The sequence below is a fragment of the Pseudomonas mucoides genome, assembly GCF_015461845.1.
In the GTDB taxonomy this organism is placed as follows: Bacteria; Pseudomonadota; Gammaproteobacteria; order Pseudomonadales; family Pseudomonadaceae; genus Aquipseudomonas; species Aquipseudomonas mucoides.
Genome location: NZ_JACOPW010000009.1, coordinates 1 through 56,247 on the forward strand (window position 1 = coordinate 1; position 56,247 = coordinate 56,247).

The window sequence follows — 56,247 nt, forward strand, 5'->3', positions numbered from 1 at the left end:
AAGTTTTCAAAGTTTCGCTTGGAAATCTCTAACAACTTCAACCACTTGCGCTTCCGATCACTCGGTAGCGGGAGGCGAATTCTACAGCGTTACACGCTGCTGTCAACACCTCTTTTTCAACTCCTTTTGCGCTTCGATGACCTGAAGCCGCCTGCTGCCGAAAACTGCGTAACTCTTTGTTTACCAAGGAGTTTTTCGTTTCGACTGCGCCGGAAGTGGGGCGAATTATAGACATCCAGAATCTGCCGTCAACCTTTAATTTCACAATTCTGTCATATAAGGCAAAAAGGCCCGGAAACACAAAGGCCGGCCCCAAGGGGCCGGCCTTCTTCCCTTCTACTTACAAGCTAGGGAACGCAAATTGCGACGCCTCATGGCTCGCACGTTGCGGCCAGCGCTGGGTGATGGCTTTGCGACGGGTGTAGAAACGCACACCGTCCGGACCATACGCATGCAGGTCGCCAAACAGCGAACGCTTCCAGCCACCGAAGCTGTGGTAAGCCACCGGCACCGGCAACGGTACGTTAACGCCGACCATGCCCACTTCGATCTCATCGCAGAACAACCGCGCCGCTTCACCGTCACGGGTAAAGATGCAGGTGCCGTTGCCATACTCGTGATCGTTGATCAGCTGCATCGCCTCTTCCAGGCTGTCGACCCGAACAACGCACAGCACTGGCCCGAAGATTTCTTCTTTATAGATGCGCATCTCAGGCGTGACGTTATCGAACAGGCAGCCACCCAGGAAGAAACCTTCCTCATGACCGGCCACGCTCAAGCCACGACCGTCGACCACCAGGGTCGCGCCGGAAGAAACGCCGTCTTCGACATAACCGCTGACCTTGTCGCGTGCCTGACCGGTGACCAGTGGCCCCATGTCCAGACCACACGTAGTCCCCGCGCCGATTTTCAGCGCCTTGATCTGCGGCACCAGTTTTTCCACCAGCGCATCCGCCACCTGGTCACCGACGCACACTGCCACCGAGATCGCCATGCAACGCTCGCCGCAAGAACCGTAGGCAGCGCCCATCAACGCGCTGACCGCGTTATCCAGGTCCGCATCCGGCATCAGCACCGCATGGTTCTTCGCGCCGCCCAGTGCCTGAACGCGTTTGCCGCGCTTGGTGCCTTCGGCGTAGATGTATTCGGCAATCGGCGTCGAACCGACAAAACTCAGCGCTTTGACTTCCGGCGCTTCGATCAGCGCGTCCACCGCCGCCTTGTCACCGTGCACGACGTTCAGCACGCCTTTAGGCAGACCGGCTTCCAGCAACAGTTGAGCGATCAACAGCGTGGAGCTCGGATCGCGCTCGGACGGCTTGAGGATAAAGCAGTTGCCGCAGACGATGGCCAGCGGATACATCCACAGCGGCACCATCGCCGGGAAGTTGAACGGGGTAATACCAGCCACCACGCCCAACGGCTGGAAGTCCGACCAGGCATCAATGTTCGGGCCGACGTTACGACTGTATTCACCCTTGAGGATTTCCGGCGCAGCGCACGCGAACTCGACGTTCTCGATACCGCGCTTCAATTCGCCGGCCGCATCTTCCAGGGTCTTGCCGTGCTCTTCGCTGATCAGCTGAGCAATGCGTGCTTCGTTCTGTTCCAGCAGTTGCTTGAAGCGAAACATCACCTGGGCACGTTTGGCTGCCGGCGTGTTGCGCCAGGCCGGGAATGCAGCCTTGGCCGAGTCGATGGCTTTTTGAATGGTTTCACGGCTGGCCAATGGCAGCTTGTGGATCGCCTGGCCGGTAGACGGGTTGAACACGTCGGCCGTGCGACCGTCTTCGGTCACCAGTTCGCCATTGATCAAATGCGGGATAAGGCTCATGTAACGCTCCTGAAAAGTTGTCCACAGGCGCCCCGTATAAGGACGCCTCTATATAGAAGAGAAAATCAGTCGATCTTGTTCAGCACTTCGCCGACCGCGTCGAACAGACGATCAAGGTCTTGCGGCTTGCTGTTGAAGGTTGGGCCGAACTGCAGGGTGTCGCCGCCGAAGCGCACATAGAACCCGGCTTTCCACAGCGCCATACCCGCTTCGAATGGACGCACGATCGCGTCGCCATCACGCGGCGCGATCTGAATCGCACCGGCCAGGCCGAAGTTACGAATGTCGATGATGTTCTTCGAACCTTTCAAACCGTGCAGCGCATTTTCGAAATGCGGTGCCACCTCGGCCACGCTCTGCACCAGGTTTTCCTTTTGCAGCAGATCGAGTGCTGCCAGGCCAGCAGCGCAAGCCACCGGGTGCGCGGAGTAGGTGTAGCCGTGCGGGAATTCAACCGCGTACTCAGGCGTCGCCTGGTTCATGAAGGTCTGGTAGATCTCGGAGCTGGCAATCACCGCGCCCATCGGGATTGCGCCGTTTGTGACTTGCTTGGCGATGCACATCAGGTCCGGGGTCACGCCAAAGGTATCGGCACCGAACATTTTGCCGGTACGGCCGAAACCGGTGATCACTTCGTCGAACACCAGCAGGATGTTGTGCTGATCGCAGATCTCGCGCAGACGCTTGAGGTAACCCTGTGGCGGAACCAGTACGCCAGCAGAACCGGCCATCGGCTCAACGAATACCGCGGCGATGTTTGACGCGTCGTGCAGCTCGATCAACTTCAGCAGCTCATCGGCCAAAGCAATACCACCCAGCTCCGGCATGCCACGGGAGTAGGCATTGCTCGCCAGCAGCGTGTGCGGCAGGTGATCGACGTCCATCATCGCCTGACCGAACATTTTGCGGTTGCCGTTCACACCGCCGAGGCTGGTGCCGGCGATGTTCACGCCGTGGTAACCGCGAGCACGGCCGATCATTTTGGTTTTGGTCGCCTGACCTTTCAGACGCCAGTAAGCGCGGACCATTTTCACTGCGGTATCCGCACACTCGGAACCCGAGTCGGTGAAAAACACGTGATTCAGGTTGCCCGGGGTCAGGTCGGTGATTTTCTCGGCCAGTTGGAACGATAGCGGATGGCCATACTGGAAGCCTGGCGAGTAGTCGAGCGTGCCCAATTGCTTGGCGACCGCTTCCTGGATTTCCTTGCGGGTGTGCCCGGCGCCGCAGGTCCACAGACCGGACAGCGAGTCATAGACTTTGCGGCCCTTGTCGTCGGTCAGCCAGCTGCCTTGCGCCGCCACGATCAGACGCGGGTCGCGCTGGAAGTTACGGTTGGCGGTATAGGGCATCCAGTGAGCATCAAGCTTGAGCTGGCTGGCCAGGGAAGACGGGGCGTTTTCAGGCAAGTTCATGGGCAAAACCTCGCAGGCAATAAGCGGCATAGAGATCAAAAGCGTTCTTGCAGCTAAATTGCCACGGGGATAAAGTCTGTGAAATCCAACTCTTCTAACGTTCAGTCAGGCCGCTACTAAACTATGAGCACGCGTCGTCCCGATCCACTGGCGCAAGTCAGCGACTTTGATATCCGCTTGTTGCGGATCTTTCGCAGCGTGGTCGAGTGCGGCGGCTTCTCGGCGGCGGAAAGCGTGCTGGGGATCGGTCGCTCGGCCATCAGCCAGCAAATGAGCGATCTGGAACAACGCCTGGGCTTGCGGTTATGCCAACGCGGTCGCGCCGGATTTTCCCTGACCGAAGAAGGTCGCGAGGTGTACCAATCGGCCTTGCAGCTATTAAGTGCGCTGGAAAGTTTCCGCACCGAGGTCAATGGCCTGCACCAGCACTTGCGTGGCGAATTGACCATTGGCCTGACCGACAACCTGGTCACCCTCCCCCACATGCGCATCACCCACGCGTTGGCACAATTGAAGGAACGCGGCCCGGACGTGCAGATTCAGATCCGCATGATCGCGCCCAATGAAGTGGAGCAAGGTGTGCTCGATGGCCGCTTGCACGTCGGCGTCGTGCCGCAGGCCAGTGCGTTGTCGGGGCTGGAATATCAGCCGCTCTATAGCGAGCGCTCGCTGCTGTATTGCGCAGTCGGCCATCCGCTTTTTTACGTCGACGACAAACAACTCGACGATGACCGTCTCAACAGCCAGGACGCGATCGCGCCGACCTTCCGACTGCCAGCGGAGATCCAGGCCCATTACCAGGCACTCAACTGCACCGCCAGTGCTTCGGATCGTGAGGGCATGGCGTTCCTGATCCTCACTGGGCGCTACATCGGCTACCTGCCGGATCATTACGCCAGCCTCTGGGTGCAACAAGGTCGCTTGCGTGCGCTGAAACCGAAGGCGCGTTTCTATGACCTGAGCCTTGCATCGGTCACGCGCAAGGGCCGTCGCCCGCATCTGGTACTGGAGAGTTTCCTGGAAAGCCTTGCTGCGACGCGCTGAACAACCGAAGAATCCTGTGACCCGGGACTTGTCTGAAGCCCGTGGGTGCGCTATCAACGCACTGGTTGCACCCACCTACCTGTCTGTCTGGAAGTGCCTATGACCTTTGAAGTCCCAGCTCACGGCGGTAAACCTGCCAGCCGCATTCGTCAGAAGAACGAAGAGACCATCATCAAAGCCGCCGAAGACGAGTTCGCCCGTCACGGGTTCAAAGGCACCAGCATGAACACCATTGCCCAGAATGCCGGGTTGCCCAAGGCGAACCTGCATTACTACTTCACCAACAAACTCGGTTTGTACGTGGCGGTGCTGAGCAACATCATCGAGTTGTGGGACAGCACCTTCAACACATTGACTGCGGAGGATGATCCGGCCGAGGCATTAACCCGCTACATCCGCGCCAAGATGGAATTTTCCCGGCGCCAGCCACAAGCGTCACGAGTCTTCGCCATGGAAGTGATCAGCGGCGGCGAATGCCTGACCGAGTATTTCAACCAGGACTACCGCGCCTGGTTCCAGGGCCGGGCCGCGGTGTTCCAGGCGTGGATCGACGCCGGCAAAATGGACCCGGTCGATCCGGTCAACCTGATCTTCCTGTTGTGGGGCAGCACTCAGCATTACGCCGACTTCGCGACCCAGATCTGCCGAGTCACTGGGCGTACCAAGCTGACCAAGCAAGACATGGAAGAAGCCGGCAATAACCTGATCCGCATCATTCTAAAAGGCTGCGGCCTGACCCCGTCTAATTAAGATACCTATGCCTTTTACCCTCAGCGGTTTTTGCGAATACCGCGAAGAGATTCGCAAAAGCCGCTTCATCACCTTCGCTGCGCCGATCTCAAGCCCGGCTGACGCCCAGGCGTTCCTCGAACAGCACAGCGACCTTAATGCTTCGCACAATTGCTGGGCATGGAAACTCGGCGACCAGTACCGCAGCAACGACGATGGCGAGCCCGGCGGCACCGCAGGCCGACCGATTCTGGCGGCGATCGAAGCACAGGACTGCGACCAGGTCGCGGTGTTGGTGATTCGTTGGTACGGCGGCATTCAATTGGGCACCGGCGGCCTCGCCCGGGCGTATGGCGGCGGTGCTAACAAATGCCTGCAAGCGGCGCCCAAGGTTGAGCTGATCAGCCGAGTGCCCGTCAGTTGCGCCTGTGCCTTCAGTGAATTGGCGCTGGTGAAACTTCGCGTGACGGAACTGGGCGGGCTGATCGTGGAAGAAACGTTCACCGCTAACGGCGTCGAACTGCAATTGGCGATGGGAAAAGCACAGATCCCTGCCCTGCAAACACAACTGGCGGACTTGAGTCGCGGACGCATTGTGTTGCAGCACTGAACGCACCAACAACGTTCACCCTTATTCCGCCGACGTCGGGATTTTGCCCACATCTACTGTGCACCCGGCTGTGGATAACCTGAGCACATGTGCCTGTAACCCTTCTGTCATGCGGGTTTGCGGGCTTTGTTCATTTTTCGTCCAATTTCCCACCACCAACGTTAAATTCACGTAAAAACAAACAGTTAGCGCGGGTTATCACCTTTAGAAGATAGCCGCACGGTACTTATGCCCGACGTTTGAGCTTGCGCACAAATACTGTGGAGCAATCTGTGGATAACCCGTTCATGGTCGTCGCGGCCCCATGTCCGGCATGGCTTGCGGGCTACTGTTCATTTTTTAACCAATCCCCTGCGAACAAAACTGGAGCCTGATCAACAGCTTCGCCCTCAAGTGGTGCCTGGCCCGGCGTCGATGGATCGCAATGCACTGACCCTGAGGCCTGTGCTTGCGCGGATTTTCAGCTTTCCTGACCCAATGGCCAGGAAATTGCTTTATCCACAAGCATCACGCCCATCGACCCGAGTCAGTCATGCCCAACCCCGTGCCGATCCCCGATCAAACACCCCGCCTGCAATTGCGCCACATCAGCAAACGCTACCCCGGATGCCTGGCCAACGACGCCATCGACCTGACCATTGCGCCTGGCGAAATCCATGCCTTGCTTGGGGAAAACGGTGCTGGCAAAAGCACGTTAATGAAGATCATCTACGGCGTCACCCAGGCCGATTCCGGGGAAATGATCTGGCAAGGACAACGCGTGAACATACGCAATCCTTCCCAGGCCCGTGGTCTTGGGATCGGCATGGTGTTCCAGCATTTCTCGCTGTTTGAGACATTGAGCGTGGCGCAGAACATTGCCCTGGCGATGGGCGCAGCGGCCGGCACACCAAAACAGTTGGAACCGAAGATTCGTGAAGTGTCCCGCCGTTATGGCATGGCGCTGGAGCCCGAGCGACTTGTCCACAGCCTGTCGATTGGCGAGCGGCAACGGGTGGAAATCATTCGGTGCCTGATGCAAGACATCCGCCTGTTGATCCTCGATGAACCGACCTCGGTCCTGACCCCGCAAGAAGCCGAAGAACTGTTCATCACCTTGCGCCGACTCGCGGCCGAGGGCTGCAGCATTCTGTTTATCAGCCACAAGCTCGGTGAAGTCCGGGCGCTGTGCCACAGCGCCACCGTGTTGCGCGGCGGTCGAGTGGCCGGGCATTGCGTACCCGCCGAGTGCTCGGACCGGCAACTGGCGCGGCTGATGGTCGGCGAAGTCGCCGAGACAATTACGGACTATCCGAAGGTGGTAGGCGGCGGGGTGTTTCTCAGCGTCAGTCAGTTGTCCTGGCTCAATCCCGATCCGTTCGGCTGCTCGCTGAAGGATGTAGATCTTGAAGTGCAAAGGGGTGAAATCGTCGGCATCGCCGGTGTTGCGGGTAATGGTCAGGATGAATTGCTGGCGTTACTCAGCGGCGAAGAACGGCTGACCCGAAACAACGGCGCAACGATCCGTTTCGCCGGGCAAGCGGTCGCCCACCTGCGACCCGATGCACGACGCGAACTCGGCCAGGCCTTCGTCCCCGCGGAACGACTGGGTCACGGCGCCGTGCCGGAATTGAGCCTCGCCGACAACGCGTTGCTCACGGCGTTTCAACAAGGACTGGTCAGCAACGGCTTGATCCAGCGTCGCAAGGTCGACGCGTTGGCCGAAGAGATCATCCGTCGCTTCGGGGTCAAGACACCCGATGCCCAGACACCGGCCCGCAGCCTGTCCGGCGGCAACTTGCAGAAATTCATCCTCGGCCGGGAAATCCTCCAGCAACCCAGACTGCTGATCGCCGCACACCCGACCTGGGGCGTGGACGTCGGCGCCGCCGCGACCATTCACCGTGCGCTGATTGCCTTGCGCGATGCCGGCGCGGCGATCCTGGTGATCTCCGAAGACCTCGACGAATTGTTCCAGATCAGCGACCGCCTCGGCGCGTTGTGCGGCGGTCGCCTGTCGCCACTGAAAGCGACCGTCGACACATGCTTGATTGACGTCGGCGGCTGGATGGCCGGCCAGTTCGACGCCCCTCACTCACCTGCACCCGCATCGGCTTAACGGAGTTTTCCATGCTGCTTTCTCTCGAATCCCGTGGCCAGCAATCACGCCTGATGCTCTGGTGCTCGCCGTTGCTCGCGGCGGCCCTGACGCTGGGCTGTGGCTCATTACTGTTTATCGCGCTAGGCCACGATCCGTTGCTGACCTTGCACACCTTGTTGATCGCACCGATCAGCGACGGGTATGGCGTCTCGGAACTGTTGGTCAAAGCGTTGCCGATTTTGCTCTGTGCATTGGGGCTGGCCGTGGCCTATCAGGCGCGCATCTGGAACATCGGCGCCGAAGGTCAATTGCTGCTCGGCGCGTTGGCCGGCAGTGCCTTGGCGGTGAACATCATCGACCTGCAAAGTCGCTGGGCAATGGTGTTGATTCTGCTGGTCGGCACCCTGGCCGGCGCGGCGTGGGCCGGACTGACCGCGTGGTTGCGCACGCGCTTCAACGCCAACGAAATCCTCACCAGCATCATGCTCAATTACATCGCCCTGAACCTGCTGCTGTTTTGTGTGCATGGGCCGTTGAAGGACCCGGCCGGGTTCAATTTTCCGGAGTCGGCGATGTTCAGTGACTTCAGCCGATTGCCATTGCTGATGGAGGATGGCCGGGTTCACGCCGGGGTGTATTTCGCCTTGCTGGCGTTGGTTGCGGTGTGGGTGTTGTTGCAGAAAAGCTTTATCGGTTTCCAGATCAAAGTGCTCGGGCTGGACAAGCGCGCGGCGGGTTTCGTCGGGTTTCGCGAGAAGCGTCTGATCTGGCTGGCGCTGTTGATCAGCGGTGGTTTGGCGGGGCTGGCCGGCGTGTGTGAGGTGACCGGGCCGATCGGCCAATTGGTGCCGCAGGTCTCGCCGGGCTATGGCTACGCGGCGATCACGGTGGCGTTTCTCGGGCGACTCAATCCCGTCGGCATTCTGTTTTCCAGCCTGCTGATGGCGCTGCTGTACATCGGCGGCGAGAGCGCGCAGATGAGCATGAACCTGCCGCAAGCCATCACCCAATTGTTCCAGGGAATGATGCTGTTTTTCCTGCTGGCCAGCGACGTGCTGATTCTCTACCGACCACGCTTGAACGTGCGCTGGGCCCGTCGCGCACCAGCCACCGTACCTGCAGGAGCGCTGTGATGGATATCGATCTGCTGAGCAATATTTTCTACGCGATGGTCCGTTGCGGCACGCCGTTGCTGTTGGTGGCGTTGGGTGAATTGATCTGCGAGAAGAGCGGCGTGCTCAACCTCGGTCAGGAAGGGATGATGCTGTTTGGTGCGGTGATCGGTTTTATTGTCGCGCTGAGCAGCGGCAATCTCTGGCTCGGCGTGCTGTTGGCGATGCTCGCCGGAATGCTGTTGTCGTCGCTGTTTGCCTTGGTGGCGCTGGTGTTCAACGCCAATCAAGTGGCCACCGGGTTGGCGCTGACCATCTTCGGCGTGGGCCTGTCGACGTTTGTCGGGGCGGCGTGGGTCGGCAAACCGCTGGCCGGATTTGAGCCGGTGGCGATCCCGTACTTGAGCGAGATCCCGCTGATCGGGCGGATGCTGTTTGCGCAGGATCTGTTGGTGTACCTGTCATTCGCATTGTTTGCATTGGTGGCGTGGGTGATTTTGAAAAGCCGCGTCGGGTTGATCATTCAAGCGGTTGGGGAAAACCCGGACGCCGCCAGTGCGATGGGCTTGCCGGTGTTGGGTGTGCGCACGCTGGCGGTGTTGTTTGGCGGTGCGATGGCCGGGTTGGCCGGGGCGTATCTGTCCCTGGCGTACACGCCGATGTGGGCGGAAAACATGAGCGCCGGGAGAGGCTGGATTGCGCTGGCGCTGGTGGTGTTTGCCAGTTGGCGGGTGTGGCGCTTGCTGCTGGGCGCGTACCTGTTCGGGCTCGCCAGCATCCTGCATTTGGTGGCGCAGGGGTTGGGGCTGGCGATTCCGTCGAGCCTGCTGGCGATGCTGCCGTATGTCGCGACGATTGTGGTGTTGGTGTTGTTGTCGCGGGATGCCGTGCGGACAAGGTTGTATGCACCGGTGTCGTTGGGGCAGCCGTGGCAGAGTGGGCATTAGGGTTGAAGCCGGCCCCTTCGCGAGCAAGCTCGGCGCCTACAGGTTTGGCGCTGCGCCCGTAGGAGCATGGCTTGCCAGCGATGGCTGCCGAACTGGCAACACCTGAACCACGCCCCAAGCCAATTCAAAGACCAGGAAAACCACTAACAGCGAACTGGCCCCATGCAGCAAGGCATACAGCTGCCAAGCCGAAAACAGGAATCTTCCAACCGCGTCGTACCGCCCAAACACCTGCTGCGGATCCCGAATCCGCAGCACCGCCCAAACGCACACAATCGACCCCAACAGATTTGCCATCAGCATGTGCATCGGCTCAAACGCCGGTAGTGTTCCAGGCAAATCCAACGCCTGACTCAACCCCGTCAGTGCCCCATGCAAACCCGCAAAACTCCACGGCGTGACAAACGCCGCTGTCACGATCAAGTCATACCAGGCACTGCCCCGCACCACCCGGCGATATTGCGCTGAAGTCCACATCGGCCCTACTCCATATATATTCGAGGAGCAACAAGGCTAAAGCCTGGAGTATGCTCCAAGGTCAAGCCCTCTCGAGACGTCAACATGCGCATCGGTGAATTAGCCCAGGCCAGCGCCGTCAGCCGTGACACGCTACGGTTTTACGAGCAACGCGGATTGATCGCGGCGCAACGCAGCGCCAATGGTTATCGCGACTACCCGGCAGACATGGTGCAACTGGTGCAGTACATCAAGACCGCTCAAAGACTGGGTTTTACCCTCGGCGAAATCGGCAACAGCGTCGCGGCAATCCAGCAGTCGCCTGATCCAGACAGCGCCGTCACGCAATTGCTGCGAGACAAACTCAAACTGATCGAAACCCGGATGGATGAACTCGGCGCGTTGCGTCACGAGTTGCAACAACGGCTCGGGCAACGCTGTCCACTGAATCCGTGAACCTCTTTTTTCAAGGAAGCCACTCATGTCCAAGGCAAAAACCGCGCTCATCATCGGAGCCTCACGAGGCTTGGGCCTCGGCCTGGTGAAAACCCTGCTGGCCGACGGCTGGCAAGTCACCGCCACCGTGCGTAACCCGCAAAACGCCGACGCCCTGCGGGCCGTGGGCAACGTGCGGATCGAGAGACTCGACATGGACGATCAGTCGGCGGTGATCGCCCTCAGCCAACAGCTCAAGGGCGACGTGTTTGACCTGCTGTTCGTGAATGCCGGGGTCAAGGGCCCGGACGTTCAAACACCGGGCGGCGCGACGCTGGCCGAGGTTGGCCAGCTGTTTTTCACCAACGCCGTGGCCCCGATCAACCTGGCCCAACAATTCGTCGGGCAGATTCGCCCGGACAGCGGCGTGCTGGCGTTCATGAGTTCGGTGCTCGGCAGCGTGACCATGCCGGACGCACCGGAACTGGCGCTGTACAAGGCGAGCAAGGCTGCACTGAACTCGATGACCAACAGCTTTGTGACGCAATTGGGCGAGCACAAACTTACCGTGCTGTCGCTGCATCCGGGCTGGGTGAAAACCGACATGGGCGGTGAAGGTGCGGACATTGATGTGGAGACCAGCACCCGTGGGCTGGTTGATCAGGTAAATGCCTACACCGGCAAGGGCGGGCATCACTTCGTGAATTACCGAGGTGAAACCATTCCCTGGTAATCACCACACAATCCCCTGTGGGAGTGAGCTCGCTCCCACAGGGGATCATTCCAGACAAGGGATTTTTGTTGTCTGGTCGGGTCGGGCTTGCCCGGCGCTGCGTTTTGTCCGAAACTCCGCACCTCGCCCCCGCGGCGATCCTGGATCAGCAGACAGGGTAATCACTGAGCTGGCAACCCTGAACCCCACTTTCAGAGGAGCCGGCCAAAATGCCCGCATCCCGTACCTGGTTAAAAAATCCCCTCGCTATCTTCACTGCCAATGGCCTCGATGCCCGTGGCGGTCTGGTTGTGCAAGACGGTGTGATCGTTGAAGTGCTCGCCATCGGCCAGCAACCGTCCGCGCCCTGTGGACACGTTTTCGACGCCCGCGAGCATGTGATCCTGCCGGGGCTGATCAACACCCATCACCATTTCTATCAAACCCTGACCCGCGCCTGGGCGCCGGTGGTCAATCAGCCGTTGTTCCCGTGGCTGAAAACCCTGTACCCGGTCTGGGCTCGCCTCACCCCGGAAAAACTGGCCCTCGCCACTAAAGTCGCGCTGGCCGAGTTGCTGCTGTCTGGCTGCACCACTGCGGCCGATCACCATTACCTGTTTCCCGAAGGCCTGGAAAACGCGATCGACGTGCAAGTCGAAAGCGTCCGCGAACTGGGCATGCGCGCCATGCTCACCCGCGGTTCCATGAGCCTCGGCGAGAAGGACGGCGGCCTTCCACCGCAGCAGACCGTGCAGGAAGGCCAAGTGATCCTCGACGACAGTCAACGCTTGATCGCCGAGTACCACGAACGCGGCGACGGCGCGCAAATCCAGATCGCCCTGGCGCCATGTTCGCCGTTCTCGGTGACTCCGGAAATCATGTCCGCCAGTGCTGAACTGGCAAACAAACTCGACGTGCGCCTGCACACGCACCTGGCCGAAACCCTCGACGAAGAAGATTTCTGCCTGCAACGTTTCGGCCTGCGCACCGTGGATTATCTGGACAGTGTCGGCTGGCTCGGCCCGCGTACCTGGCTGGCCCACGGCATCCACTTCAACCCGGACGAAATCGCCCGCCTCGGCGCTGCCGGCACCGGTATCTGCCATTGCCCAAGCTCGAACATGCGCCTCGCTTCCGGCATCTGCCCGACGCTGGACCTGACAGCGGCGGGCGCGTTGCTCGGGCTGGGCGTGGACGGTTCGGCGTCCAACGATGCGTCGAACATGATGCTCGAAACCCGCCAGGCGCTGTACATCCAGCGCCTGCGTTATGGTGCGGAGAAGATCACGCCGGAACTGGTATTGGGCTGGGCGACCAAGGGTTCGGCGAGTCTGCTGGGGCGTACCGATATCGGTGAGCTGGCGGTTGGCAAGCAGGCGGATCTGGCGTTGTTCAAACTGGATGAACTGCGTTTCTCCGGCAGCCATGATCCGGTGTCGGCGTTACTGCTGTGCGGCGCAGATCGGGCGGATCGGGTGATGGTCGGTGGCAAGTGGCGAGTGATTGATGGGCAGGTTGAGGGGTTGGACCTCAAAGGATTGATTGCCGACCACAGCCAGGCCGCTCGCCAACTGATCGCCGGAACCTGATACAACACAAATCTAAAACTGTGGGAGTGAGCCTGCTCGCGATGACGGTGTGTCAGACGCTATCAGTGTCGACTGATACGCCGCTATCGCGAGCAGGCTCACTCCTAAAGGAGATTTGTGGTGGTTTCAGAGACCGAGCAGCGACAACATGATGAATGTCGCGAACAGCACAAAGTGGGTCATCCCTTCGATGGCGTTGGTTTCGCCATCGTTGAGGTTAATCGCACTGACGATCAACGTCAGGAAGATCATCACCGTCTGCACCGGCGTCATCGCCATCTGAAATGGCTGGCCGGTATACAGCGCCATCGCTTCCATCACCGGCACGGTCAGGATCACCGTCGATAGCGACGCCCCCATCGCGATGTTGACCACCGACTGCATCCGATTGGCCAACGCCGCGCGCAACGCCGTCAGAATCTCCGGTGCCGCCGAAATGGCCGCGACCAGAATCGCCGTAATCACCGGCGGAGCGCCCGTCCCTTCCAGCCCCAGATCGAGGGTCTTGGACATCACCTCGGCCAGTGCGCCGATCACCACCACACCAAACACCAACGTGCCGATACTCAGCGCCACATTGACCGGTTCGGCTTCTTCTTCCGGGACTTTGCGCCGGCGTTTTTCAGGGTAGCTGTAGCTGAAAAAGTAACTGTGCGGCCCGACCTGCATCCGCAGGAACAACGCATACAGCACGACCATGGCACCGATGGTGAAGCCCGAATAAATCTTCCAGTTGGCCGCGGGAATGAACTCCGGCACCACCATCGACACGCCCATGGCCGTGAGGATCATCACGCTGTAGCTGCGCGCCGAATCATCGTTGTAGGACTGCTCGCCGTGCTTGAGCCCGCCCATTAATGCGGCGAGGCCGAGGATGCCGTTAATGTCGAGCATGACGGCCGAGTAAATCGTGTCGCGCACCAGAGTGGACGAGGCTTCGTTGCTCATCATGATCGCCAGGATCACCACTTCCACCAGCACCGCCGCCAGCGTCAGGATCATCGTGCCGTAGGGGTCGCCAACTTTTTCCGCCAACAGCTCGGCGTGATGGGCGACGCGCATGGAGGCGGCGACGATGAACGCAATCAACACCAGCCCGGCGGCCAGCGCGACCGGTTGGCCGCTGTGGAGCATCCAGTGCTCCAGCGGGTACGCGACGACGGCGGCGAACATGGCCAGCAGCAGAAATGCTTCTTGCTTGAGGTGTGTGAACATTGCGGGCCTTTTTGCGCAGTGAAGCGAAAGCAGAGTGATGAGCTACTGACTGCGGTGAAGCGCTAACGTTTCGTTACACCTTAGCGCACCAGTGGATGGCAGCAGGTTCAGGGCGTGCACTTTTATCGGCCTCAAGAGCCGCATCGCGAGCAGGCTCACTCCTACATTGGAATGCGTTCCCCTATAGGAATGAGCCTGCTCGTGATGGCCTCGACACGGTCTCACGTCGTTTGTTGTCCTGTTGGTCAGCAATTTGCATTACCCCTTCCAACCACAAAACAAAATGGAGTTGGAATTCATGCATAAACGTCCGCTGAAGAAGCTGCTTTGCGCCGTCGCCGCGGCCATCGGTCTGAGCGCCAGCCTGACCGCCAGTGCCGCCGACCCGCTGAAAGTCGGCTTCGTCTATATCGGTCCGATCGGTGACCACGGCTGGACGTATCAGCATGAACAGGGACGCAAGGTGCTGGCTGAAAAATTCGGCTCGCAGATCACCACCAATTACGTGGAGAACGTCGCGGAAGGCGCCGACGCCGAGCGGGTAATCCGCAACATGGCCAAGGACAACTACGACCTGATCTTCACCACCTCCTTCGGCTACATGAACCCGACGCTCAAAGTCGCCAAACAATTTCCCAAGGTCACCTTCGAGCACGCCACCGGCTACAAGCAGGACAAGAACCTCGGCACCTACCTCGCGCGCACCTATGAAGGGCGCTACGTCGGCGGGTTCCTCGCGGCGAAGATGACCAAGACCAAGAAGATCGGCTATGTCGCCTCCTTCCCGATCCCGGAAGTGATCCGCGACATCAACGCCATTCAACTGGCCCTGAACAAGTACAACCCCGGCACCGAGATCAAAGTGGTGTGGGTCAACTCGTGGTTCGACCCAGGCAAGGAAGCCGACGCCGCCAACGCGCTGATCGACCAGGGCGTGGACGTGGTGTTCCAGCACACCGACAGCCCGGCGCCGATCCAGGCGGCTGAACGTCGCGGTGTGTATGCCGTCGGCTACGCTTCGGACATGGCGCACTTCGGGCCGAAAGCGGTGCTGACATCCATCGTCAACGACTGGGGTCCGCACTACATTCAGGCGACCCAAAGCGTGCTCGACCACGACTGGAAATCCCAGGATTACTGGGGTGGATTGAAGGAAGGCACTGTTGAACTGCCGATCAGTGACCTGGTGCCGGCACCGGTGAAAGCCGAAGCCGAGCAGATCATTGCCAACATCAAGAGCGGTGCGCTGCACCCGTTCACCGGGCCGATCAAGGATCAGGCCGGCGTAGAGAAAATTGCAGCGGGGGCGACGGCGAGCAATGCCCAGCTGGCGTCGATGAACTACTACGTTGAAGGCATGAAGGCCGAGATTCCGAAGTAATCCATTTCAGCCACACCACCGTACCTGAGGGAGCGAGCTTGCTCGCGATAGCGGACTATCAGTCAGCCTCATCGCGAGCAAGCTCGCTCCCACAGGGGTACTCCGGTGTTTTTCAGACTGCGTATTCCTCAGGACAATTGCATGAACCGTCTTCCTATCATCGACATCGCCCCGCTCTACAGCGATGACCAAAATGCGTGGACAGCCGTCGCTACCGAGATCGACCACGCCTGCCGCGAATGGGGTTTCTTCTACATCAAGGGCCACCCGATTTCCGCGCAACGCATCGCCGCCGTACTCGACCACGCCCAACACTTTTTCGCCCAACCCACTGCCGAAAAGCTGAAAATCGACATCACCCAAACCCGCCATCACCGCGGCTACGGCGCCATCGCCACCGAACAACTCGACCCGAGCAAGCCCAGCGACCTCAAGGAAACCTTCGACATGGGCCTGCACCTGCCGGCCGATCACCCCGAAGTCCTGGCGGAAAAACCTTTGCGCGGGCCTAACCGTCATCCGTTGCTGCCTGGGTGGGAAGCGCTGATGGAGCAACACTACGTCGACATGCAGGCCCTCGCCCAAACCCTGTTGCGTGCGATGACGCTGGCCCTGGGCATCGAGCGGGATTTTTTCGACAGCCGTTTCAACGATCCGGTCAGCGTGTTGCGAATGATCCATTACCCGCCCCGCCACACCGCCAGTTCCGCCGAACAACAAGGCGCCGGCGCTCACACCGATTACGGTTGCATCACCCTGCTCTATCAGGACGCCGCCGGTGGCTTGCAAGTGCGCAACGTGAAAGGCGAATGGATCGACGCGCCACCGATTGAGGGCACGTTCGTGGTCAACCTCGGCGACATGATGGCGCGCTGGAGCAACGACCGTTACCTGTCGACGCCGCATCGGGTGCTCAGCCCGTTGGGCGTGGACCGTTATTCGATGCCATTCTTCGCCGAGCCGCACCCCGACACACGCATCCAATGCCTGCCCGGTTGTCAGGATGACGTGCACCCGGCGAAATACCCGGCCACTACCTGCGCCGAATTCCTGCTCTCGCGTTTCGCCGATACCTACGCTTATCGACGGGAACCGGAAGCGGTGTGATCAACCGGCTGGTCAGGTTTTGCTAAATGTTTCTACGAGCATCTGTAGAATGCTCGCCATCTGCACCTGATGAGAAAAGACCATGTACGACTGGCTGAACGCCCTGCCCAAGGCAGAACTGCATTTGCACCTCGAAGGCTCGCTGGAGCCTGAGCTGCTGTTCGCCCTGGCCGAACGCAACAAGATCGCCCTGCCGTGGAGCGACGTCGACACCCTGCGCAAAGCGTACGCCTTCAACAACCTGCAAGAGTTTCTCGACCTGTATTACCAGGGCGCCGACGTGTTGCGCACCTCGCAGGATTTCTACGACCTGACCTGGGCGTACCTGTTGCGTTGCAAGGCGCAGAACGTGATTCACACCGAACCGTTCTTCGACCCGCAAACCCACACCGACCGGGGCGTACCGTTCGAAGTGGTGCTCAACGGCATCGCCGCTGCGCTCAAGGATGGCGAGCAGCAACTGGGCATCACCAGCGGTCTGATCCTGAGCTTCCTGCGCCACTTGAGCGAAGACGAGGCGCAGAAAACCCTCGATCAGGCGCTACCGTTCCGCGATGCGTTTGTCGCCGTGGGCCTGGACAGTTCCGAGAGGGGACACCCGCCGAGCAAGTTCCAGCGCGTGTTCGACCGTGCCCGTCACGAAGGCTTCCTGACCGTGGCCCACGCCGGTGAAGAAGGCCCGCCCGAGTACATCTGGGAAGCCCTCGACCTGCTGAAAATCCAGCGCATCGACCATGGCGTGCGCGCCATCGAAGACGAGCGCTTGATGCAGCGGATCATCGACGAGCAGATCCCGCTGACCGTGTGCCCGTTGTCCAACACCAAGCTCAAGGTGTTCGATCACATGTCCCAGCACAACATTCTCGACATGCTCGAGCGTGGCGTGAAAGTGACGGTGAACTCCGATGACCCGGCGTACTTCGGCGGCTACGTGACCGAGAACTTCCACGCGCTGTACACCGACCTGGGCATGACCCAGGATCAGGCCAAGCGCCTGGCGCAGAACAGCCTGGATGCCCGGTTGGTAAAACCGTAAGGCTGCTGAAGATCACATGTGGGAGCGAGCTTGCTCGCGATGACGCCATCACACCCAACATCATTGTTGAATGTAAGGCCGCCATCGCGAGCAAGCTCACTCCCACAGGGATTGTGATTAATTGACGACCACTGCTTCCGTCAACTCCTCCAGCGTCTTCCCTCGCGTCTCCATCCCGAACACCCACACCACCCCCGCCGCAATCGCAAAACACATCGCCCCCAACGCGAAGACCCCGCCCTGCCCGGTCACCGGAAACACCAACCCCGTCACCAATGGACCGAGCAACGAGCCCACCCGGCCAATCGCCGAGGCAAACCCCGAGCCCGTAGCGCGTGCCGACGTGGGGTACAACTCCGGCGTGTAGGTGTAGAGCACCGCCCACATGCCGAACAGGAAGAACTGCATCAACAGCCCCGACGCGATCAACAGGCTGACATTGCCGCCAAACACTGCGCTTTGCCCGTAGAGAAACGCCATCACCCCGCCGCCGAGCAAGGTCACCACGCACACCGGCTTACGCCCCCAACGCTCCACCAGCCAGGCGGCCATGAGGAAACCGGGAATCCCGCCGAGGGAAATCAGCACCGTGTAATACACCGACTGGGTCACGGCAAAACCCGACTGCTGAAGCAAGGCACTGAGCCAGGACGTGAGGCCGTAGAAACCCAGCAAGGCAAAGAACCAGACGCTCCAGATCATCATCGTGCGCTGGCGATACTGCGGCGACCAGATCTGTTGCAACGCGGAAAAGAAGTTGCCTGGCGTAGTCGCCACGTGCGGCAGCCGAACCGGCTCAGGTAAGTCCCCACGTCCCAGCGACACACGCACACGCTCTTCGATGCGTCGCAGCACCGTGTCGGCCGCCGCATGATGCCCGGCCTGTTCCAGCCAGCGTGGCGACTCGGGAATGAAAAAGCGGATCGCCAGCACAAACACCGCTGGCACCGCCAGAACCAGGAAGATGTCCCGCCAGCCAATCACCGGCAACAGAAAATAGGACAGCACCCCGGCCGCGACAAAACCCAGTGGCCAGAAACCGTCCATCAACGCGATGTAGCGCCCACGCCGTTTGGCCGGGATCAGCTCGGACAACATCGACTGGGCAATCGGAAACTCCATGCCCATGCCGATGCCTAGGAGGATTCTGAACAAGGTCAGCGTTTCAACGCTCTGCGCCGTAGAACACAGGTAACTGGCGATGCCCCACAGCACGATGCTCCACTGGAACACCGGCTTGCGACCAAAGCGATCGGCCAGCATGCCCGACAGTGAGGCGCCCAGCACCATGCCGAAGAAACTCGAACTGGCCAGCAGCCCGGCCTGCGCCGAACTCAGGCCGAACTCGGTTTTGATCGAGCCGAGCAGAAAGGTCATCATTGCCAGGTCCATGGAGTCGAAGAAAAACGCCAGGGCAATGATGATGAAAATGATCCGGTGATAACCGCTGATGGGCAGACGTTCCAATCGTTCTGCCGCGCTGAAGCCACGTGTTTCCATGCCACATCCCCCCTCATCCGAAAGTCCCTGGATCGAGTGTGCGCGATAGTGTCTGGCGGCTATTGCTGGATGCGACCTGTCCACAGCTCTGAACGACGCCTGAACACGATGCCGGCAGACGTCGACATCAGGACGCTCTAAAGTGCCATTTCCAGTTCGGTTTCCTTGGCGAAACGATGGATTTCACGCTGCCCCGCAGCGGTGATCTGCAAGGCGCGGGACTCGTTGGGCAGGCTCAACCAGCCCGATTGCATGAACAGCTGCAACAACGCCGCCCCCAGTGAACCGCCCATGTGCGGGCGTCTTTCGCTCCAGTCCGGGCAGGCGCAGGCCACTCGACTGTTGCGATGGGCCAGCGCCTGGATGAACACGCCGCGTGTCGCCAGTTGCGTCGAGCCTTTATGGGTAATCATGACCCGCTGATCGATCTGTTCGATCCAGCCTGCATCCAGCAATCGCTGGTAAAGGTCGGCGGCCAGGGTGCCGCCCAAATGGTCGTCGCACAGTCTCGCCCGCAGCAGTGAAGATGGCGCCGCCTGAGGTTTGGCGACGGGATTGGGACGCTTGAAAACATCCGGGACTTCCCGTGGCGTACTGGCCAGCGTGGCGCTGGCCAATGCCTCGATGGCCGCGCCGACTTCGGGGGCAGCCAGGCGGAAAAAACGCTTTCGCCCGCGAACGTCAACTTTCAACAGACCGCCTGCGGACAATCGCCCCAAGTGCGCGCTGGCCGAAGAGGGTGACAGGCCGGCCAACAACGCCAGCTCTTCGGTATGCCGCGCCGCGCCGTCCATCAAGGCCCACATCATTGCGCTGCGCTTTGGGTCAGCCAGTAACGTGGCGATCTGGCTGATGCAAGGTGCATGTTCCATGTATTCACTCCCTGTTGAATCGTTTCGTCTGCTGCTCAGAGACATCTTGACCAGTAATGTGTCGTCGGCCAAGACGCGGAAACCGCCATTAGCCGGGCAAAGTCCCCCGCTCACCCGAGCCATTTCTTCGCAGCCAGGGCAAAGGTCGGGTACTTGAACGGAGTGCCAGCCGACTGTAACGCGGACTCGCCATCGCGAGATCGACGGTGCGTACATGAGGCGGGCGCTAGTATAAGCGGGTTAACCGCCGGTTCCTGCCCTTGGGAAACCGTGGGTGCTGATAGTTGCTGACAGAAATTTCTCTATTTGCCTGCGACTATTGATCGTTGCCCGATATCGTCGGGAATTGTCTGCCCAAATCAGCACATCGGCTGGCAAGCATTTCCCGCAACAGGTTCACAGGCTTACTCAATTGTGCGCGATGGGCGCACAGCAAATTCAGCGGTGCGCGCTCACAGAGCAGTTCCGGCATCAACACTTTCAACCGCCCGGCGAGCACATCGGCGGCGACATCGAGCCAGGACTTGTAAGCGATCCCGGCGCCGGCCACCGCCCACAGACGCACCACATCAGCATCGTCACTGAAACGATCACCGCTGACCGTCAGGCCGACCTCGCGTTTGCCGTCATGGAAACTCCAGTGATCGTGGACCCGACTGCCGAGCATGAACAATAAACAATTGTGCTGGGCCAATTGCTCCAGCTGCCGGGGTTCGCCATGTCTGGCCAGGTAATCCGGCGCGGCACACAGGACGCGGCGGTTCTGCGGGGCGATGGGCAGCGCCACCAGGCTCGAGTCTTCCGGCTCGCCATAACGCAGGGCGATGTCGACCGGTTGCCGGAACAAGTCGGCAATGCGATCACCCAGCAACAACCGCACGGTCAGTTTCGGATGCTCGCGCTGAAACTCGTCCAGCCACGGCAATAACAGGTTGCGGCCAAAGTCCGACGGGGCGGACAGTTGCAGAATCCCGCTGACCTGGTCCTGACCACTGGCCAGCAAACGGCGCCCTTCATCCAGGTTGCTCAGGGCCGCCCGGGCATATTCCAGAAAGCCCTCGCCTTCGGCCGTCAGGCGCAGGCTGCGGGTGGAACGTGCGAGCAAGCGGGCACCGAGTTGTTGCTCGATGCGCTTCAACGCCGCGCTGGCCACCGCCGCGGACATGTCCATCACCCGCGCCGCCGCCGACAGGCTTCCCAGATCGGCAGCGCGAACGAACAGCTGCAAGTCATCGAAACGCAGCATTTTCAGCCTCGATTATCAAAAAAATATTGAAAGAGACTGCTCTTTTAGCGGGTTTTATCTTGCGGCGAAATAGCCAATCATCTGTGCAATCGAATTCATCACGCTCCCGGAGTCGTTCATGTCCCAGCCATTTACCGCCATTGCCACCCTCATCGCCAAAGCCGGCCAGCAAGACGCTCTCGAACAGCACCTGCGCGCCCTGCTGGAACCGACCCGCGCCGAGGCCGGTTGCGGCCAATACGATCTGCACCAGGACCTCGCCAATCCCTTGGCCTTTTACATGATCGAACAGTGGAGCAGCGACGAAGCCCTGCAAGCGCATGACGCCAGCGCCCATATCCAGAATTTCCGGGCCAAGGCCGGCGACTTCCTCGAACACTTCGACCTCAAGCGCCTGCGTACCGTGGCCTGACCCCTCCCGCCGACGCGCACTTTGTAGCAGCTGGCATCAGGCCTACCCCTTCTTTTATTACCTTTCGGAGCTCCTTAGATGAAAGCCATTGCCTACTACAATTCGCTGCCGATCAGCGACGAGCACTCCCTGCAAGACATCGAGCTGCCAGAACCGGTTGCCGGTCCGCGCGATCTGTTGGTGGAGGTCAAAGCCATCTCGGTCAACCCGGTGGACACCAAGGTCCGCCAGAACGTCCAGCCTGAAGAAGGCGCAGCCAAGGTGCTCGGTTGGGACGTGGCCGGTGTGGTCACGGCCGTCGGCAGCGACGTGACCTTGTTCAAGGTCGGCGACAAGGTTTTTTACGCGGGCTCCATTGCGCGTGCCGGTGGCAACAGCGAACGCCATGTGGTGGATGAGCGGATCGTCGGCCACATGCCGAAAACCCTCGGTTTCGCCGAAGCCGCCGCACTGCCGCTGACCGCCATCACCGCCTGGGAATTGCTCTTTGAGCGCCTGCAAGTTCGCGAAGGCAACACCGATGAAGGCCAGAGTCTGCTGATCGTTGGCGCGGCCGGTGGCGTGGGTTCGATCCTCACGCAATTGGCCAACCAGCTCACCGGGCTTAAGGTCATTGGCACCGCCTCTCGTCCGGACACCCAAGACTGGGTTCGTGAATTGGGGGCAGACCTGGTAATCGATCACAGCCAACCGCTGAGCGACGAACTCAAGCGTGCCGGCGTGGACGCCGTGACCCATGTCGCCAGCCTGACCCAGACCGATCAGCATCTGGACCAACTGGTCGAGGCGCTGGCGCCGCAAGGCAAACTGGCGCTGATCGATGACCCCAAGTCACTGGACGTGACCAAGCTCAAACGCAAGAGCCTGTCGCTGCACTGGGAGTTCATGTACACGCGCTCGCTGTTCGAAACCGCGGACATGATCGAGCAGCACAAACTGCTCAACCGCGTTGCCGGGCTGATCGACGCTGGCACGTTGAAAACCACGGTCGGCGAGCACTTCGGCACCATCAATGCGGCCAACCTGCGCCGGGCACATGCGCTTCTGGAGAGCGGCAAAGCCAAGGGCAAGATTGTGCTGGAAGGCTTCTGAAACATGATGAAACAGTGTCGCTCAGCAATGAGCGACACCGTCAGTCCGAAGGTTGACGTCTGTCACAATAGCGATCGTATTCGGGTCTACAATCGAAATCTCTGCGGCACAATCTTTACGTAGCAACTTTTACGAGAGGAGAGATCAGCAATGAAGATCCTGATAAAAGAAGTGGCTAAATCTCAGTGGCAAGTCCGTCTGGACCAGCATGCCGTGACCTTTCGCAGTGAAGCCGAAGCACTGGCCTTTACCCGAACCCTCGAAGCCCGCCTGTACGCTCCCCACCAGATTCCCGGTCGCCAACAGCAGCGCGCTGCTGGCTGAGCCCTGCCTCAGACCTGGGCTTGCGCCAGCGCCCGGGCATTTTGCAAACGACGGGTGAGCATTGCAGCGCTCACCACCAACAGTCCGCACAGGCTGATGACCATCGCCATCGGCACGGCGCTGCCATCGTGTAAAACACCCACAAGCGCAGCCGCACCGGCCGCGACGGTGAACTGCAGGCACCCAAGCAATGCCGACGCACTGCCAGCACGGGCGCCCTGCCCGTTCATGGCGCACGCCGACGCATTGGGCAGGATGCAACCGAGGCTGGAGATGCAAATAAACAGCGGGATCAGCAACGGCCACAGGTGCTCAGGGTGCAGCGCACTGACGGCGAGCAGCGCCAGGCCGGCGGTCAGGTAAACCCACACGGCACGCGCCAGCAGGAACGCCGGCCCCCGCTTGGCCAGCAATCGCGCATTGACTTGCGCCACCAGAATAAACCCCGCCGCGTTCGTGCCGAACAGCCAGCCGAAATGCTCGGCCGGTATGCCATAGAGTTTGATGAACACGAACGGTGATCCGGCGATGTAGGAAAACATCCCGGCAATGGCGATGCCACCCGTCAGGGCGTGACCGAGATAGACCCGGTCGGACAACAGGCGACCGTACTGCCGCAAAGCCCCCGTCAGCGGCTGGCGCGGCATATGCGCGGGCAAACTTTCCGGCAACCCGAGTGCCACGGCCAAGGCAGCCAGGGCACTGAAACCGGACAATACCAGGAAGATCGACTGCCAACCCGTGGTGTTGACCAGCAAGCCGCCGAGCATCGGCGCGAGAATCGGTGCCAGCCCCATGACCAGCATCAGTTGCGAATAAACTTTCGCCGACCCCACGGCGTCGCATTTATCGCTGACCACCGCACGGGAAATCACCATCCCCGCACAACCGCCCAACGCCTGGACAAAACGCGCGCCGATCAGCCATTCGAGGTTCGGCGCATAAGCGCAGGCCAGCGAAGCGAGGGTGAACAGACCGACCCCGGCCAGCAACGGGATACGCCGTCCAAAACGATCGGCCACCGGGCCGTAGGCCAGTTGACCAATCGACAAACCGAGGAAGTACGCCGCCAAGGTCAGTTGAACGTGTTTTTCATCGGTGCCGAAGGCCAGGGCCATTGCCGGGAAGGCGGGCAGATAGAAGTCGATCGCCAGCGGACCGAAAGCGGTCAGGGCGCCAAGAATCAAAATGGTACGGAAATTCATCAGGCATCCAGTTGAGCATGGGTCGGCAGGCCCCACAGTCTAGCCGCGCATGAACGCCTTGAACATTCCGATAGCTCGCTAACTATTAAAAACCCGCTGAATGAATGTAGATTCCCTGTAGGAGTGCGTTGGGTCAGGCGACTTTGGCGTCGTAGCCTTCTTCGGTGATCGCGGCGATTACCTGCTCAACCGTCAGCGCGCTCTCAACCCCGACTTCCTTGGCCGCCAGATCGACCCGCACGCTGGCCGCCGGATCCTTGGCTTGCAAGGCCTGGGTAATGGCTTTGACACAGTGACCGCAAGACATGCCCTGAACGTTGAACACTTGCATGGTGTGGCTCCTTTATTGAGGTTGCGAACAGTCTCGAGCTTGCCACCATGGCAAGGTCAAGTTCTTCAACAATCTGCCGGGCTGGCATTCGGCGTCGTGCTCGGCCAAGCTGCGTGCATCAATGACTCGATTTCAGGAGATTCAGCCATGCGCTGGTCAGCTCTCAGCCTGTTTGGCTTGCTCAGCCTCTTTGCCGCGACACCTTCGGTTCAAGCCGCCGGGGAGGACTATGGCGTACTGATCATTTCCCGCGAGCGCCTGGAAGTCGCGACCTCCTGCGAAATCGGTGTGTACATCCAGGACCAACTGTCCGCACGACTGTTCCAGGAACAAAGCACCTCGTTCAACCTGCCACCGGGCCCCGTGTCCCTGCGCCTTAAACTGCTGCCGGGCCAGGTGCCGGGTTGCAACCCGGGCATGCTCGCGCCGGGTTCGCAGATCATCTCGCTCAAGGCGGGGGATGTGTTGAAGTACCGGATCGCGATGACGCAGGAAGGGATGTACCTCAAGCCTGCTTCTCTCGAATACTGAGCAAATCCAATGTGAAGCCCCTGTGGGAGCGAGCTTGCTCGCTCCCACAGGGTTCGGCGCAGGCATAAATATTGGTGCTTGACCTTGCCCGCATGGCAAGGTTGATCCTGTGGGTATCTACTACAGGGAGTACGACCGATGTCCGAATCCACCACATTCGATCTGCCGATTGCCGGCATGACCTGCGCCAGTTGCGCCGGGCGTGTCGAACGCGCCTTGAGCAAAGTCATCGGCGCCACCGCCGTCAGTGTCAACCTGGCCACCGAACAGGCCCGCGTCCAGGCGCCCAGCGACAGCTTGCCCGCGTTGATGGCCGCTGTTGAACAGGCCGGTTACAGCGTGCCCCGCCACAGCCTGGAACTGAGCATCGACGGCATGACCTGCGCCTCGTGCGTCGGCCGGGTCGAACGTGCGCTGGCGAAGGTGCCGGGGGTCCAGAGCGTCAGCGTCAACCTGGCCAACGAACGCGCCCACCTCGAACTGCTCGGCCAGATCGATCCACAGACCTTGATCGCGGCAGTAACCAAAGCCGGTTACGCCGCCAGTGTCTGGGAAGTCGAACACCCGCCCACCGACACTCAACAACAGCGCCTGCACCGTGAACGCTGGGCGTTGATCATGGCTCTCCTCCTCGCCTTGCCGCTGGTGCTGCCCATGTTGCTGCAACCGTTCGGCGTGCACTGGATGCTTCCCGCGTGGGCGCAATTCGCCCTGGCAACGCCAGTGCAATTCATCTTCGGTGCACGTTTTTATGTGGCGGCCTGGAAAGCCGTGCGCGCCGGGGCCGGGAACATGGATTTGCTGGTCGCCCTCGGCACCAGCGCGGGTTACGGCCTGAGTCTTTACGAATGGGCCACCGCCGCCGGGCGCATGCCGCACCTGTATTTCGAAGCCTCGGCCGTGGTGATTGCCTTGGTCCTGCTCGGCAAATACCTGGAAAGCCGCGCCAAGCGCCAGACCGCCAGCGCCATTCGCGCCCTCGAAGCCTTGCGTCCGGAGCGGGCGATTCAAGTGATCGAGGGACGCGAACAAGACGTCGCCATCAGTGCCCTGCGCCTAAATGACCTGGTCATGGTCAAACCCGGTGAACGCTTCCCGGTGGACGGCGAAGTGGTCGAAGGCCAGAGCCACGCCGACGAAGCGCTGATCAGCGGCGAAAGCCTGCCGGTACCCAAGCAACCGGGGGACAAGGTCACCGGCGGCGCGATCAATGGTGAAGGGCGATTGTTGGTGCGCACCCAGGCCTTGGGCGCGGAAACCGTGTTGGCGCGCATCATTCGTCTGGTCGAAGACGCCCAGGCCGCCAAGGCACCCATCCAGAAACTGGTGGATAAAGTCAGCCAGGTGTTCGTGCCTACTGTTCTGTTGATCGCACTGGCGACCTTCATCGGCTGGTGGCTGTACGGCGCGCCGATTGAAACCGCCCTGATCAATGCCGTCGCGGTGTTGGTGATTGCCTGCCCCTGTGCCCTCGGACTGGCCACGCCAACAGCGATCATGGCCGGGACTGGCGTGGCGGCACGTCACGGGATTCTGATCAAAGACGCCGAAGCACTGGAACGCGCCCATGAAGTCAGTGCGGTGGTATTCGACAAGACCGGCACGCTGACCTCGGGCGCACCGCGTATTGCCCATCTGACGGCTATCGACGGCAATGAAGCGGCCCTGCTGCAAATGGCCGGTGCGTTGCAACGAGGTAGCGAACACCCGCTGGCCAAGGCCGTGCTGGACGCTTGCACCGAACGCGGCTTGACCGTGGCGGATGTCGGCGACAGTCAATCGCTGACGGGGCGAGGCATCGCCGGCACGCTTGAGGGGCGTCGACTGGCACTGGGCAATCGTCGTCTATTGGAAGAAAGTGCTTTAAACGCGGGTTCATTGGCGGACTCGGCAACCGCCTGGGAAGCCGAAGGCCGGACCCTGTCCTGGCTGATCGAACAAAGCCCTGAATCGAAAGTGCTCGGCCTCTTTGCTTTTGGCGACACTCTCAAACCCGGTGCCCTGCAAGCCGTGCAACAACTCAGCGCGCGGCACATCAGCAGTCACCTGCTGACCGGCGACAACCGTGGCAGTGCCAAAGTCGTCGCCGAGGCACTGGGCATCACCGATGTCCACGCCGAAGTGCTGCCCGCCGACAAAGCCGCCACCGTCGCCACACTTAAAAAAACCGGCGTGGTGGCGATGGTCGGCGATGGCATCAACGACGCCCCGGCGCTGGCTGCGGCGGACATCGGCATCGCCATGGGTGGCGGCACCGACGTGGCCATGCACGCGGCCGGGATCACGCTGATGCGTGGCGATCCACGGCTGGTGCCGGCGGCGCTGGAGATCAGCCGCAAGACCTACGCGAAGATCCGGCAGAACCTGTTCTGGGCGTTCGTCTACAACCTGATCGGCATTCCGCTGGCGGCGTTCGGTTTCCTCAACCCGGTGCTGGCCGGGGCGGCCATGGCGTTGTCGAGCGTCAGCGTGGTGAGCAATGCGTTACTGTTGAAAACCTGGAAGCCCAAGGACCTGGAGGACAATTGATGAACATCGGTCAAGCAGCCCGTCAAAGCGGCCTGAGCGCAAAGATGATCCGTTACTACGAGTCCATCGGACTGCTCAAGGCTGCCCATCGCACCGACAGCGGCTACCGGGTTTATGGCGACGACGACCTGCACACGCTGGCGTTCATCAAGCGCTCCCGGGACCTGGGGTTTTCACTGGAAGAGGTCGGCAAGCTGCTGACCCTCTGGCAGGACCGCCAACGCGCCAGCGCCGACGTGAAGGCCTTGGCCCGTCAGCACATCGACGAGCTGAACCAGAAGATCCGCGAACTCGGCCAGTTGCGCGACACCTTGCAAGACTTGGTCGAGCATTGCCAAGGCGACCATCGCCCCGACTGCCCGATCCTCAAGAACCTGGCGTCGGGCTGCTGCGCCGAACCTGTGCGCCCCTGATCGCCAGGCCCTTCACCACCAGCAACGTGGTGAGGGGAATGCCGTGGAACAGCAACACCACCGCACCCGGCGTCCACCATGAATAGAACGGTGCGGCGATCAACATGCCGACGCCGAACCCGGTCATTTGCAGCAGGGTTAACAAACTGAAAATCGGCAAACGCAGAGCGTCCGGTTCGCGTTGCAAACGGGACATCAAGCCGACTTCCGAGAAGCCGTCACCCAATCCCGCCGGCAACGAGAACAACAGCAAACCGAACAGGGTCTGCTGCTGAAACATCAGGATGAAGCCGCAGGACATCAGCAACACCCCGAAGAAAAATCGCCGCTCCAGATTGATGTTGTCCGAGCCTTTCAGGCGACTGGCGATTCGAGCGCCGATCAACTTTCCGCACGCCCAGACCGCCAGCGCCAAGCCCAGCGTGGTGCTGGCTGATTCGGGGGTCAGCAGTTTGGAAACTATTGGCAAACCCACGTTGTGCGCGGCACTGCCAAGGGTGTCGGCCATGGTGACCGCGAGCATCGCGGCCACGACCGGTGCGCTGTGCAACCCTTGGCGCAGGGCCGCCCATTCACCGCCCTTGCGGGACGACTCATCACTGGCTGCCGGGATGGAAAATCGCAGCGGCAATATGAACAACGCGGCCAACAGGTACGTCACCACGTTCAGCGCAAACACCGTTTCAAACCCAAACGCCGCCACCAAAAGCCCCGCCACCAGACTGCCGCCGACCATCGCGGCCGACGATGCGGAGGTGATCCAGGCATTGGTCTTGAGCAGGTGTACGCCATCGATCAAATGCGGCAGCTGACTGTTCAGGCCGATGGCAAACATCGAGTTGCCCAAACCCAGGCCGAACGCGATAACGGGGAGCAGCAGCGCCTGTTGACTCACCGGCAGCACCAGCAACAACCCGAGCAATCCTGCGCGCAACAGGTCGAAGGCGATCAACGGCATGCGCCCGCCCCAGCGGCGATAGAACGGGGTGCCGATCAGACTGGCGAAAATCCCTCCGCCGACACGGCTGGCGAGGAAAATGCCGACACTCATGGCACTGTTGCTGAGCAGGTAAACGTAAGTGGCCAGGGCGACCATGTTGAGGAAAGCGCCAAAGTCCGAAACCAGACGGGCGGCGATGATCAGTCGGGCGTTGCGGGTGGAGGTGTTCACATTCAATCCTTGAGTGTGGAGGGTCTGGCTGTTGTGGATTGTCTGGTCTGACGCCATCGCGGGCAAGCCACGCTCCCACAGGTTATGTGCAGACCACGGATCTGTGATCGACATCTAACCTGTGGGAGCGTGGCTTGCCCGCGATGCAGACGCCGCGGTTCCACAAATAAAGCCTCTACAAAAAACCCGGCCGAAGCCGGGTTTTTGTTTAGCCCATCACTGCATCCAGGGCGGAGGCGGTTCTTCGGCTTTGCTCGGGGGCGCGTCGTCAGCAGCGCGGATCGCTTGCTTACGCTCTTCGTCCAGCCGCGCAGCCTCGATTTCACGCATGATCCCGCCAACGTCGGCCAACTCTTCCGGCTCGTCGAACTCGCCGGTCAAGATACTGGCCGGGTGCAAGGTGCCGGCTTCGTACAACGCCCACATTTCCTTGGCGTACTTGGTCTTTTTCAACTCCGGCGCAAACCGCCCGAAGTAGGACGCCATGTTGCCCACGTCCCGTTCCAGCATGTTGAACGCGTGGTTGTTGCCCGCCGCATCCACCGCCTGAGGCAAGTCGATGATCACCGGGCCGTCCGGGGTCAACAGCACATTGAACTCGGACAGGTCACCGTGCACCAGACCGGTACACAGCATCAGCACGATCTGTGAAATCAGGAACGCGTGATATTCACGGGCCTGGTCCGGTTCCAGCACCACGTCGTTCAGACGCGGCGCGGCATCGCCGTATTCATCGGCCACCAGTTCCATGAGCAGTACGCCTTCGAGGAAGTCATACGGCTTGGGCACCCGCACACCGGCACCGGCCAGACGGAACAGGGCCGCCACTTCGGCGTTTTGCCAGGCGTCTTCGGTTTCTTTCTTGCCGAACTTGGAGCCCTTGGCCATGGCACGAGCCTGACGGCTGTTGCGTACCTTGCGGCCTTCCTGGTACTCGGCCGCCTGACGGAAACTGCGTTTATTCGCCTCCTTGTAGACCTTCGCGCAACGTAACTCGTTGCCGCAGCGCACCACATAAACAGCTGCTTCTTTACCACTCATGAGTGGGCGCAGCACCTCGTCGACCAGACCGTCCTCGATCAGGGGTTCAATGCGTTTTGGAGTCTTCATCAGCTTTTATTGTGGGTCCTTTATTACCAAACACGCGAAAGTCATTCGTTATACGGCAATCCACTCGTTCGGGGGAGGGGTTGCCGACCTATGAACGTCGTGATGCACACAATGTGCCGGATTAATTGCTCATTCGCCGCCGGTCGTCAATGACCGCCGTAGATCATAGCTGAGCCGATGACACACGTAAGCGAATGGTTTTTAGGGCATTTACGACAGAAGCTGACATCCAGATTCGTACCCTTCGTAGGATTTTTCCAAACAGGCCTCAATTTCCCCCGCCAGCAGCCGAAGTCCTCAGTGACAAAGGTATTTGTCCGACAATCTTTCCTACAGAAAACGACGGCGCACTCACGGACCCGAGATGAACAACAACGTTTTCGGCTGCCAATATTCCGCGAGTCATCTGCACTGCGTGGGCCTACAAGAAAATCTGGAGCGCGGATGAACATCAAACAGAAGTTGACCTGGGCGTTTGCAATCATCGCCTGCTTGCCCGTGGTGCTGGTCGCCACCCTCGTTGTGATGAACCTGCGCAGCGATGCCAAAGAGAGTTTCGTCGATGGCAGCGGCCGCGAAATTCGTCAGGTCAGCAACGCCATGCAACTGTTTTTCGACGGCATCAGCCAGAACGTCGACTATCTGGCCAAACAACCGCTGATCAAAAACTCCGACGACAGCCTCAAGACCTACATGAGCGCCAACGCCGAGAGCATTCCGCAAGGCGAGATGGACAAAAAAGTCTTCGGCCTCCTGCAGGACCTGGGCAACAGTCACCCGTCCTACGCCTACGCCATTCTCGGCACCGCGGCCGGTGGTTATGTGTCGTGGCCGGACGATGCGAAGCTGAACAACTATGACCCGCGCCAGCGCCCCTGGTACAAAGCAGCCCAGGCCAAACCGGGCAAGCCGTTTCGCACCGAGGCCTACTATTGGGCACAGGACGACGCGACTTACGTCAGCACCGTGCGCACCATCGACAACAAGTTGGGCAGCAACGGCGGCGTGGTCAGCATCGACGTGACGCTCAAGCAGCTCACCGAAATCGTCAAACAGATCAAGCTCGGTGAAACCGGCTACCTGATGTTGCTGGAAAACACCGGCATGGTCCTGGTGGACCCGAAACAACCGGAGCACAACTTCAAGCCACTGAGCAGCCTCGGCGAGGGTTACGCACAACTGGCCAAGGCCGGCAAAGGCCTGGTGGAAGTCGAGCTCAATGGCGAACGCTACATGGCCAACGTCTGGCCGTCGGAGCAACTGGGCTGGACCTTCATCGGCCTGATCAAACAAAACGACGTGATGAGCTCGGCCACCCAACTGACCTGGCTGATCGCAATCATCGCCGCCGTGCTGGCCGTGTTCTTCGCCATCCTCGGCGCCAGTTTTGCCAGTGTCATCGTGCGGCCGATCCGCAGCGTGGCCAGCGGTCTGGAAGGCATCGCGCAAGGCGAAGGCGACCTGACCAAGAACCTGGAAATCCGTGGCAGCGACGAAACCGCGCAACTGGCCAATTGGTTCAACCAGTTCCTGACCGCGATTCGTAACCTGATCCAAAGCATCGGCGGCGCCGCGACCAAGATTCTCGCCACCTCGAAAAGCTCGACCCAGGTCTCCAACGACATGGCCGAAGCCGCCGGGCGTCAGCGTGAAGCGGTGGACATGGTGTCCACGGCGTTCCACGAAATGGTCGCCACCGCCAACGAAGTCGCGCGCTCTTGCAGTCAGGCGGCGGACTCTGCCGACAGTGGCCAGCGCCAGGCGCGCGAAGGCCAGCAGCAAATTGATGCGGCAGTAAGCAGCGTTGATCGCTTGAGCCAGGAAATCGAACAGTCGGCACAGTCGATGCAGCAACTCGAGCGCGACAGCAACGATATCCAGTCGATCCTGGGGACCATTCGCTCGATCGCCGAGCAGACCAACCTGCTCGCGCTGAACGCGGCCATTGAAGCGGCCCGTGCCGGCGAGCAAGGTCGCGGGTTTGCGGTGGTGGCTGACGAAGTGCGGGCGCTGGCCAAGCGCACGGCGGATTCCACGGCAGAGATCGACGGTCTGCTCGGCAACCTCGCCAAGCGCACCAGCCAGGTGACTCAACAGATGCATGCGAGCCTGGAAGTGTCGCAGCAGTCGGTGAGCCGCATCGGCGAAGCGCGCAACAGCTTCGGGTTGATTCGCGAGTCGGTGGACGTAATCCGCGACATGAACACGCAGATCGCCACCGCGGCCGAAGAGCAGCATCACGTGGCCGAAGACATCAACCGGCACATCAGCCAGATCCATGGCGACGCGCAATTGGTCGCGGAACTGGCGAACTCGGCGCGTCTGGATTCCCAGAGCCTGGCCGGGCTTTCGAATGAACTGGACGGGTTGGTTCGACGCTTCAAAACCTGATCTCAAGAACACCACACATCCACTGTAGGAGTGAGCCTGCTCGCGATGAGGCCATGTCAGTCAACATCAATGTTGAAGGTCAGTCAGCTATCGCGAGCAGGCTCACTCCTACAAGGATCAGGTGGTGTTATTGCTTGAAGAGCTCGCCAGGGGTAAACCCGAACAGCCCTTTGAACGCCGCAATAAACGCCGACGTCGAGTCATACCCACACGCCAGCGCTGCATTGGTCACGCTGTCGCCCTCCTCCAGCAAACTCAACGAAGACAACAGCCGCATCCGTTGTCGCCAGCCGCGAAAGCTCAAACCCGTCTCGCGCTGAAACAGGCGCATCAGGGTCTTTTCCGACGTGCCCAAGCGCTCCGCCCACGCCTGCAATGTCACGTTCTGCTCAGGGCTTTCAATCAACTCGTTGCACAACCCCAGCAGCCGCTCATGCCGTGGCAGCGGCAGGGAAAACCCCACCTCCGGCAAGTTCGCCAACTGATCCAGCAACACACCCACCAACCGCGCTTCCTGGCTGTCGCCTTGTGGATATTCCACGGGCAACATGCAAAAACTCTTGATCAGCTCCCGCGCCAACGGCGTGACCTCCAGCACCCGGCAGCGCCCGTCCGCCCACTCACAATCTTCGCGACGCACGTACAGGCTGCGCATTTCGGCGCGCATCGAGGTCACGACTTGATGTTCAAGGTCCGCCGGAATCCAGATACCCCACTGCGGCGGCGCATAGAAACTGCCTTCGGCGGTGTGCACGCCGAGAACACCACTGATGGCGTAGGAAAACTGCACCCAGTCGTGGCGATGCGGGGGTGTCCAGGACCCGGCGTTGAGACTTTCTACCCGGGCGAATAACGGTCGGGGCAGTAACGACAGGGTTGGGATTGTTCGTTCGAGGGAGATCTGTCCGTTAGTCGGCATCAACGAGCCTTATATCGCACGAGGGCTGATGGGGCCGACGTTAGGCCAAGTAGCAGATTCATACAAATCTATTTGATGCCGAGAATCCTTGTAGGCGTGAACCTGCTCGCGCCTACAGGTTACGGTGTTTCTTCAGCGTTCAATGATGGCGGTGACGCCTTGGCCACCCGCCGCGCAGATCGAAATCAATCCCCGCCCCTTGCCCGCCGCGTCCAGCAACTTCGCCAGGTTGGCGACAATGCGCCCGCCGGTCGCCGCAAACGGATGCCCGGCCGCCAGCGAACTGCCTTTGACGTTGAGGCGGCTGCGGTCAATGGAGCCCAGCGGCGCATCAAGGCCGAGCCGGGTTCTGCAATAGTCAGGATCTTCCCAGGCCTTCAACGTGCAGAGCACTTGCGCGGCGAAGGCTTCGTGGATTTCGTAGTAATCAAAGTCCTGCAAGGTCAGGCCATTGCGGGCCAGCAAGCGCGGCACCGCGTAGACCGGCGCCATCAACAGGCCTTCGGCACCGTTGACGAAATCCACCGCCGCCGCTTCGCCATCGCGCAGGTACGCGAGGATCGGCAGCCCCCGTTCCTTCGCCCATTCTTCACTGCCCAGCAGCACCAGCGACGCACCGTCGGTGAGTGGCGTCGAGTTGCCCGCCGTCATCGTGCCCTTGGCGCTTTTCTCGAAGGCTGGTTTCAGCTTGGCCAGTTGTTCCAGGGTCAGGTCCGGGCGCAGGTTGTTGTCGCGGGTCAGGCCGAGGAACGGTGTCATCAAGTCGTTGTGCCAGCCTTCGGCGTAGGACGCGGCCAGATGCTGATGGCTTTCCAGCGCCAGTTGATCCTGTTCTTCGCGGGGGATGCTCCAGGTCTGCGCCATCAGCTCGCAATGTTCGCCCATGGACAACCCGGTGCGCGGCTCGCCGTTGCGCGGAAATTCCGGAATCAGATGCCCGGGGCGCAATTGCAGGAATGTTTTCAGCTTGTCGCCGGTGGTCTTGGCGCGGTTGGCTTGCAGCAAAATCCTGCGCAGGCCTTCACTGACGCTGATCGGCGCATCCGAGGTGGTATCGACGCCACCGGCAATGCCGCAATCGATCTGCCCCAGGGCAATCTTGTTCGCCACCAGCAACGCCGCTTCCAGCCCGGTGCCGCACGCTTGCTGGATGTCATAGGCCGGCGTTTCCGGCGACAGCCGCGACCCGAGCACGCATTCGCGGGTCAGGTTCATGTCCCGCGACAGCTTGAGCACCGCCCCCGCGACCACTTCACCCAGGCGCAGGCCGTGCAGGTTGTAGCGTTCGATCAAGCCTTCGAGCGCTGCGGTGAGCATCGCCTGGTTACTGGCGGTGGCATACGCCCCGTTGGAGCGGGCGAAAGGAATACGGTTACCGCCGATAATCGCGACGCGGCGCAGCTGAGTCATGAAAAGCTCCTTAAAAAAATGAAATGTGAATGCACATCCCTGTGGGAGCGGGCTTGTCCGCGATAGCGGTGGATCAGCCAACAACAATGTCGGATTGGCTGGCCCCTTCGCGGGCGGGCCCGCTCTCACAGGTTCTGCATGACCCCGCAAGTTCTGCTAAACCCAAGCTCCAACTACTCTGCAATGTTCAAGCGTAGGCCTTATCTCGTGGATCGAACGACTGATTGCCATTCGTGGTCCACACTTTGAACCTCAGCCGCCGGAGCACGTTCCATGTCAGACCGTTATATCGACTTCGCCAATTCGTCCATCGGCCATCGCCTGGTCGGGGCCCTGGGTTTGCCGTCGCCGGTTCGCCTGGAGCGCTGGCAGGCAGGCCGGCTGCGGCCTGTCGAAGGGGCGCTGTTGATCGGTGGAGGCCCGTTGGCGGACAAGGTCAGCGCTTTAGCCAATCGCCTGACCGACGCGATTTACAGCTACGGTACCGAGCCGTCCCTGGCCACCGCGTGGATTCCCGGCCACGGTCCGAAACTCAAAGCCGTGGTGTTCGACGCCAGTCATTTGCTGCAGACCGATCAGCTCAAACAGCTGCGCGAATTCTTCCAGCCGCTGATGAAAAACCTCGATCACAGCGCACACCTGGTAATTCTCGGTCGTGCACCGGAGACCTTGAGCGACCCGTTCGCCGCCAGTGCCCAGCGCGCGCTGGAAGGCTTCAGCCGTTCGCTGGCCAAGGAACTGCGCAGCGGTGGCACCTTGCAGTTGATCTATGTCGGCGACGGTGCGGACGATCAGCTGGAAGGACCGCTGAGGTTTTTCCTCTCGCCGAAAAGCGCGTTTGTGTCCGGGCAAGTGATTCGTTTGAAGGCGTGCGCTACGCCCGTTGAGGACTGGACTCGACCGCTGGCCGGACGCAAGGCGTTGGTAACCGGTGCAGCGCGTGGCATCGGCGCTTCAATCGCCGAGACGCTGGCCCGTGACGGCGCCGAGGTGATTCTGCTCGATGTGCCACCGGCCAAAGCCGATCTCGACGCTCTCGCCGCACGCCTTGGCGGACGCAGCATCACCCTCGACATTTGCGCCGAAGACGCCGCTGCACAGTTGATCGAACACCTGCCCGACGGCGTCGACATCGTGGTGCACAACGCGGGGATCACTCGCGATAAAACCCTGGCCAACATGACCCCGGAATTTTGGGATGCGGTACTCGCGGTCAACCTCAACGCGCCACAAGTGCTGACCAAGGCCCTGCTCGACAGCGGCACCCTGCGCGACAACGGTCGGGTGATTTTGCTGGCCTCGATCAGCGGCATCGCCGGCAATCGCGGGCAAACCAATTATGCGGCGAGCAAGGCCGGGCTGATTGGCCTCGCGCAAGCCTGGGCGCCGTTGCTGGATCAACGCGGTATTAGCATCAATGCAGTGGCGCCTGGGTTTATTGAAACGCAGATGACCGCGCACATTCCGTTCGGCTTGCGTGAAGCGGGCCGGCGCATGAGCTCGCTCGGCCAGGGCGGCTTGCCGCAGGACGTCGCAGAGGCCGTGGCGTGGCTGGCGCAACCGGGCACCGGCGCGTTTACCGGCCAGGCGTTGCGGGTCTGTGGACAAAGCGTTCTGGGGGCCTAAGTGATGATCACCGACTGGCACACACTCAACCGCGAACCGAGCTTGCCGGCGTTGTACATGCGAGCGGCGACGCGACGCAAAATCACCGGCACCACCCTGCCCGACACCGGGTTGCACTGCTGGGTCAATGTCGATCCCAAACGCCTGGCGGCGTATCGCAACGTCTGCGGATTTGCCGACAACGGCTTGCTGCCGCCGACCTATCCGCACATCCTCGCGTTTGCCTTGCAGATGCAATTGCTCACGGCCAAGGAGTTTCCGTTTCCCCTGTTGGGGCTGATTCACCTGAGCAACCGCATTCGCGTGTTGCGCCCCATGGGCGGCGTGAATCGGGTGCGCGTGAGCGTGCAGGTGCAGAATCTGCAACCCCATGCCAAGGGTGCGACGTTCGATTTGGTGACCACGCTGGACGATCAATTGGGAACGCTCTGGGAGGCGCAAAGCCAGATGCTGTGCCGGGGCGTCAAACTGGACGGCGAACCGCTCGAGGACGTGTTGGCCCCGACGCTGGAGATGATCGAAGTGACCCGCTGGAAAGCGCCGGCCGACATTGGTCGGCAATACGCCAAGGTGTCCGGCGACTACAACCCGATTCACTTGAGTGCCGTCAGCGCGAAACTGTTTGGTTTCCCGACCGCCATTGCCCACGGGTTATGGAACAAGGCACGCACATTGGCGGCGCTGGCCGATCACTTGCCGACGGCGAACATCGAGATTGCCGTGCAATTTCGCAAACCGGTGCGGTTGCCCAGTGAAGTGACATTACTGGCGAGCGCGGCGGGGTCCAGTGGGGATTTTCGGTTGGTAGGTGTTGGAAATCTTGAGCACATGGTCGGGCATTGGCGGCCGGTGGCTTGATGCCAGGCAACAAAATATCTTGCGAGTTTGAAATGGCTTTCGCGAGCAGGCTCGCTCCCACACTGGATTTGCGCAACAACACACATCCCTGTGGGAGAGAGCCTGCTCGCGATAGCGGTCGTCCAGACTAAGACGGAGCCACAGGCTGCGGAAACAAATTACCCAGCGTCTCCAGCAACCGCACGTGAAAAATCGGCTTGCGAAACAGTTCGAGCACCTGCAAGCGCAACATGTCGCTGACATCCTCCATGTCCGCGTGCCCGGACGTGACGATTACCGGCAAATGCTGACGCGACGTGTGCTCGCGCAAGCGCTTGATCAGTGACATGCCGCTTTCCTCTGGCATACGCAGATCCGTGATCACCAGCGCAATGTCCGGATGGCGGGTCAAGTGCTGCAAGGCGAGCTTGACCGAGGTTGCGGTAAAACAGCAAAAACCCTCCCCTTCCAGCAACTCCGCCAGTTCCATCAACGCGTCCTCCTCGTCATCGACCAGGAGCAGCTGTTGGCGTTGCGGCGAGGGAGCGGTCATGGGGGATTCCTGCAATGGACTTAGTGCTGAAGTTAGTTGTGCCATGACAGGTTAGCAAACGGTAATGGTCAACTAGCGGGAAACAACGCGGTGATAGAGGTAAAGACTTTAGTGATGGCTTTCGAAATCGGGTCCATGAACGCGGCCAGTGCAACCGCCGCCATCCCCGCGATGATGGCGTACTCGATGCCCGAAGCGCCTTCGGTGTCTTTGGCCAGGTTGTAGTAGAAAACGATCTCGCTCTTGATGTGCTGAAAAGCGCTTTTAAAGGACATGACGACTTCTCCTAAGGACTGCGGGTGTTGCACGGTCGCAACATGATTCCCCTTTGCCAGCATCAGCATTGTCGGCATTCCCCAACCCAACAACTGTAAGAACGTATTAATACTTAAGTAGTACCCCACCCGTTTTCGGCAAAAAACGGGGCCTGGCATTTCAAACACCCCCATTTCCTCGTTTTTTTGCCACCCAGTAATGGCGTTTTGCTCTAGCTGCGCTACCTTCAAATAGCGAAATAGTTCCATGTATTTAAATGCTTTTTTGCGAATCTATCTCGTTCGAGACGGTACGGATCATCGGCAGCTGGAAAGGGAGAGCCCTCATGAACAGCCGCGTCACCCTGGGATTGGCCGGATTGTTTCTGGTGGGTGCCATCATTGCCGGTTACTGGGGACTTGCGCTGAGCCGTCAACCCGCTCCCGAGCCTGCCGCGCAACCTGTCGCTAACACAGCGCCAACCGCTCCAGCCCCTGTGCCAATGGACGATCCCACGCGCCAACCGGTGGTGGTCCTGCTGCACGACGTAGCCCCCTTCGTTCAAATCACCGCAGCCGACGTCACCCTCGAAAAACTGCGTACCGCCCCGGCCGGCAGTTTGACCACGCTTGAGCAAGCGATTGGCCGTACGCCTTGGCACGCCCTCACCGCCGGCACCTGGCTCAACGATCAAAGCTTCGAGGCCGGCAGCTCGCTGGCACGGATGATCCGCCCCAATGAACGAGCACTCGCGGTCGCAGTGGACGAAGTGACCAATGCCGGCGGACAACTGAGCCCTGGAGATTATGTCGACGTGATGCTGTTTCTGCGCGCCGACGCCAACAACACTCAGCAATCAGCCCAGGTAGTAGTCCCGGCGTTGCGCGTACTCGGGGTCGGCGAACAATTGGGGCTGACTAACGACGGGCGTCCCGCCAACCCGGCGCGCAGCAGTGAAGAACAACTCAAGCAGGACCAACTGCGGGCCAACGCACGCTCGGTGTTGCTCGCTGTCCCCGAACCCTTGCTGAGTCGCCTGATGCTCGCGGCCCAGGCCGGCACGTTGCGCCTGGCCGTGCGCAGCGCCGAAGAAAAACGCCTGGCGCATTACTGGGCCGGCGAAAGCGCTTCGCCGGCCAATCTCGCCAGCGCCAATCGCGACCTCGTGCAATTCAGTCAACTGGCCCTCGTCGGCACCCCCAAACCCCTCACCCTCGGTGCCAGTTCGGCACCGCAGAAAAAAGGCGTGGAAGTCATTCGCGGCAATCAACTCACTCAACAAACTCCCTGAATTGAGCAAGGACGCATCTACATGCGCAGAAGTACCATGTTCATGTTTCAAGGCCTGCTCTGGGGCTCGCTGCTGAGTAGCGTGCCACTCACGGCAACCTTTGCGGCTAGCGGTAACTGTGCCGCACTCGGCCAATTGCCGGCGACACTGCAAGTCGGCGAAGGCTTGCAGCAGGAAGTGCAATCCCCGGTGGCGATTACGCGGCTGGCCGTCGGTGATCCGAAAATCGCCGACGTGCGGGTCAACGGTAACCAGGCCTTTTTGCTCACCGGCATGGCGCCCGGCGCTACCAGCCTGATGGTCTGGACGGCGTGCGCCAGCGCCCCGCGTCAAAGCATGGTGTTTGTGCAGGGTCGCGCCACGGCGGCCATGACCGGCAAGTCAACCCTGGCCTCTCAGGACCCGCTGCTACCGTCGCAAGTGCAGACCGACATTCGCTTCGTCGAGGTCAGCCGGACCAAACTCAAAGAGGCCAGCACCTCGATCTACGGTAAAAACTCGAACTTCCTCTTTGGCTCCCCCGGCACCGTGCCGAACACCGCCGTGACCCCGCGAGTGCTGCCATTGCGCAACCTCGATCCACGCATCGCCGTGCCGAGCATTCCGCTGGCCAATGACATGTTCAACATCGTCGCCGGCGGCGGCAACTTCCTGGCGATCATCAACGCCCTGGAAGGCAGCGGCTTCGCTTACACCCTGGCGCGGCCAAGCCTGGTGGCGATCAGCGGGCAGAGCGCGAGTTTTCTCGCGGGCGGCGAGATCCCGATCCCGGTGCCGAGTGCCAACAGCAACAGCTACTCCATCGAGTACAAGGAATTCGGAGTCCGCCTGACGCTCACGCCGACCGTGGTCAGCACCGATCGCATCGCCCTGAAAGTCGCGCCGGAGGTCAGCGAGCTTGATTTCGCCAACGCTGTCACCATCGGGGGCACCACGGTTCCGGCGTTCACCATTCGCCGCACCGACACCAGCATCTCCTTGGCCGATGGCGAGAGTTTTGTCATCAGCGGTTTGATCAGCACGCAAAACACGTCACAGGTCGACAAGTTTCCGGGACTGGGGGATATCCCGGTCCTCGGCGCCTTTTTTCGTAGTTCATCAATCAGGCGCGAAGAGCGTGAACTGCTGATGATCGTCACCCCCCACCTGGTTCAACCGCTGGCCGTCAATGCACCACTGCCGTCGCTGCCCGGTGAACAACTGCGCAACTACGACCCCGGTTTCTATCGCATGTTCTTCCTCGAAGACGGCAACTTCGATAAACGCAGCGGGTTATCGCAATGAGCCAGAACCTGAGCCAGACCTTCCTCGCGATCACGCGCAACGACACTGACCTTGAGTGGCTGCAAGGCGCCCTCGCCCCGTTGGGCCAGGTGGTCAGCGCCGGCGGCGGCAGCCTCGACGAACTGTTGGCGCTGGTCGACGTCACCTTCGCCAGCCTGGTGTTCGTCGGGCTGGACCGCGAACACGTGGTGGCGCAAAGCGCGCTGATCGAAGGCGCATTGGAAGCCAAGCCGATGCTGGCGATCGTGGCGCTGGGCGATGGCATGGACAATCAGCTTGTGCTGAATGCGATGCGTGCCGGTGCGCGGGATTTTGTCGCCTATGGCTCGCGCTCCAGTGAAGTCTCGGGGCTGGTGCGCCGGCTCGGCAAACGCCTGCCAACGGTGGCGCCGAGCACCCAGCTCGGTGGCCTGACCGTGCTCTACGGTGCGCAAACCAACGCCGACGGAGCGCTGATCGCCAACCACATGGCGCAAGTGGTGCAGAAAAGCGGCCAGCAAACCTTGTTGCTGGACCTGGGTTTGCCGCGCGGCGACAGCCTGGCGTTGCTCGGGCTGGAGAGCTCGTTTCATTTCGGTGACGCCGTGCGGCACTTGCGGCGCCTCGACGCCACGCTGATCGACAGTGCGTTCACCAGCAATGAAGCGGGACTGCGAATCCTCGCCTACGCCAGCCACGATGAACCACTGGAGCGCACCAGCGCCGCCGAGTTGTACATGCTGCTCAGCGCCCTGCGCCAACACTTCCAGCACATCGTGGTGAACCTCACCGGCCAGCCGGACAGCGAAGCGCTGCGCACCTTTGTCAGTCATTGCGACAAGCTGCTGTGGTACACCGATCAGAACGTGCTCGACTGCCGGCGCAACCTCGCGGTGCTCAACCTGTGGCGCGAAAAAGGCATGAAGCTCGATCACGCCCGGTTACTGATTGACCGTTACCTGCGCAATGTCGCACCCGACGCCGACACCCTGGGCAAAAGCTTCGGCATGGAAGTCTTCGCGATTCTGGCCTTCAGCCCGGAAGTGCGCCTGAACGCCAAAAACCAGGGTGTGAGCCTGTTCGAACTGGCCCCGCGTGAAGGCCTGACCCAAAGCCTGCGCACCCTCGGCGAAGGCCTGGCCAAACGCTCCGAAGGCCTGGCCAAACCCAGGATCGGCTGGTTCAACCGGCTGAGGGGTGCGCAATGAGTACGGAAAAACTCTTCGGCGCCCCGGCGCGCACGCCGTCCGGCAACACCGACAACGAAGGCCTGAAACTGGTGTTGCACCGCTACATCATCGATGCCATCGAAGAGTCCGGAAAAAACTTGCTGGAAGGGTCGCGGCCGGCGCTGTCGCAATTCGTCATCGACAAAGTGGCCGAATACATCGCCCGGCTGCACTTGGCGATTTCCCGTTATGAGATGGAGCGCTTGGCCGAAGAACTGGTCGACGAACTCACCGGTTTCGGCCCGCTGGAAGTGCTGCTGCGCGACCCGTCCGTGACCGAGATTCTGGTCAACGGTCCGCATCGGGTGTTCATCGAACGCGACGGTGTGCTGCATCAAAGTGACTTGCGTTTCATTGACTCGCACCACGTCGAACGCGTCATGCAACGTATTCTCGCGCCCTTGGGCCGACGGCTCGATGAGTCCTCGCCAATGGTCGATGCACGCCTGCCCGATGGCAGCCGGGTCAACGCGATCATTCCGCCGATTGCCCTCGACGGGCCGTGTCTGTCGATTCGGAAATTTCGCAAGGACATGCTCAAAAGCAGCGACCTGATGGCAATGCAAACCATCGATCAGGAGATCTACGACTTCATTCAGGAAGCCGTGGGCAAGCGCTGCAACATCCTGATCAGCGGCGGCACCGGCACCGGCAAAACCACGTTGCTGAACATCCTCAGCCAGTTGATCAATCCGCACGAACGCCTCGTCACCATCGAAGACGTCGCCGAACTGCAACTGGGCCACCCGCACGTCGTGCGCCTCGAAACCCGGCCGCCGAATGCCGAAGGTCACGGCGAAGTGAAGTCCAGCGACCTGATCCGCAACGCCCTGCGGATGCGTCCGGACCGGATCATCCTCGGCGAAATTCGCGGCGTCGAAGTGCTCGACGTCCTCACGGCCATGAACACCGGTCACGACGGTTCGATGAGCACCGTGCACGCCAACAATGCCCAGGACGCGCTGCTGCGCCTGGAGACATTGGTCGGCCTGACCGGCCGCACCATCGCCGAAAAAACCTTGCGCCAGATGATTTGCGCCGCGCTGGACGTGGTGATCCAGCTCACCCGCATGCCCGACGGTCGCCGCTGCGTCAGCGAGGTGGTGGAAGTGGTCGGCGTGCGCGAAGACGTGTACGTCACCAACACCTTGTTCCGGCTCGACCGTCGCACCGGTTTCGGTTTTATGCGCGAGGCGGTCAACCCCGCCGGCGACAAACTGCGCCGCGAAACGGCACTTGTTTCCTCACCGCACTGAGGCCACGGCATGCTCAAACCGGCGCTGCTGATTCTCGTTTGCCTGATCCTGTTCGGGCTATCGATCCGCTTGTTGCTCCGCGGGCTGCGCCAGACCGGGACCGAACGCGTGTTGGATCGCCTGAGCCAAGGGCAGCCGCAAATCGTCGTTGAAAAAACCTCCTGGGCCGGACCGGAACGGGCGTTTTTGCGCGCCGGTCTCGGGCGTCCGACTGAACGATTGGGACGCTGGGTGCTGCTGTGGGCCCTCGGTATTTTGCTGGGCGTTGTCGTCGGTGGCTGGATCGGTGCGCTGCTGTTTGTACTGGTGCCGCCGTTGCTCCTGCGGCTGTATGTCGGCTGGCGTTATCAGCGCCGGCTCAAGCGCATGATCGAACAACTTCCGCCGTTGCTTGATCACACCGTGCGCAGCCTGAAATCCGGTCGAACCCTGGCCGATGCCCTGCTCGGCGCTATCGAAGCCGCCGATGACCCATTGAAAAATGCCATGGGCCGGGTCCAGCGCAACGTGCAGTTGGGTGTCAGCTTGCCCGACGCCGCGTCGGACTTCGCCGAGTTGTATGAGAGAGATGAACTGCGCCTGCTGGCCCTGGGTTTGAAGGTCAATCATCGCTACGGCGGTAATGCCAGCGAACTGCTGGAAAACCTGATCAAGATGATCCGAGAGCGCGAGCAGGCCGCCCGCCAGCTCAGCGCCATGACCGGTGAAACCCGGGTGACCGCGTGGGTGCTGGGGTGTTTACCGCTGGGCCTGGCCGGTTATTTTCTGATCGCTAACCCGGCCTATTTACTCGCCATGTGGAATGACCACTCGGGGCAAATCATGCTCGCGACAGCGTTTGGTTTGCAGGCGGTGGGCAGCCTCGCGCTCTGGCGCATGTTGCGCAGCGTATGAAAATGCCTCTACTGATCAGTGCACTGCTGTTTTTCGGGGCCACGCTGTTGCTGCTCAGCAGCCTGCTGGACCAGCGTCGACGGGCGCGTCAGGTGGCCCAGCGGCTGGACGGCAAGCCGCTCGGCCACAGCCAGTTGGGTCTCTGGTTGCAGGCGTTGGGCAATAGCCGGATCGGTCAGCGCTCGGTCAATCTGGACAACGAAACCCAGGCACTGCTCAACCGCCTCGGCTGGCGCAGCACCCGTCGTCGCTCACTGTTCGCCGCGTGCCAGGTCGGCGTGCCGGTGCTGGCACTGGCCATGAGTTTGCTGATTCAGGGGGTGTTCTATCCCGATGCGCAGAATCACTGGATCGCCCCGCTGTTCGCCACGGCCATCGGCTATTTGCTGCCTAAGCGCTTACTCGCCGCTGCCTCGTTGCGTCGACAAAAACAACTGGCGTCCGAGATTTCCACCTTCATCCCGCTGCTGCGCATCCTGTTCGAATCGGGCATGGCGGTGGAGCAGTCGTTGCGCGTCCTGAGCACCGAAGGCAAACAACTCATGCCCGCGCTGACCCATGAACTGCGTCTGGTGCTGGCCCGTGTCGATTCCGGCCTGGAACTGGGTGAAGAACTGCACAAGGTCAGCCGTTTGCTGGCGGTCGATGAATTCACCGACACCTGCGTGATCCTTGAACAGTTGATCCACCAGGGCGGCGGTGCGATGAAATCCCTGCTGACGCTCAAGCAATTATTCGATGACCGGCGCCTGACGCGCCTGCAGGAATACATCTCCAAGATGTCCGCCAAAATGTCCGTCGTGATGATGCTGTTTCTCTTCCCGGCGTTATTGATCGTGCTGGCCGGCCCGGGCTTCACCGCCCTGGCCCGGGCCATTGGTTCATAGAGGGGTCCTGATGAAAGCGATGATTGCCGGTTTGAGTTTGCTGTTATTGGGCGGTTGCGCCACCGACGGCCAGACACCATGGAGCGCCCTGACCAGCAGCGCCAGTTGCAGCAAATTGAGTGCCGATGAACAGCTGAAATTAAACCTGGCCGACGACATGGCCAACGACGGCAAACTGCACGCCAGCCTGGCCAACCTGCAAAGCCTGCCGGACAACGTGGCCGACGTACGCCTGCGCCGGGCCAAGGTCTACCGCCTGCTGGGGCGCAGCGAAGCCGAGCCGTTATACCGCAGCCTGCTCGGCACCTGCATGGCCGCCGAAGCCGAACACGGCCTGGGCCAACTCGCTGCAGCCAAGGGCGACAACGGCCTGGCCCAGGCTCACTTGCTGCGCGCCGCGCGGCTGGCGCCCACCGACGACAAAATCCGCAACGACCTCGGCGTGGTGTACCTCAATCAACTGCGCGTCGACGATGCACGCTTTGAATTCCTCACCGCCATGGAACTCAAGCAAGGCGATCAACTGGCCGCATTGAACATGGTGACGCTACTGATCTACCAGGACGACTGGAGCCGCGCCGCCGAACTCGTCAGCCGCCTCGGCCTCAGCCCCGCCCAAGTCACCGAAGCCCAGGAACGCGCACAAAAACTCAAGACCCCGGGCAAGACAGGCCCGATTCCTGTTAACCAGGTCGCCGTCGTCACGACGCCGAGCCTCCAATAGGGAGTCCTTTGCGATGAAACCAATCGTCCTCAGCTGCCTCGGCCTGCTGGCCCTGCCCCTCGCCGCCCTTGCGCTCGACGGCCCATCCTCGCCACAACAAGCGGAAACCGAAGGCTGGCTGCAACTGCAAAGCAGCAACAAGGCTGCTTCGCAGAAACCACAGACCTCGACAGCGACTGAACGCGAGCTGAGCATGCAGCGCTGGTTGAAGAGTTATGAGCATGAGATCCCGCAGTTTTTTGATCAGGATCAGGGGGGGACGGTGAGCAGTGGGTCGGGGGGGTAGGTTTTGGTTTTTTGTGTGTGGTTTGCCGCCTTCGCGAGCAGGCTCGCTCCCACAGGTCAAACAGTGTGCAGCGGAGGAAAATCAGTGAGCCGTAACCCGCTGGCGCATCCCGGAACTGCTGGGCGACAACGCCAACGCCAACTGGGTGCGGTTATGCATATGCGTCAAACGCAACACCTGCGACACATACAATTTCACCGTGTTCTCGGTAATCCCAAGCTCACAGGCAATCTGATAATTGGTCTGCCCCTTGCCCACCAACCGCGCCACATCCAGCTGTCGTGGCGACAACTGATTGAAAATCGCCGGCATCTCCACCCGATCCACATCACTGACCTCAGCGTCGCCAACATCCGCCTGAGGCCCACGTCGAACCTTATCCAGATCCTGATACAAATCATCGATCGACTCGGACAGATACTGCAGCTTCTGATTCAAATGCCCCAGCTGCAGATTTTTCTGCCGCTCCTGCAACGCCACTTCCTGACGCTGAACCCCTTCCAGCAACTCACCCAGATCAACCGGCTTCTGATAGTAATCAGCAAACCCGGCCCGCAGCGCCTTGATCACATCCTGCTTGTCCGCACGCCCTGTCAGCATGATGGCTTCAAACGCCCGGTGCTTGCCAGACAACCGCTGCAACACCTGAACCAACTCAATCCCGTTCAGCCCAGGCATCTGCAAGTCGCACAGCACCAGGCCGACATCCAGATCCTCCTCAAAGCGCTCGATCGCCTGCTGGCCAGACTCACACGGAATACAGCCATAGCCCTTGCTCTCGAGGAATTCGCACAGCTCCTCCACGATCAAAGGCTGATCATCGACCACCAGGATTTTTACCGCAGACGTAAACTTATTCACGCGCCACTCCATGCTCAGGCCAACGCTGACCGCTCCTGTACTGACAGCCCCAGGCTGCACAACCAGTGATTTGAAAGTAGACGCACTTTCTGACTCTGTACATAGAACGGGCGACTAGTGAATCCAGGCGAACGTGAACAACAACCCCACCAACACAAAGGGCGCAAATGGCTGCTTCCTTGACACTCCCGGCTCCAGGTAGCGAAGACGAGCCCTAAGCCCTTGACCCAAATGAAGCCAGACTCTTGGCGCCACCAGCAGCCATAAAACACTGGCCAGTGCGGCACCGATAAAGCTGCCCAGCAGGTGTATACCGTCCGTCGCGAGACCCAGGGCGCCCATCAGTTTCACATCGCCCGCGCCCATGCGGCGCAGCGCATAACCGGGCAAGGTGAAGGCCAGCGCCAGCAACAACGCCCAACCGCCCTGCGCGGCCTCAGCGCCCAGCCAGGTGGTGTCGGTCCACAACAACCAGGTCAGCGCCAACGCGCCTGCACCGAGGGTCAGGCCATTGGCGATGTGCTTTTCCCGGGCATCCTGTGCCGCGCAGAGCGTCAGCCAGATCAATAAAACAAAGCTTTGCATTCGGTAAAAAACATCCGTTATGGCTGAATGATTCTATGCTGATATCACGCTGTGACAGTCAGGGTAGACGCACTCATGAAATCAAGCCTCCCCCGCAAACAAAAAGGCGCCGTTGCGATTGAGTTCGCCTTGGTGTTCGTGCTTTTTTTCGCCGTGTTCTATGCAATTGTCAGTTACAGCTTGCCGCTGTTGCTGATGCAATCGTTCAACCAGTCGACCGCTGAAGCGGTGCGCCGCAGCGTGGCGGTGGACCCGAGCGCGCCCGGTTACGCGGCCACCGTGCAAGCCACCGCAGCAGCAGAATTGAACCGGCAGTTGGCCTGGATTCCTGCCGCACTGAACTTCAATGCCGCCACCGATTCCACCATCACCTTTGTCGCCGGAGTGCTTAAGGTCAAAGTCGATTACCCCACCAGCAAGCTCAACCGTGTGGTGCCGTTTCTGGTGCTGCCGGGGATCGGTTCGGTGCCCAATTTGCCGGCGACACTCAGCGCCAGTTCGAGTCTGCAATTTTGAGTTCCGGCGACAAACTGTTCGGCCGTCTGCTGAACCGCCATCCGCCACAGCCTGTGACCATGCCCGACACCCTGTGCGTGCAGAGTGTGGGCTTGCAACTGTACCTGGATGCCGAAGGCCGGGTGATTCATCAGACGGGACCGCTGCGGCATATGCTGGCCCAGCAGATTCCAGCCGCGCAGTCCCCGCTGCTGGTGGATTACCTCATGCCCCACAGCAGCCTCGCGGTCGAAGGTGTGCCCGCCGACTGGCAGGGACAGACCCTGGACCTGGACTTCTACACCGTCAGCGGACAGCCCCTGCACCTGCGCGGCTGGGTCCAGCCCGCGGACAAAAACTGGTTGTTGCAGTTACTCGACATCGGCGACGTCTTGCTCGAGCGCCGGCAATCGCGCAGCCGCGAACAGAACCAGTTACTCACGGCGAAGATCAGCGAACAGCTGCGCCTGTGCAGCCTGGTGCGTCTGCCCGATGTTTTGCTCGATCAGCTTCAGGTGCTGGCGCAACGTTTTCACATTCCCTGCGTTGCGGTGGCGTTGCTCGATGAGCAGGCTCAGGGCTGGCAAATTCATCAGCAATACGCCGCCCTCGATGCGCCGAAGCTGTGGCAAAACGCTCAGCGCCTGGGCACCGGGCTCGACAGTTTGAACGGCTCGGTCGCCCAACACCTGACACCCGCCGCGCACCCGCGCCTGCAAGACATCTTCGGGCATGCCGACGGCTTGGCGGTGCCCTATTACGACGCTCACGGTGTGGTCGCGTGGTTACTCTGCGGTGTGTATACGGCGCAGCAACGTGCTCCGGATCTCAACGACAGTGACTGGTTGCAGCTCTGCGCTGCACTGGCCAGCCCGCTGCTGGAACGCCTGCGCGAGCATCGTCATCAACTGCAACTGGAACGGCTGGAATCACTGCAAGGATTGCTCGGCACCGGTTGGTGGGAAATGTTCAGCGACAGCGCCCAGGTGCAGTTGGCGCCGTCGCTCGCCAACGTGCTGAGCCTGACGAGCACGCAATTACCGTTGAACGAATGGCTCGACCACATTCACCCCGCTGACCGCGAAGAACTGCGCAGTCGCCTGCTGGACTTGCAGGACGCCGGCACGCCGTTGTTGCTGTGTGTGCGTCTGCACCGCCCCGAAGCCACACAAACGCCGATCTGGTATCGCCTGCAAGGCCAGGCCCTGGGCGCCGGTAAACAGCGGCGTTTGGTTGGCTTCATGCTCGACATCAGCGATATCAAAAATCAGCAACAGAACGCCGCCACCGCCCATGCGCGACTGGACAACCTGATCGCCAGCTCACCCGCGGTGATTTACGTGCAGCGCTACGTCGAAGGCGCATTGCAACCGACGTTTTTCAGCGACAGCCTGCTGCCGCTACTAGGGCTGACCCTCGCCGATTGCAGCGCCGGGGCCTTGATCGAACGCATTCACCCGCAGGACCGCGATCAGTATTTCGAGCGTACCCGGCAGTTGCTGCGCGAAGGCTCGGTGCGTGCCCGTTACCGACTGCGCGACCATCGCGGCGATTACCACTGGCTGCTCGATGAGGCCAAGCTGCTGCGCGATGACCTCGGCCTGCCGGTGGAAGCCGTCGGCTTGTGGCTGGACGTCACCGAAGCGACCCTGGCCGCCGAACAGGTGAAACAGAGTGAAGAGCGCTACCGGATTCTGGTGGAGGACTCGCCCGCGATGATTTGCCGGTATTGCCCGGACCTGACGCTGACCTTCGGCAATCGGCCGTTGGCGACCTATCTGGAATGCCAGCCCGAACAATTGCCCGGGGTGAATCTGGGCCAATGGATGTCGGACGAACAACGTGAAGCGTTCGTGCAGCGACTCAGTCAACTGAGCCCTGAGTTCCCGGTGAGCACCGCGGAAATCAACCTGCAACTGCCCGGCCGGGAGCACGCGTGGTGGGTCTGGTCTGATCGCGGGGTGTTCGATGAGCAAGGGCTCCTGCTGGAGATTCAGGCCGTCGGGCGGGATAACACCGAAGTCCGGCGCTCGCAGCAGCAACTCACGCAGAGCGCAAAAATGGCCACCCTCGGCGAAATGGCCACCGGCCTGGCCCACGAAATCAATCAGCCGCTGAACGTGATGCGCATGGCCATCGTCAATGTGCTCAAGCGCCTGAGCACGGGCGAGGTGCAGATCGACTACCTCACCGACAAGCTCAACCGTATCGATTCCCAGGTCCAGCGCGCCGCGCGAGTGGTGGATCACATGCGCGTGTTTGGCCGTCGTTCGGAGATCGAACAGCATCCGTTCAACCCGGCGCAGGCCATCGAGGGCACGCTGTCGCTGCTGGCCGAAGGCATGCGCGGCAAAGGCGTTGAACTACGGGTCAGCGAGACCGGTTTTGACGTGCAAGTGCGCGGCTACGTCGATCAGCTGGAGCAGGTGTTGATCAACCTGATGGTCAACGCCCGGGACGCGCTGCTGAGCAAACGCGAGGCCGACCGCGAGTTCAAGCCGTGGATTTCGGTGTACGCCGAACGGGACAAGCAGTCGGTGCGGCTGTGGGTCGAGGACAATGGCGGCGGCATTGACCCGCGGTTGATGGAGAAGATTTTCGAACCGTTTTTCACCACCAAACCAGTCGGCATCGGCACGGGGTTGGGGTTGTCGGTGAGCTACGGCATCGTCGAGAACATGGGCGGACGCCTGAGCGTTCGCAACTCGGTGGAGGGCGCACGGTTTTGCATCGAGCTGCCGGTTGCGTTGGATGATCAGAGCAGCAGTGATGCTCGACCGGAGTGACAGCTGAGGTTGGCGCCGACCTGAATTTTCCCGACTTCGATGCCAAGGGTTTTCAGGACGGTGTTGAGCAGGTTGTCGAGCAGCGGGCTGAGGATCGAGTTCAGCGTTGTCGTCAACAGCGACAGCACGCTGGTCAACAGCGAGTTCAGCAAATCGAAAACCGCCTGCAGCAGGAAGCCGGGACTGAATGACGGGGTGTGAACAATCAATGGCAAGGGATTGATCGCCTGCGACAAGCCGGAGATCGCATTGGTGGCGGTCAAGGTATAAGGCGGACTGGAGGGGGCCAACCCGACTTTCGGCGGGTTGATGAACGTGGTTGATGCGCTGGTCGGCACGACGGGGCTGTCGATCCTGAGTTCAGCGCCACCACCGGAAAAGGGCACGCCGGCATGCCGGATATCGAGCAAGGTGAAGGGCGTGACGCTCAGAGGCGCAATCGAGGAGGCCCAATTGGAGTTGACCCGCCCGACCCGCAATTCAGCCACGGTGGTGGTGGTGAAAGCGGTCAGGCTTTTATTGGATTCGCTGGCGCAGGTGTAGTCGGTGACGTAACTGCTGCCCCCGCCCGCCTCAAGACTCACGTCCAGATTGGGATTGGGCAATACATACAAATCGAGTCCCAGTAACCCGGTGACCACAGACAAAGTGCTCGTCACCAAACCGGTCAGGTTAGTGACCAGCGACAAATCCAGGCTCACCAACACCCGGACCTGCGCGGTGCGCACATAGATTCGATTGGCGCCCAACGGCGCCAGTTTTGCCAAGGCCGGGTTACCCACTACCGACAACTGTGGCGGCTCGATCACCTTGATGTTTGCCGTGGCCCCGAGGCCCAACCCCAACAGATTCACCGGAAGCGTGCCCGTCAGCGCACTCTTGCTGTTGCCCAGTTCGATAAACGCCTGGACCAGTTGAAAGGCATTCACGTTAGCGTTCAGGCCGGACGCGGTGCTGCCCGTCTGCAACTGCAAGATGTCACCCAAATGCACTTTGAGCGGATTGACGACGGTGTTGGCCAGCGCATTCAAACCGGTCTGAACGTCCGCCGTCGCGCCATTGGCCTGGGCCACGGTCGCGGCAGCTCGCAGCAGCTGGCCCACCGTGGCGTCTGCGCCGAGCAATTGGGTGTAGTCGCCGGCGGTGACCTGCAGGTCAACGGCAAGCTGATCCATGTATTTGAGCAGGTTGATATTGGCAGCCACCAAACCGTTCCAGCTGGCGACGGTCAAGTTGATCGGCGCACCGCTCAAGCCAGACAACATACCGTTCAACAAATTAACGTCTGCCAGCGTGCTTTGAATACTCAGTTGGGCCACCGGCGGCCCCGCGACACCCGCAACGGCCGTGGCGCTCAGGTTAATGGTCGAGTTGGCAGGGGAGCCGCCGAACATCGCTCCGAGACCGCCGACCAGACTCTGCGGCACCACATGGCTGGCGATGACCCGGATCGCTTCGCTTTTGCTCGGGTCCGCCGCGAATACCCGAAGGTTGCCGGCGTTCACGGTCACCGCGCCGCAGGCAACGGCCAAGGCGCGGCCAGCGCTGGGGAGGGCGAAACCATTGCGTTGGGCGCTGGCGGTGGCGTAGGTGACGGCGGAGGCGCCGACCAGGCAGTCACCGCCCCGTGTGGCGGCTTCCAGCGCAGCCATGTCGGCGACCCGTTGCAGGTTGCGTTTTTCCAGGTAGAGCCGGCCGGTGTCGACCACAACCACCAGGCACAATAGCGCCGCCGCCATGGTCAGCGCCGCCATCAAGCCAATCGCCCCCCGTTGCCGGGCCGGTCCACGAAACTGCAAGCGGGGAGACATCGCGCACTCCTTTGCCGGTGCACTGCCGGGGCTTTCTCCGATCGTGAAGAGCAGTGTAGACAAGGGTTGGCCAGAATGCTGGCAACTCGCCAGCCCAGACAACAAAAACCCTTGTAGGAGTGAGCCTGCTCGCGATAGCAGAGTGTCAGTCGACATCAATTTTGACTGTTACACCGCTATCGCGAGCAGGCTCACTCCTACAAGGGGATTAGTGGGCTAATTTGGGTGGATAGTTGGCCAGGATGCGCGCCACGGTTTCGTGGATCGCAGTGCTGCGATCCGACGGGTTCGGCGAGCCGCTGAGCAGTTGCTCGTCGCTGCCGCGCCACACTAGTTTGCCGTCCTTGCCGTCGAGCAGGTCGATCTGGATGGTCGCCACTTTGTAGCTGACGTTGCGGGTTTCGTTGTACATCGGCGCACCCCAGTAACCGTTCCAGGGGTTGCCATAACCGCCGCCATAGCTGGTGGTGACTTGTTGCTGGCGCTCTTCGACGATCAGATAGGTTTGTACGTTCAAATCGCCCCGGGTGCCGGTGGCGGCCGGGCGCAAGCCGCGCTGATCAAGCTGATCGGTCACCGATTCACGGATGCGTTGTTCGGTCAGGTCACTCTTGATCCGCGGATCATCCGGGCGGTATTGCAGGGCCGGTTCTTTCCAGCTCCAGCTGCGGTAGGCGGCAAAATCGCGGCTGGCGTCAAAGTCATGATTGACCTGGTTGGCGGCGCAGGCACTGAGCAGCGCGGCCACAACCAGTACAGCGAGACGGCGGAACATGATCTTTCTCCGGTTGAGGCGTCACCTGCGCAATGCTTCTTATCGACAGAAGCTAACTCGGAGGATACGCCGACATTGCCTTTTCTACAGCCTTTCGCAGGGCATCGGCTTGTTCGCTCTGGCTGCCGCTTTGGCCGGTTTCGGCGCTGCCGCTCCACACCGGCTGACCGGTGCCGGCGTCGTACAGATCCACCTGCACCACCAGGACTTGCTCCTGATACGTGCGCACGATCGGCACGCTGCCGTACATGCCGTAACCGTTGCCATAGTGGTTGTAACCGCCATAACCAGCGCCGTAATAACCGTAGTCGTCGCGCTCCTGGCGCAAGCGGGTTTCGATGTGCAGGTTGGCGCTGACAAACAGGTCGGCCGGACGGTTATCGTGCAGCGGACGCAAGCCGCGCTGATCGAGGGCGTTGCTGACCACTTCGGCCACCTGCGCCGGGTCGGCCCAGGTGGTGCCCGGCGGCAGATGGCCGTCGAGCCACGCCCAGCTGCGATAACGCCCATAGTCATGAGGCGGCGCCGGGTAGGCGCTGCGATCGAACACCTTGGCAGCGCCCGGCGGCGCTGGCGGGATCGGGTTCGACGACGCCACATACGGGTTGCCGCCCTGACAGGCCGCCAGCCCGAGACAGATCACCAGTAACCCTGAACGACTTTTCATTTCGAGCTCCGATCAGACCGGCCGACAGATCCAGTGCAAGTAGCGCCCGAGCCCGGCAAAGCTCGGGTGACGACGGTGGGCCAGTTCCATTTCGAGCAGGTCCACCAGCTCGGCACGGGCCTGGAATTCCACGGGCATATAGTCGTGAAAAACCCGCACGCCACTCTGGGTTTCGACCTGCCACAAGCCCTCAAGTTGCGCCGCCAATTCCCGCGGGTCGAGCGGTTGTTGCGGGGTCAGGCTCTGCTTTTCGCCCGCCATGTCGTTCTTGCGCATCTTGCGAAAGTGGCCCTTGAGCAGGTTGCGGTAAATCAACGCATCGCGGTTGTAGAAGGCCAGGGACAACCAGCCGTCTTTTTTCGTCAATTGATGCAATACCGGCAAAATCGCGTGAGGTTCGGCCAGCCATTCCAGCACGGCATGGCACAGGACCAGGTCGTAGGGTTCGGTGAGCTGACCGAGCAGTTCCTGCCACGGTGCCTGGATGAAAGTCGCGCTCTGCCCCGCCTCGGCGAAACGTTGGCGGGCGCCTTCGAGCATCGGTTCGGCGGGCTCGGCCAGCGTGACGTCGTGACCACGCTGGGCCAGCCACAACGACATGTGGCCCAGGCCGGCGCCGATGTCGAGCACACGCAGCGGCCGGTCCGGCAGGGTTTCGGCCAGGTCGGCCTGAAGCACCGCCAGGCGGATTGCGCCTTTGGCCCCGCCGTAGATTTTTTCGGCGAAGCGTGTCGCCAGTTGATCGAAATGACGATCACTCATCAGCTGAACCTCTTTTCGCTGTCCGCGAGTTTGCTGAGCACGACTTCATTCATGTCCAGCCCCAACTCGCTGCACAGCAGCAATAAATAGAGCACGATGTCGCCGACTTCCTGCCCGGCATGGGCGAGCTTGTCGGCCGGCAATTGACGCGACTGGTCTTCGGTCAGCCACTGGAAAATCTCCACCAGCTCGGACATTTCCACGCTGGCGGCCATGGCCAGGTTTTTCGGGCTGTGGAATTGCCGCCAGTCGTTGCGGTCACGGATGGCATGCAGGCGTTCGGTCAGTTCAACAAGGTTCATCGGGCTCTCCTGAAGGCGTATAGCTTCGGGGGGATGGCCGGGGATGGCAAGGGCGCTTTTCCCACAGGTGCAGTGCAACCCTCTATGCTTGTGGGGAACTCGCCACTGCGATCAATGGCCCAAGGCTCAACCACTTACATCAGGACGTTAACGACATGCAGGTAGAAGGTTTTTTCGAATGGCTCGGCCAGGCGCTCGGTTCGGTCATCCGCTTTATCGTTGACGCCCTCAGTGGCTTGTTCAACCTGTTGAGCCACGCCGGCAGCAACTTTGTCGATGGGTTGTCCCGGACACTGGGGATGGACACTTCGATCATCAACATCATTGCGCTGATCCTGGGGTTGATGCTGTTGTGGTCGGCGATTCGGGCGTTCATGAATGCGTCGGTCATCATGGGGATTATCTGGTTGCTGTTGGGGCTGTGGCTGCTGAGCTGGATCATCCACTGACACCCAAAAATCTCTGTAGGAGCGAGCCTGCTCGCGATTGATCATTCCCACGCAGAGCGTGGGAACGATCACCTCCAACTATCGCTACAATGCCGGCTTCGCCAAGGAGCCTGCATGTCCAACCTGATTGCCGACTGGCGTGACCGCCCGACCCATCGCCGGGTCTGGGCGCTGGCTGCGCCGATGATTCTGTCGAACATTTCCGTACCGCTGGTGGCGCTGGTCGACAGTACGGTCATCGGCCACCTGCCCCACGCCCATCAGTTGGGGGCCGTCGCTATCGGGGCCAGTTTGTATACCTTCCTGGCCTGGGCCATGGGTTTTCTGCGCATGGGCTCCACCGGTTTCGCGGCGCAGGCTGCCGGCCGCGGGGATGGCGCAGCGTTGCGGCAGATTTTGCTGCAAGGCTTGTTATTGGCGATGGGGCTGGCGATTGTCCTGGGGGCCGCGGGTGTTCCCTTGAGCGGCGTCGCGCTGCACTTCATGCAACCCTCG

The 56,247-nt window shown here is 60.8% G+C and carries 55 protein-coding genes and 1 pseudogene (1 of these 56 only partly in view); 34 read left to right on the forward strand and 22 right to left on the reverse strand.

Annotation, left to right across the window (positions count from 1 at the left end):
• Positions 1-340: 340 nt before the first annotated feature.
• The gene (locus tag H8F22_RS27475; protein ID WP_194940928.1) at positions 341-1,834 is read right to left on the reverse strand and encodes a CoA-acylating methylmalonate-semialdehyde dehydrogenase; all 1,494 of its coding nucleotides are present in this window, start codon (positions 1,832-1,834) and stop codon (positions 341-343) included.
• Between the two features lie 65 nt (positions 1,835-1,899).
• Entirely contained in the window at positions 1,900-3,249 is a 1,350-nt protein-coding gene (locus tag H8F22_RS27480) for an aspartate aminotransferase family protein (protein WP_027921835.1), read from the reverse strand.
• 123 nt (positions 3,250-3,372) lie between these two features.
• Between H8F22_RS27480 and H8F22_RS27485 the strand changes: the two genes are divergently transcribed.
• From H8F22_RS27485 to H8F22_RS27510, 6 genes are all read left to right on the forward strand, one after another.
• The gene (locus tag H8F22_RS27485; RefSeq protein ID WP_027921836.1) at positions 3,373-4,293 is read left to right on the forward strand and encodes a LysR family transcriptional regulator; all 921 of its coding nucleotides are present in this window, start codon (positions 3,373-3,375) and stop codon (positions 4,291-4,293) included.
• Positions 4,294-4,392: 99 nt separating this feature from the next.
• On the forward strand, positions 4,393-5,043 hold the full coding sequence (locus tag H8F22_RS27490) for a TetR/AcrR family transcriptional regulator (protein WP_027921837.1): 651 nt from the start codon (positions 4,393-4,395) through the stop codon (positions 5,041-5,043).
• A 7-nt stretch (positions 5,044-5,050) separates the two neighbouring features.
• Positions 5,051-5,632, forward strand: coding sequence for an IMPACT family protein (locus H8F22_RS27495; protein WP_027921838.1), 582 nt, complete (start codon positions 5,051-5,053; stop codon positions 5,630-5,632).
• A 532-nt stretch (positions 5,633-6,164) separates the two neighbouring features.
• On the forward strand, positions 6,165-7,730 hold the full coding sequence (locus H8F22_RS27500; RefSeq protein WP_194940929.1) for an ABC transporter ATP-binding protein: 1,566 nt from the start codon (positions 6,165-6,167) through the stop codon (positions 7,728-7,730).
• 11 nt (positions 7,731-7,741) lie between these two features.
• On the forward strand, positions 7,742-8,845 hold the full coding sequence (locus H8F22_RS27505) for an ABC transporter permease (protein ID WP_194940930.1): 1,104 nt from the start codon (positions 7,742-7,744) through the stop codon (positions 8,843-8,845).
• Positions 8,845-9,771 carry an ABC transporter permease gene (locus H8F22_RS27510; protein ID WP_194940931.1) on the forward strand — a complete coding sequence of 309 codons (927 nt, stop codon included), beginning with the start codon at positions 8,845-8,847 and terminating at the stop codon, positions 9,769-9,771. Before H8F22_RS27505 ends, H8F22_RS27510 begins: the two co-directional genes overlap by 1 nt.
• A gap of 36 nt (positions 9,772-9,807) precedes the next feature.
• Here the strand turns inward: H8F22_RS27510 and H8F22_RS27515 are convergent, their stop codons facing one another.
• The gene (locus H8F22_RS27515; RefSeq protein ID WP_027921842.1) at positions 9,808-10,248 is read right to left on the reverse strand and encodes a hypothetical protein; all 441 of its coding nucleotides are present in this window, start codon (positions 10,246-10,248) and stop codon (positions 9,808-9,810) included.
• A gap of 84 nt (positions 10,249-10,332) precedes the next feature.
• On the opposite strand from H8F22_RS27515, the gene H8F22_RS27520 reads away from it, so the two are divergent.
• From H8F22_RS27520 to H8F22_RS27530, 3 genes are all read left to right on the forward strand, one after another.
• Positions 10,333-10,683 carry a MerR family transcriptional regulator gene (locus H8F22_RS27520; RefSeq protein WP_027921843.1) on the forward strand — a complete coding sequence of 117 codons (351 nt, stop codon included), beginning with the start codon at positions 10,333-10,335 and terminating at the stop codon, positions 10,681-10,683.
• 25 nt (positions 10,684-10,708) lie between these two features.
• Positions 10,709-11,395, forward strand: a complete 687-nt coding sequence (locus H8F22_RS27525) for an SDR family oxidoreductase (RefSeq protein ID WP_027921844.1) — start codon at positions 10,709-10,711, stop codon at positions 11,393-11,395.
• A 209-nt stretch (positions 11,396-11,604) separates the two neighbouring features.
• The gene (locus H8F22_RS27530) at positions 11,605-12,963 is read left to right on the forward strand and encodes an 8-oxoguanine deaminase (RefSeq protein WP_059181681.1); all 1,359 of its coding nucleotides are present in this window, start codon (positions 11,605-11,607) and stop codon (positions 12,961-12,963) included.
• 126 nt (positions 12,964-13,089) lie between these two features.
• On the opposite strand, the gene H8F22_RS27535 is transcribed toward H8F22_RS27530, so the two are convergent.
• Positions 13,090-14,178 (reverse strand): calcium:proton antiporter, encoded by a 1,089-nt coding sequence (locus H8F22_RS27535; protein ID WP_027921846.1) that lies wholly within the window; start codon positions 14,176-14,178, stop codon positions 13,090-13,092.
• A 298-nt stretch (positions 14,179-14,476) separates the two neighbouring features.
• Between H8F22_RS27535 and H8F22_RS27540 the strand changes: the two genes are divergently transcribed.
• The 3 genes from H8F22_RS27540 (at position 14,477) to H8F22_RS27550 (ending at position 17,702) form a co-directional block, all read left to right on the forward strand.
• Positions 14,477-15,559, forward strand: a complete 1,083-nt coding sequence (locus H8F22_RS27540; RefSeq protein ID WP_027921847.1) for a BMP family ABC transporter substrate-binding protein — start codon at positions 14,477-14,479, stop codon at positions 15,557-15,559.
• Between the two features lie 141 nt (positions 15,560-15,700).
• Positions 15,701-16,666, forward strand: a complete 966-nt coding sequence (locus tag H8F22_RS27545) for a 2-oxoglutarate and iron-dependent oxygenase domain-containing protein (protein ID WP_027921848.1) — start codon at positions 15,701-15,703, stop codon at positions 16,664-16,666.
• 82 nt (positions 16,667-16,748) lie between these two features.
• On the forward strand, positions 16,749-17,702 hold the full coding sequence (locus tag H8F22_RS27550) for an adenosine deaminase (RefSeq protein WP_027921849.1): 954 nt from the start codon (positions 16,749-16,751) through the stop codon (positions 17,700-17,702).
• 117 nt (positions 17,703-17,819) lie between these two features.
• On the opposite strand, the gene H8F22_RS27555 is transcribed toward H8F22_RS27550, so the two are convergent.
• The 3 genes from H8F22_RS27555 to H8F22_RS27565 all read right to left on the reverse strand — a co-directional run bounded on the left by H8F22_RS27555 (position 17,820) and on the right by H8F22_RS27565 (position 21,320).
• Entirely contained in the window at positions 17,820-19,202 is a 1,383-nt protein-coding gene (locus tag H8F22_RS27555) for an MFS transporter (RefSeq protein WP_194940932.1), read from the reverse strand.
• Positions 19,203-19,339: 137 nt separating this feature from the next.
• Positions 19,340-20,074, reverse strand: coding sequence for an ArsR/SmtB family transcription factor (locus H8F22_RS27560; RefSeq protein WP_027921851.1), 735 nt, complete (start codon positions 20,072-20,074; stop codon positions 19,340-19,342).
• A gap of 316 nt (positions 20,075-20,390) precedes the next feature.
• Positions 20,391-21,320 (reverse strand): LysR family transcriptional regulator, encoded by a 930-nt coding sequence (locus tag H8F22_RS27565; protein ID WP_027921852.1) that lies wholly within the window; start codon positions 21,318-21,320, stop codon positions 20,391-20,393.
• A 118-nt stretch (positions 21,321-21,438) separates the two neighbouring features.
• Between H8F22_RS27565 and H8F22_RS27570 the strand changes: the two genes are divergently transcribed.
• The 3 genes from H8F22_RS27570 to H8F22_RS27580 all read left to right on the forward strand — a co-directional run bounded on the left by H8F22_RS27570 (position 21,439) and on the right by H8F22_RS27580 (position 23,148).
• Positions 21,439-21,732: a putative quinol monooxygenase gene (locus H8F22_RS27570; protein ID WP_027921853.1), complete on the forward strand. Its 294-nt coding sequence runs from the start codon at positions 21,439-21,441 to the stop codon at positions 21,730-21,732.
• Between the two features lie 78 nt (positions 21,733-21,810).
• Positions 21,811-22,824: a zinc-binding alcohol dehydrogenase family protein gene (locus H8F22_RS27575; protein WP_059181683.1), complete on the forward strand. Its 1,014-nt coding sequence runs from the start codon at positions 21,811-21,813 to the stop codon at positions 22,822-22,824.
• A 150-nt stretch (positions 22,825-22,974) separates the two neighbouring features.
• On the forward strand, positions 22,975-23,148 hold the full coding sequence (locus H8F22_RS27580; RefSeq protein WP_172825920.1) for a hypothetical protein: 174 nt from the start codon (positions 22,975-22,977) through the stop codon (positions 23,146-23,148).
• Positions 23,149-23,156: 8 nt separating this feature from the next.
• Here the strand turns inward: H8F22_RS27580 and H8F22_RS27585 are convergent, their stop codons facing one another.
• Complete coding sequence (locus tag H8F22_RS27585; protein ID WP_194940933.1) at positions 23,157-24,353, reverse strand: multidrug effflux MFS transporter; 1,197 nt, start codon at positions 24,351-24,353, stop codon at positions 23,157-23,159.
• A gap of 133 nt (positions 24,354-24,486) precedes the next feature.
• Positions 24,487-24,684, reverse strand: a complete 198-nt coding sequence (locus H8F22_RS27590; protein WP_027921856.1) for a cation transporter — start codon at positions 24,682-24,684, stop codon at positions 24,487-24,489.
• A 147-nt stretch (positions 24,685-24,831) separates the two neighbouring features.
• On the opposite strand from H8F22_RS27590, the gene H8F22_RS27595 reads away from it, so the two are divergent.
• From H8F22_RS27595 to cueR, 3 genes are all read left to right on the forward strand, one after another.
• Complete coding sequence (locus H8F22_RS27595) at positions 24,832-25,215, forward strand: hypothetical protein (RefSeq protein WP_027921857.1); 384 nt, start codon at positions 24,832-24,834, stop codon at positions 25,213-25,215.
• Between the two features lie 138 nt (positions 25,216-25,353).
• Positions 25,354-27,744 carry a heavy metal translocating P-type ATPase gene (locus tag H8F22_RS27600; RefSeq protein WP_194940934.1) on the forward strand — a complete coding sequence of 797 codons (2,391 nt, stop codon included), beginning with the start codon at positions 25,354-25,356 and terminating at the stop codon, positions 27,742-27,744.
• The gene (gene cueR, locus H8F22_RS27605; protein ID WP_027921859.1) at positions 27,744-28,157 is read left to right on the forward strand and encodes a Cu(I)-responsive transcriptional regulator; all 414 of its coding nucleotides are present in this window, start codon (positions 27,744-27,746) and stop codon (positions 28,155-28,157) included. Before H8F22_RS27600 ends, cueR begins: the two co-directional genes overlap by 1 nt.
• Here cueR and H8F22_RS27610 read toward each other — a convergent pair.
• Positions 28,111-29,328, reverse strand: a complete 1,218-nt coding sequence (locus tag H8F22_RS27610; RefSeq protein WP_194940935.1) for an MFS transporter — start codon at positions 29,326-29,328, stop codon at positions 28,111-28,113. The genes cueR and H8F22_RS27610 overlap by 47 nt on opposite strands.
• Positions 29,329-29,544: 216 nt before the next feature.
• Positions 29,545-30,438, reverse strand: a complete 894-nt coding sequence (locus H8F22_RS27615) for a PA4780 family RIO1-like protein kinase (RefSeq protein WP_027921861.1) — start codon at positions 30,436-30,438, stop codon at positions 29,545-29,547.
• Positions 30,439-30,963: 525 nt separating this feature from the next.
• Here H8F22_RS27615 and H8F22_RS33205 point away from each other — a divergent pair.
• Both H8F22_RS33205 and H8F22_RS33210 read left to right on the forward strand, forming a co-directional pair.
• Positions 30,964-31,971 (forward strand): annotated as a pseudogene (locus tag H8F22_RS33205) (cache domain-containing protein); the annotation flags it as partial.
• Between the two features lie 129 nt (positions 31,972-32,100).
• Positions 32,101-32,829: a methyl-accepting chemotaxis protein gene (locus H8F22_RS33210; protein ID WP_371258932.1), complete on the forward strand. Its 729-nt coding sequence runs from the start codon at positions 32,101-32,103 to the stop codon at positions 32,827-32,829.
• 127 nt (positions 32,830-32,956) lie between these two features.
• Here the strand turns inward: H8F22_RS33210 and H8F22_RS27625 are convergent, their stop codons facing one another.
• Positions 32,957-33,748: an AraC family transcriptional regulator gene (locus H8F22_RS27625; RefSeq protein ID WP_027921863.1), complete on the reverse strand. Its 792-nt coding sequence runs from the start codon at positions 33,746-33,748 to the stop codon at positions 32,957-32,959.
• A gap of 132 nt (positions 33,749-33,880) precedes the next feature.
• Positions 33,881-35,158 (reverse strand): acetyl-CoA C-acetyltransferase, encoded by a 1,278-nt coding sequence (locus H8F22_RS27630; RefSeq protein WP_194940936.1) that lies wholly within the window; start codon positions 35,156-35,158, stop codon positions 33,881-33,883.
• A 273-nt stretch (positions 35,159-35,431) separates the two neighbouring features.
• On the opposite strand from H8F22_RS27630, the gene H8F22_RS27635 reads away from it, so the two are divergent.
• Entirely contained in the window at positions 35,432-36,784 is a 1,353-nt protein-coding gene (locus tag H8F22_RS27635) for a 3-oxoacyl-ACP reductase (RefSeq protein ID WP_194940937.1), read from the forward strand.
• Between the two features lie 3 nt (positions 36,785-36,787).
• Positions 36,788-37,642 (forward strand): MaoC family dehydratase, encoded by an 855-nt coding sequence (locus H8F22_RS27640; protein ID WP_059181688.1) that lies wholly within the window; start codon positions 36,788-36,790, stop codon positions 37,640-37,642.
• Between the two features lie 127 nt (positions 37,643-37,769).
• On the opposite strand, the gene H8F22_RS27645 is transcribed toward H8F22_RS27640, so the two are convergent.
• On the reverse strand, positions 37,770-38,174 hold the full coding sequence (locus H8F22_RS27645; RefSeq protein ID WP_194940938.1) for a response regulator: 405 nt from the start codon (positions 38,172-38,174) through the stop codon (positions 37,770-37,772).
• A gap of 68 nt (positions 38,175-38,242) precedes the next feature.
• Complete coding sequence (locus tag H8F22_RS27650) at positions 38,243-38,449, reverse strand: Flp family type IVb pilin (protein WP_059183035.1); 207 nt, start codon at positions 38,447-38,449, stop codon at positions 38,243-38,245.
• A gap of 326 nt (positions 38,450-38,775) precedes the next feature.
• Between H8F22_RS27650 and cpaB the strand changes: the two genes are divergently transcribed.
• The 8 genes from cpaB to H8F22_RS27690 are packed head-to-tail and all read left to right on the forward strand — an operon-like array spanning position 38,776 to position 46,259.
• Positions 38,776-39,720, forward strand: a complete 945-nt coding sequence (cpaB, locus tag H8F22_RS27655) for a Flp pilus assembly protein CpaB (protein ID WP_194940939.1) — start codon at positions 38,776-38,778, stop codon at positions 39,718-39,720.
• Between the two features lie 21 nt (positions 39,721-39,741).
• Positions 39,742-41,004, forward strand: coding sequence for a type II and III secretion system protein family protein (locus tag H8F22_RS27660; RefSeq protein WP_194940940.1), 1,263 nt, complete (start codon positions 39,742-39,744; stop codon positions 41,002-41,004).
• Positions 41,001-42,191 (forward strand): AAA family ATPase, encoded by a 1,191-nt coding sequence (locus tag H8F22_RS27665; protein ID WP_027921871.1) that lies wholly within the window; start codon positions 41,001-41,003, stop codon positions 42,189-42,191. Before H8F22_RS27660 ends, H8F22_RS27665 begins: the two co-directional genes overlap by 4 nt.
• Complete coding sequence (locus H8F22_RS27670) at positions 42,188-43,468, forward strand: CpaF family protein (protein ID WP_194940941.1); 1,281 nt, start codon at positions 42,188-42,190, stop codon at positions 43,466-43,468. Before H8F22_RS27665 ends, H8F22_RS27670 begins: the two co-directional genes overlap by 4 nt.
• Positions 43,469-43,477: 9 nt before the next feature.
• On the forward strand, positions 43,478-44,362 hold the full coding sequence (locus H8F22_RS27675) for a type II secretion system F family protein (protein ID WP_194940942.1): 885 nt from the start codon (positions 43,478-43,480) through the stop codon (positions 44,360-44,362).
• On the forward strand, positions 44,359-45,249 hold the full coding sequence (locus H8F22_RS27680; RefSeq protein ID WP_027921874.1) for a type II secretion system F family protein: 891 nt from the start codon (positions 44,359-44,361) through the stop codon (positions 45,247-45,249). Before H8F22_RS27675 ends, H8F22_RS27680 begins: the two co-directional genes overlap by 4 nt.
• 10 nt (positions 45,250-45,259) lie before the next feature.
• Positions 45,260-45,973 (forward strand): tetratricopeptide repeat protein, encoded by a 714-nt coding sequence (locus H8F22_RS27685; RefSeq protein WP_194940943.1) that lies wholly within the window; start codon positions 45,260-45,262, stop codon positions 45,971-45,973.
• Positions 45,974-45,986: 13 nt separating this feature from the next.
• Positions 45,987-46,259, forward strand: a complete 273-nt coding sequence (locus H8F22_RS27690) for a DUF3613 domain-containing protein (protein ID WP_027921876.1) — start codon at positions 45,987-45,989, stop codon at positions 46,257-46,259.
• 81 nt (positions 46,260-46,340) lie between these two features.
• Here H8F22_RS27690 and H8F22_RS27695 read toward each other — a convergent pair whose 3' ends face one another.
• Together H8F22_RS27695 and H8F22_RS27700 are read right to left on the reverse strand one after the other, a co-directional pair.
• The gene (locus H8F22_RS27695; RefSeq protein WP_194940944.1) at positions 46,341-47,120 is read right to left on the reverse strand and encodes a response regulator; all 780 of its coding nucleotides are present in this window, start codon (positions 47,118-47,120) and stop codon (positions 46,341-46,343) included.
• Positions 47,121-47,234: 114 nt separating this feature from the next.
• Positions 47,235-47,705, reverse strand: coding sequence for a prepilin peptidase (locus H8F22_RS27700; RefSeq protein ID WP_027921878.1), 471 nt, complete (start codon positions 47,703-47,705; stop codon positions 47,235-47,237).
• A gap of 75 nt (positions 47,706-47,780) precedes the next feature.
• On the opposite strand from H8F22_RS27700, the gene H8F22_RS27705 reads away from it, so the two are divergent.
• Positions 47,781-48,221, forward strand: a complete 441-nt coding sequence (locus tag H8F22_RS27705; protein WP_027921879.1) for a TadE/TadG family type IV pilus assembly protein — start codon at positions 47,781-47,783, stop codon at positions 48,219-48,221.
• Positions 48,218-50,986, forward strand: a complete 2,769-nt coding sequence (locus tag H8F22_RS27710; RefSeq protein WP_194940945.1) for a PAS domain-containing sensor histidine kinase — start codon at positions 48,218-48,220, stop codon at positions 50,984-50,986. Before H8F22_RS27705 ends, H8F22_RS27710 begins: the two co-directional genes overlap by 4 nt.
• Here the strand turns inward: H8F22_RS27710 and H8F22_RS27715 are convergent.
• From H8F22_RS27715 to H8F22_RS27735, 5 genes are all read right to left on the reverse strand, one after another.
• On the reverse strand, positions 50,956-52,797 hold the full coding sequence (locus H8F22_RS27715) for a pilus assembly protein TadG-related protein (protein ID WP_027921881.1): 1,842 nt from the start codon (positions 52,795-52,797) through the stop codon (positions 50,956-50,958). The two genes, H8F22_RS27710 and H8F22_RS27715, sit on opposite strands and share 31 nt — an antisense overlap.
• Before the next feature lie 208 nt (positions 52,798-53,005).
• On the reverse strand, positions 53,006-53,572 hold the full coding sequence (locus H8F22_RS27720) for a DUF4136 domain-containing protein (RefSeq protein WP_027921882.1): 567 nt from the start codon (positions 53,570-53,572) through the stop codon (positions 53,006-53,008).
• 52 nt (positions 53,573-53,624) lie between these two features.
• The gene (locus tag H8F22_RS27725) at positions 53,625-54,239 is read right to left on the reverse strand and encodes a DUF4136 domain-containing protein (RefSeq protein WP_027921883.1); all 615 of its coding nucleotides are present in this window, start codon (positions 54,237-54,239) and stop codon (positions 53,625-53,627) included.
• 12 nt (positions 54,240-54,251) lie between these two features.
• Positions 54,252-55,001, reverse strand: coding sequence for a methyltransferase domain-containing protein (locus H8F22_RS27730; protein WP_027921884.1), 750 nt, complete (start codon positions 54,999-55,001; stop codon positions 54,252-54,254).
• Complete coding sequence (locus H8F22_RS27735; RefSeq protein WP_027921885.1) at positions 55,001-55,303, reverse strand: MazG-like family protein; 303 nt, start codon at positions 55,301-55,303, stop codon at positions 55,001-55,003. The genes H8F22_RS27730 and H8F22_RS27735 overlap by 1 nt, the downstream gene beginning before the upstream one ends.
• Positions 55,304-55,458: 155 nt before the next feature.
• Between H8F22_RS27735 and H8F22_RS27740 the strand changes: the two genes are divergently transcribed.
• The gene (locus H8F22_RS27740) at positions 55,459-55,752 is read left to right on the forward strand and encodes a hypothetical protein (protein ID WP_027921886.1); all 294 of its coding nucleotides are present in this window, start codon (positions 55,459-55,461) and stop codon (positions 55,750-55,752) included.
• A gap of 114 nt (positions 55,753-55,866) precedes the next feature.
• Positions 55,867-56,247: the start of an MATE family efflux transporter gene (locus H8F22_RS27745; RefSeq protein WP_194940946.1), read on the forward strand. 960 nt of this gene lie beyond the right edge of the window; the window shows 381 of its 1,341 coding nt (coding positions 1-381); its start codon is at positions 55,867-55,869; the stop codon falls past the right edge of the window.

Coding starts and splice junctions, on each gene's coding strand:
- H8F22_RS27475 (WP_194940928.1), bottom strand. CDS start 1,834: ATGAGCCTTATCCCGCATTTGATCAATGGCGAACTGGTGACCGAAGAC.
- H8F22_RS27480 (WP_027921835.1), bottom strand. CDS start 3,249: ATGAACTTGCCTGAAAACGCCCCGTCTTCCCTGGCCAGCCAGCTCAAG.
- H8F22_RS27485 (WP_027921836.1), top strand. CDS start 3,373: ATGAGCACGCGTCGTCCCGATCCACTGGCGCAAGTCAGCGACTTTGAT.
- H8F22_RS27490 (WP_027921837.1), top strand. CDS start 4,393: ATGACCTTTGAAGTCCCAGCTCACGGCGGTAAACCTGCCAGCCGCATT.
- H8F22_RS27495 (WP_027921838.1), top strand. CDS start 5,051: ATGCCTTTTACCCTCAGCGGTTTTTGCGAATACCGCGAAGAGATTCGC.
- H8F22_RS27500 (WP_194940929.1), top strand. CDS start 6,165: ATGCCCAACCCCGTGCCGATCCCCGATCAAACACCCCGCCTGCAATTG.
- H8F22_RS27505 (WP_194940930.1), top strand. CDS start 7,742: ATGCTGCTTTCTCTCGAATCCCGTGGCCAGCAATCACGCCTGATGCTC.
- H8F22_RS27510 (WP_194940931.1), top strand. CDS start 8,845: ATGGATATCGATCTGCTGAGCAATATTTTCTACGCGATGGTCCGTTGC.
- H8F22_RS27515 (WP_027921842.1), bottom strand. CDS start 10,248: ATGTGGACTTCAGCGCAATATCGCCGGGTGGTGCGGGGCAGTGCCTGG.
- H8F22_RS27520 (WP_027921843.1), top strand. CDS start 10,333: ATGCGCATCGGTGAATTAGCCCAGGCCAGCGCCGTCAGCCGTGACACG.
- H8F22_RS27525 (WP_027921844.1), top strand. CDS start 10,709: ATGTCCAAGGCAAAAACCGCGCTCATCATCGGAGCCTCACGAGGCTTG.
- H8F22_RS27530 (WP_059181681.1), top strand. CDS start 11,605: ATGCCCGCATCCCGTACCTGGTTAAAAAATCCCCTCGCTATCTTCACT.
- H8F22_RS27535 (WP_027921846.1), bottom strand. CDS start 14,178: ATGTTCACACACCTCAAGCAAGAAGCATTTCTGCTGCTGGCCATGTTC.
- H8F22_RS27540 (WP_027921847.1), top strand. CDS start 14,477: ATGCATAAACGTCCGCTGAAGAAGCTGCTTTGCGCCGTCGCCGCGGCC.
- H8F22_RS27545 (WP_027921848.1), top strand. CDS start 15,701: ATGAACCGTCTTCCTATCATCGACATCGCCCCGCTCTACAGCGATGAC.
- H8F22_RS27550 (WP_027921849.1), top strand. CDS start 16,749: ATGTACGACTGGCTGAACGCCCTGCCCAAGGCAGAACTGCATTTGCAC.
- H8F22_RS27555 (WP_194940932.1), bottom strand. CDS start 19,202: ATGGAAACACGTGGCTTCAGCGCGGCAGAACGATTGGAACGTCTGCCC.
- H8F22_RS27560 (WP_027921851.1), bottom strand. CDS start 20,074: ATGGAACATGCACCTTGCATCAGCCAGATCGCCACGTTACTGGCTGAC.
- H8F22_RS27565 (WP_027921852.1), bottom strand. CDS start 21,320: ATGCTGCGTTTCGATGACTTGCAGCTGTTCGTTCGCGCTGCCGATCTG.
- H8F22_RS27570 (WP_027921853.1), top strand. CDS start 21,439: ATGTCCCAGCCATTTACCGCCATTGCCACCCTCATCGCCAAAGCCGGC.
- H8F22_RS27575 (WP_059181683.1), top strand. CDS start 21,811: ATGAAAGCCATTGCCTACTACAATTCGCTGCCGATCAGCGACGAGCAC.
- H8F22_RS27580 (WP_172825920.1), top strand. CDS start 22,975: ATGAAGATCCTGATAAAAGAAGTGGCTAAATCTCAGTGGCAAGTCCGT.
- H8F22_RS27585 (WP_194940933.1), bottom strand. CDS start 24,353: ATGAATTTCCGTACCATTTTGATTCTTGGCGCCCTGACCGCTTTCGGT.
- H8F22_RS27590 (WP_027921856.1), bottom strand. CDS start 24,684: ATGCAAGTGTTCAACGTTCAGGGCATGTCTTGCGGTCACTGTGTCAAA.
- H8F22_RS27595 (WP_027921857.1), top strand. CDS start 24,832: ATGCGCTGGTCAGCTCTCAGCCTGTTTGGCTTGCTCAGCCTCTTTGCC.
- H8F22_RS27600 (WP_194940934.1), top strand. CDS start 25,354: ATGTCCGAATCCACCACATTCGATCTGCCGATTGCCGGCATGACCTGC.
- cueR (WP_027921859.1), top strand. CDS start 27,744: ATGAACATCGGTCAAGCAGCCCGTCAAAGCGGCCTGAGCGCAAAGATG.
- H8F22_RS27615 (WP_027921861.1), bottom strand. CDS start 30,438: ATGAAGACTCCAAAACGCATTGAACCCCTGATCGAGGACGGTCTGGTC.
- H8F22_RS33210 (WP_371258932.1), top strand. CDS start 32,101: ATGGTGTCCACGGCGTTCCACGAAATGGTCGCCACCGCCAACGAAGTC.
- H8F22_RS27625 (WP_027921863.1), bottom strand. CDS start 33,748: ATGCCGACTAACGGACAGATCTCCCTCGAACGAACAATCCCAACCCTG.
- H8F22_RS27630 (WP_194940936.1), bottom strand. CDS start 35,158: ATGACTCAGCTGCGCCGCGTCGCGATTATCGGCGGTAACCGTATTCCT.
- H8F22_RS27635 (WP_194940937.1), top strand. CDS start 35,432: ATGTCAGACCGTTATATCGACTTCGCCAATTCGTCCATCGGCCATCGC.
- H8F22_RS27640 (WP_059181688.1), top strand. CDS start 36,788: ATGATCACCGACTGGCACACACTCAACCGCGAACCGAGCTTGCCGGCG.
- H8F22_RS27645 (WP_194940938.1), bottom strand. CDS start 38,174: ATGACCGCTCCCTCGCCGCAACGCCAACAGCTGCTCCTGGTCGATGAC.
- H8F22_RS27650 (WP_059183035.1), bottom strand. CDS start 38,449: ATGTCCTTTAAAAGCGCTTTTCAGCACATCAAGAGCGAGATCGTTTTC.
- cpaB (WP_194940939.1), top strand. CDS start 38,776: ATGAACAGCCGCGTCACCCTGGGATTGGCCGGATTGTTTCTGGTGGGT.
- H8F22_RS27660 (WP_194940940.1), top strand. CDS start 39,742: ATGCGCAGAAGTACCATGTTCATGTTTCAAGGCCTGCTCTGGGGCTCG.
- H8F22_RS27665 (WP_027921871.1), top strand. CDS start 41,001: ATGAGCCAGAACCTGAGCCAGACCTTCCTCGCGATCACGCGCAACGAC.
- H8F22_RS27670 (WP_194940941.1), top strand. CDS start 42,188: ATGAGTACGGAAAAACTCTTCGGCGCCCCGGCGCGCACGCCGTCCGGC.
- H8F22_RS27675 (WP_194940942.1), top strand. CDS start 43,478: ATGCTCAAACCGGCGCTGCTGATTCTCGTTTGCCTGATCCTGTTCGGG.
- H8F22_RS27680 (WP_027921874.1), top strand. CDS start 44,359: ATGAAAATGCCTCTACTGATCAGTGCACTGCTGTTTTTCGGGGCCACG.
- H8F22_RS27685 (WP_194940943.1), top strand. CDS start 45,260: ATGAAAGCGATGATTGCCGGTTTGAGTTTGCTGTTATTGGGCGGTTGC.
- H8F22_RS27690 (WP_027921876.1), top strand. CDS start 45,987: ATGAAACCAATCGTCCTCAGCTGCCTCGGCCTGCTGGCCCTGCCCCTC.
- H8F22_RS27700 (WP_027921878.1), bottom strand. CDS start 47,705: ATGCAAAGCTTTGTTTTATTGATCTGGCTGACGCTCTGCGCGGCACAG.
- H8F22_RS27705 (WP_027921879.1), top strand. CDS start 47,781: ATGAAATCAAGCCTCCCCCGCAAACAAAAAGGCGCCGTTGCGATTGAG.
- H8F22_RS27715 (WP_027921881.1), bottom strand. CDS start 52,797: ATGTCTCCCCGCTTGCAGTTTCGTGGACCGGCCCGGCAACGGGGGGCG.
- H8F22_RS27720 (WP_027921882.1), bottom strand. CDS start 53,572: ATGTTCCGCCGTCTCGCTGTACTGGTTGTGGCCGCGCTGCTCAGTGCC.
- H8F22_RS27725 (WP_027921883.1), bottom strand. CDS start 54,239: ATGAAAAGTCGTTCAGGGTTACTGGTGATCTGTCTCGGGCTGGCGGCC.
- H8F22_RS27730 (WP_027921884.1), bottom strand. CDS start 55,001: ATGAGTGATCGTCATTTCGATCAACTGGCGACACGCTTCGCCGAAAAA.
- H8F22_RS27735 (WP_027921885.1), bottom strand. CDS start 55,303: ATGAACCTTGTTGAACTGACCGAACGCCTGCATGCCATCCGTGACCGC.
- H8F22_RS27740 (WP_027921886.1), top strand. CDS start 55,459: ATGCAGGTAGAAGGTTTTTTCGAATGGCTCGGCCAGGCGCTCGGTTCG.